Raw genomic sequence first — 40,609 nt, 5'->3', positions numbered from 1 at the left:
CGTGGTTGGCGTCTTTCCAAGCAGGGTTCACACCTGCTACCTCACTCGACCTAGGCTTGGTCGCTCCAAAAGTGCATCTTTTCCAATCAAGCCAACCCGATTTAGAGAAAAAGCCTGCAATTGTGCGCCAATTTTATCCATCTATACCCGAAATGGGACAGACTAGATCAAAAAGAGGCATTTTTGCAGGAATATTTCCGATGGAATATAAAGATTTGCCTAAAAGATGTAAAAATGCATCTTTTCTATAACTGATTGAGCACGCAAGCTTTGAGCCTGTCATAGGCTGCTCCGCTTGAAACCCGTTCATCCGAAATTGCCTATCTTGCTACCGTCCCACTATTGAAGTGGTGCCTACGCAAACCATCCTTTCACCCAGGACAGCAAGCCTTGAAGCAGATCCCACAGGAAAAACCTTACCTCCCGGTCAGCCGGTGCCTGGAGAGAAGCTTGCCGAAGCGAGTCGTCCTCCTGCTGAGCCTTGCTTTGCCCATCGCCGCCTTTGGTATCCTTGGCAAGCTGAGAAGCACCTTGTCCCTCCTCCGTCTTCCCTTTAGATGAAGTGGAGTCCTCCTTGTCTTGGGCGACGGCTTGACCGGAAGCAACGTCAACGAAGCATAGCGGCGGGAAGAGCACGCACCACCAGTTCTGTCCCTGGCCGCTGCCTAATGTAACTTTAAGAGCTTCGTAATCTCCGGCCGGATATACGCGGCTGCCATAGAGCTTGGTCGGAAATTCAGCGCTTCCCAACTCTACTTTAAATTCGTAGTCGTAGCCCCGTTTTTCCAGAATTTCTGCAATCAACTCACGAAAAACCGGCAAATGTGCTTCCACCTGCTCCCTAGCTTCCTCAATGGAGGCAGGGCCGGTTACCCAGCCGTTCATCTCTTCAACGATCGCATCGCGGATCAAACGTTTGATCGCCTGATCCTGCACCGAATCGGAATTGGCCAATATTCTTAGGCGGATCGCCTCCTCCGGAATACCCGATTGGAAGACAGCCGCGTTGGTTTTGTTCGATTCCCAGCAAAATAACAGAACAATAAGGGCAAAAGCGATATAACCGTATTTATGAAAGGATACTCTTCTTACCATTGGAATCTATCTCCTCTCCTGAATGCCTACTATCCAGTATGGCCTTCCCGAGAAGGAGTTATACTATATCTCAATATTTTTAGTAGATTGATAGAATCCTTTAAAAAGTGTCCTTAGCAGCCCAATATAGGGGGGTGGCTGTCGGCTTGGGAACCTGATTTATGAAAGACGGGATCAACTGTCCGACTGAACCCGTCCTGGTCACGAATGGTCTAAATTGTAGCGAAGCTTTCAGCGCCAGGCCAGAACATGCCTCTCTATCCCCGCCAGATCGGTAACAATTTGGGTCTCCGACCATTTTCCTTCCCGCTTAAGCATCTCTTCGACCGCCCTTACCTGGCCCTGCCCGACCTCAAAGCCGACCAATGCAGGAGGGGCAGTCAACTTGTCCATGTCAATCAGGAACCGGCGATAATAGTCCATCCCGTCTTCCCCTCCGTGAAGCGCGAGATGCGGCTCATATTGGCCAACTTCCTTCTGCAGTGAAGGCATGTCCCCGGATGGAATATAAGGTGGATTGGAGACGAGAATATCGATTTCTGCCCTCTTCCGAATGAGCGGATCGAGCAAATCTCCAAGCATAAACTCGATCCGTCCTTCTCCGGTATGCTTTGCCCCGTTCAATTTGGCAACCTGCAGAGCCTCCTCCGACAGGTCCGTAGCCCATATCCGCCATTCCGGACATTGAACGGCCACAGTCACCGCGATAGCGCCGCTTCCCGTCCCAACATCGACCAGAAGCGGTTCTTGCTCTGGCCACATTCGTTTTCCCTGCTTGATCAGGGCTTCCACCAGAAGCTCGGTCTCGGGGCGTGGAATGAGAACTGCCGGTGTAACCGTATAAGAGAGTCCATAAAACTCCTGCTCTCCTATAATATACTGTACAGGCTCTCCGCTTGCTTTCCGTTGGATGGCAACCTGCCATGCAGACATCCGGTCTTCGGGAAAAGACTCCTGCCAATTCAAGAGCAGCCGGTTGCGGTCCAACCCCAGTACATACTGGAGAAGCAGCTCGGAGCAGGCTCCGGCATCCGGAACCCCCTGCCCCTGTAAAAAAGAAGAAGCCCATATATAGGCTTCCCGAATCGAAGAAGGCCGGTTGACATTCATCGGCTTACTCCCCTTTTTCCAACTGTTCGGCTTGTGCCGCTACGGTTAACGCTGAGATGAATTCTTCCATATCCCCATCCATTACGGATTCCAGCCGATGAACGGTCATACCTATGCGATGGTCGGTGACCCGGCTTTGCGGAAAGTTATAGGTACGAATTCGTTCGCTCCGGTCTCCCGTTCCGATCTTGTTCTTGCGCTCCGAATCGTACTTCTGCTGCTCTTCCTGTAAAAATTTATCGTAGATACGGGCACGCAATACTTGCAATGCTTTCTCTTTATTCGAGTTCTGGGATTTGCCGTCCTGACAGGTGGCCACTATTCCCGTTGGCAGGTGGGTAACGCGAACCGCCGATTTGGTCGTGTTGACGGACTGTCCTCCCGCCCCGCTCGAGCAGAATGTATCTACACGGATGTCGCTTTCCTTGATTTCCACTTCTACTTCCTCGGCTTCCGGAATGACTACAACTGTCGAGGTCGAAGTATGAATCCGTCCTCCCGATTCCGTCACCGGTATCCGCTGCACACGGTGTGCCCCGCTCTCATATTTGAGCTTGCTGTAGGCCCCTTTACCGGACACCATAAAGATGACCTCTTTAAAGCCCCCCAGATCATTCAGGCTGGCTTCCAAAATTTCCGTCTTCCAGCCTTGACGGTCGGCATAACGCGTATACATCCGATAAAGATCGGCAGCAAACAGCGCCGCTTCGTCTCCTCCGGCTGCACCGCGGATTTCGACAATGACGTTCTTGTCGTCATTCGGGTCCTTGGGAAGCATTAATATTTTGATCTGCTCCTCCAGCTGTTCCCTGCGCTCCTCCAGCTCATCAATCTCCATTTTGACAAGATCGCGCATTTCATCGTCCAGCTTTTCATTCTGCATTGCCTTGGCATCGGTCAGCTGTTCGATTACCGTTTTATACTCGGTGTAGGCATCATAAGCTTCCTGGAGGTCGGATTGTTCTTTGGAATATTCTCTTAATTTTTTGGTATCGTTGGCTACGTCCGGATCGCAGAGCAATTCGCTCAGCTTCTCATAACGATCGGCCAACGATTGGAGCCGGTCTAACAAGCGCACTCACCTCTTGACAAGGATGGATTAATCAATCGTTCGATCTTTCTTGGGTTGCGTAAATGGCGAGATTTCATATCGCTTTATATGAATCTGGCTTCAGGAACCTTCCCATATCGGGTTAAAATCCCGTCCACTCACATCTATACATTAAAGCGGAAATGCATTACATCTCCGTCCTGAACTACATACTCTTTACCTTCCAGACGCAGTTGGCCTTTTTCCTTGGCTGCGTTCATAGATCCGGCTGCAACCAAGTCCTCATAGGACACAACCTCGGCACGGATAAAGCCCCGCTCGAAGTCGGTATGAATAACGGCTGCCGCCTGAGGAGCTTTAGTTCCCTGACGGATGGTCCAGGCCCGTACTTCCTGTACTCCGGCTGTGAAATAAGTATACAAGCCCAGAAGCTTATAAGCGGCCCGAATAAGCCTATCCAGTCCGGACTCCTTCAGTCCGAGCTCCTCCAGGAACATTTCGCGGTCCTCACCCTCGAGCTCCGCGATTTCCGATTCTACCTTGGCGCTGATCGGAACTACCTCTGCGCCTTCCTTAGCCGCGTATTCTCTTACCAGCTGAACATAAGGATTGCCATCGGCATTGCCGGCCTCGGCCTCGCTTACATTCGCTGCATACAGTACAGGCTTGATTGTCAACAAATGAAGATCGCGGATCAGCAGTTTCTCCTCATCGCTAAGCTCGACACTGCGGGCCGGTTTGTCCGTCAGCAGAGCTTCCTTGATCTTTTCCAGACATTCTACCTCGGCCGCGTATTTTTTATCCCCGCTTTTCATATTTTTACGGGAACGGTCGATTCTTTTCTCAACGGAGTCCAAATCGGCCAGAATCAGTTCGAGGTTAATGGTCTCGATATCGTCAATCGGGTTTACTTTACCCGACACATGTGTAATATTCTCATCCTGAAAACAACGGACAACATGAACAATGGCGTCCACTTCGCGAATATGGGCCAAAAATTTATTCCCCAGGCCTTCTCCCTTACTGGCTCCTTTGACAAGCCCGGCAATATCGACAAATTCAAAGGCTGTCGGAACGATCCGGTTAGGCACGACGATCTCTGCAAGCTTCTGCAGACGTTCATCGGGAACTTCAACGACCCCCACGTTCGGATCGATCGTACAGAACGGATAGTTGGCGGATTCCGCCCCTGCTTGGGTTATCGCGTTAAACAAAGTGGATTTTCCCACGTTAGGTAAGCCGACAATACCTGCTTTCAAAGCCATTTAGGACAACTCCCTTATTATATACGTCAATCAAGTCATCAAGATATTATACCGCATATTAAGAAAAAGCTCCAGAGACTTATACGGGAGCGGTTCCATTTGAAGGAAATCGACAAGGCATAGCCGGTTTGACTGTTTATTGTGAGAAGTTCCTTTTGGGCACAAAAATCCCCGTCAGCCGGTCGCTAACGGGGATTCGTAGGTTGAAAAGATTTAATTATTCTACAACACCGTATATGATCTCTGACTAAATCCTCATGCTGTCACCCTAACTCTTCTCACATTGGAATTCACAGAGTCGTTACTGGATCATTCGTCAGATCGTTGGATTGGATGGAGTAACTTCGGCTTAAGGGTTTAATCTGATATTATTAGAATCAACCCTATATTGAGATTTAGCGACAACTGAATATTAGTTCTGAACGTTATTATAAAGAGAGCGGTGAAAGGAGAATTACAATGAAGCTTTATATTCTTGCCATCTTCATTCTGCTTACTAGTTGTACACTGTCACCAAATAATGATCCTCATGAGTCTACCGAGTTCGAAAGCCCGCCATTTTCACTTCAACCTTCATCTTACCCATCTCCGCAATCAACTCCCCAACCTTCAACCCATCCAATATCTGAAAGTAAACAATTAGCTCATTCTATGCTTAAAGATGCTTCTAGTAATCAATTCGATGATATCGAAAATATCGTTGGCGGATTAGACAAGGAAGAGCTGGACGAACTTCTTAAGTATGTCTTGACTTATTGGCACCAATACTCCTATAAAAATCAAGAAGATTTGAAATTGGTTTCTCTGCTATTAGAGAAAGGCGCAGATCCTAATGGAACGGATGATGATGGAATACCTTTGCTTTTTATTGCGAGGACAGCCGATATGCTAAAAGTGCTGGCTGAAGATGAGAGAGCGAATTTAAATGCTAGAACTCCTTATGAGGGTACTTTACTATTAGCAGCTATCGGACAAAGAAACAGCGATAAAGTAGATTATTTATTGGACAGAGGCGCTGATCCCAATGATGAAGGTAATCCCAATGAACAAGAGAAGAGGTCACCTCTTCATTTTGCCATTGCATATGCAGATTATGAAGATTTGATGATGCCAATTGTGGAAAGTTTATTGAATCATAAAGATATTGATTTGACCAAAGTAGATGAGGAAAACCGGACTCCCTATGAGCTGGCTCTTCAGCTGGAGAGAACCGCGGTACTTGAATTATTTGAAAAGAAAGGGTTAGTTAATTCTGCGGATTAAATACAAAAAGGGCTTTCTTGCGAGGCATTATCTTGTTACTTGCGGAGAATAATTCGGACAGATAGGCTTGCCCCCAAAGCATTGGGCCCCAGGAGCAGCAGCACGGTCATCAGTTGGCGGCCGGAGCTGTAATAATACACATCAACCGGTTGCGAAGCTTGTACCTTCAGAGCTGTCGCTGACACTTCTTTTCCAAGATCGATGGTCAAATATTGGTTTTTCGGTAAGGTGTAGCCGGTGTCTGGACATCAAAATGAACTTTCAATTGAAGGTTGAAGTTCATACCTATACTTTTATAGACTAACTATAGAAGAATTCACCCTTACACTTCCAAAGCTTCAACCCTTTTCCATGATTACTCATCACTCTATTTATTTGATTAGGTTTGGATTGCGGAATTTTCAGCGTCATACTATGCATATTTCAGGAGGAAAATAGCAATGAAGCTTTATATTCTTGCCATCTTCATTCTGCTTACTAGTTGTACACTGTCACCAAATAATGATCCTCATGAGTCTACCGAGTTCGAAAGCCCGCCAGTTTCACTTCAACCTTCATCTTACCCATCGCCGCAATCAACTCCCCAACCTTCAACCCATCCAATATCTGAAAGTAAACAATTAGCTCATTCTATGCTTAAAGATGCTTCTAGTAATCAATTCGATGATATCGAAAATATCGTTGGCGGATTAGACAAGGAAGAGCTGGACGAACTTCTTAAGTATGTTCTAACTTATTGGCACCAATACTCCTATAAAAATCAAGAAGATTTACAATTGGTATCTTTATTACTGGAAAAAGGCGCGGATCCTAACGGTGTGGATGATGATGGAATGCCCTTGCTTTTTATTGCGAGGACAGCCGATATGTTAAAAGTGCTGGCTGAAGATGAGAGAGCGAATTTAAATGCTAGAACTCCTTATGGAAACACTTTGCTGTTAAGCGCTATTGGAGGATATAATAGTGAAAAAGTGGATTACTTGCTGCACAGAGGGGTTGATCCGAATGAAGATAGTTACTCTAATGAGGAAAGTTACCCTAATGAATATAAAGATTGGTCGCCTCTTCATCTTGCCATTGCATATGCAGATTATGAAGATTTGATGATGCCAATTGTGGAAAGTTTATTGAATCATAAAGATATTGACTTGACCAAAGTAGATGAGGAAAACCGGACTCCCTATGAGCTGGCTCTTCAGCTGGAGAGAACCGCGGTACTTGAATTATTTGAAAAGAAAGGGTTAGTTAATTCTGCGGATTAAATAACAAAAAGGGCTTTCTTGCGAGGCATTATCTTGTCACTTGCGGAGAATAATTCGGACAGATAGGCTTGCCCCCAAAGCATATGTGCCCCAGGAGCAGCTATATGAACGATGATCGGCAATGTTCAGTAAGTTGTACTTAAGTGATTATTGGAATTCGATCGCCTCCCTCCCCCACTAATTGAAAATCTGCAGGGGAAGGGGGAAAACAGAGGGATCGCGATAATGGGCGAGTAACCTGCCGCTCTGGCCTGTTGAGCCAAAGCTTCCGCATTCGCACGGACAGAGAATGCGCCTAGCTGTACTTTGTACAGTCCCCCCGTAAACACAATATAAGGGGAAAAGCCTTTGGAGCGTGCATCTGCAGCCATTGTTTCCGCATTGGCACGAATGCTGAAAGCACCGATTTGCACTTATTTTGGCCGTGATCGTCACCTCCATGCTTCAATTTATATGCAGCTGATATTAACGGCTTGTACTCCTGTAACAGAAGAGCATAAGATGGTAGGGTTTCCTAGATTAAGCAGGTCAAAGCCCCCTTTTCTATAATGAAAAGAGGGCTCCGTTGAAATTGAATTCATTAAGATTATATTGTTGTCGTTGCACTAATACCCAAGTTTTCTTTTTTTCATTAGTATCCGACAATCCAGCTATAAATTGAAACCTTTGCCCTCCGGCTTGGTTGGATTGCTTATGATGCCAAGCGTGGCCAGGACGACTAAAATAGCATCGGCCAACAGCACGATCCCGGTCGACCAATCATGGATTAATGTATAGTTTTGGGTTTGCTTTTTCACGTTGCTATCCTGTCTCTACAATCTTCCTTTCGTACCCCATTCTTAATAACGATTAATTCGGAAGTACAAAATCTTATCGAAAACGATATACTCTTTGCGATCCAGGAACGGCCCCCGATTCTCATATCTTTCGATTACATAAGCAGCCGGCCCCCGTCCTTCTGAACGGTTCTCGTACCAGTTGGTGAAGGCCTCGAGCTCCCAATTCCACAGGTCAAACTCGCGCTCTAACCCGTTGTCCATCGTAATGAGCAAAATTCCACGCTCCATGGATCGAGCCTCCGGAGTAGCCCATGCAACGCGCGAAGGCGGACTTTCCCCATTGTGCTTGTCTACTGCCGTAACGGTATAAAAATAGGTTTGGCCGTTATAGACATTGAAGTCGGAATAATGGGTGTATACACTGGAGGTCACGGTTACAAACGGACCTTCCGGAGAAGTTGATTTTTTAATGTTGTAATAGACGGCTTCGCTTACATCTGGCCAATGAAGGTAGACTTCATTGTCTTCGCCATATGCCCACAAGTAAGACGGTGCATCTGGCCACGGTACAGGCGCACCTCCATAAATGTTCAGCTCCTGAATGTTGACCACGTCTTCTTGACCGCTGTAGCTAAATGAAATATAGCGGACATTTCTTACTTCTTCGTTCGTGTACTTGATGGTTCCGTCTGGAGCACCGTTGTACAAATAAGTAACATCAGTAACGGTCATCAGTTGGCGGCCGGAGCTGTAGTAATACACGTCAACCGGTTGCGAAGCTTGTACCTTCAGAGCTGTCGCTGACACTTCTTTTCCAAGATCGATCGTCAAATATTGGTTTTTCGGTAAGGTGTAACTGGTGTCTGGATTATGGTCTGTTACCGTAGTTACCGAATTTCCCTCGCCAAAAGGCGTTGTACTGTGAGTCAATGGTTTGTAGCTTAAATAGCCTAGTGGATCACCATCCGGACATGCCGCGGAAGCGAATGGCATAGCCAGGGTCAGGCCCAGCGCCAGCATAAGAATGATAGCCATAGCGCGTAACCCTCTCTTTTTAGTTAACATCATTGTTTCTTCCTCTCCTTTGTAAAAAAGTATTTATTTTCATAGATGGGGCTTGAGTCCGGCAAGGTATTACGACTAATCAAACAAACCTCAGCCAGCCCTCGGTACCCCAAACTATAAAAACCAAAATTGTTGCTGCATCGGGATCTACAAAACAGTTCTTATGAAGAAGTGAAGCGTTGGGTGCTCCCCTTGCATCATGTCGCCACTATCTTGAATCCTGAAGAACAGGTGTAAAACTGCCTTTTACGCTACAAGTTAAAGCCTTTGCTTTGAGGATGAGTAGGATTGTTTAAAATCCCAAGCAGCACAAGAATCTCAAGCATTCTTTGCGTAACAAACTCTACCTCTTCCCGGGTAAAAGTGATAAGTCCGGTGTAGATCAAAATATCGGTTACCAAAGCAATTAACGCCGCCCATAACCCGTAATTTCTAAACCGTCTTTTTTCCAACATCTTTATCCTCTCCTCCAACTTCAATTTGGTTATGTCTAGCTAATAGGATCAGATTCAGCCACGCCAATTCAGATAAGGTGAGCCGGCCGGTATAGGCTTTTTCCGCCCAGGTATAGTCCGTTATGAGCGCCGGCTGCATTTTTCCGTTGACGCTTTCTCTGTACATTTTGTCTATGGCGTCCCCAAGCATTTTCCATTGCCACGTCTCCAGCTTCAATGTGTCTCCCTCCCCCTCATCCCGTTCTCCTTGTAATTCCCGATAGAGTCGAGCCCACGGAAACTTTGGCCCCGGACAGGACGGCTTTCCTCTCGGATTAACTTGAAAATGACCGATAACATGATAACGGTCCAGTTCGAAGACTGGGCCCCATATTTCTTGAACCTGCTGCTGGATATACCGGTGCAGCCAAACCGAAGCCTGGAACTGAGCCTCGGTTAAATCACCGTCCGTGCCTTCGTGTTCGATGGAAACGGAATAAAGGTTAGGGTTGATTCCCGGATGGTCTTGGATCACAGGTGTCTTCGACTTGGCAATATCGTCAGCCCCGATTCCGTTAGCCCAAGCCATCCTGCGAATATCTACATATTGGTGGATGCGGCCGTCCTTCGACACTCCGAAATGAGCCGATGATGTATAGTTATTGGGGCTCGTAAACCAGGAATCCATGCTTACCATGGATCCCGCCGAGATATGGTTAACAATGACAAAGGGGACCTGCGTCCCCCGGCTGCTGCTGTTGGTATGTTTGTTTCCTTTCCACTCAATAGATCTCAAGCCGATTCCCTCCGCGGCAAAGAATCTTTAATTTCTTCCACTTCATCAGCCAGCTTCTGAACGGCTATCGCTAACTGTTGATTGTTAGTTTGCGCTTTTTCCAACGCAACGATCAGCCGCTTCTCTCTGGCTTCGCTCTTCTGCTCCCTCTTGTCATGAGTCCGAATAACGTAAAAAAATAAGGCAACAAACAAAATCGCGAAAATTCCTTGCGTTGCCGCAGCATTGATAACTTCGGATTCCATCACCTCACCTGCTTTCTAATAAAATGAGGAACATTATAAAAAAATGTTGAATTATTGGGTGCACCAAGTTAGAGCAACCAGATTTTTGTGTTCAGAATGTCCGCTATTTTCTTCACCTATGAGGCTGATCTTTGTTATGAACGGCAAAAACCGAGTACATTATCGCACCTTAATTGGACAAGACTTGAGTGAGTTCATGATGTTTTTCTCTTGGAAAATAGGGTTCGTTTGAGCAAAGATGCGGGTTTAGAAAATCGCTTCGGGGGGGCTTCACCGGTAAGCTGTTGGTATTGCTCGGGTGTTATTTGTTTTGCCTGCAGGAAGACCTTTAAATCTTCGGTGGTGTACCGCCCTTCCTCGTAATAGCTTTTGATACACGGGTACCAGTTCATCCTTTTCCGCCTCCTTTCTATAAGCTTCCTTTCGTGGCCAAAGTTAGCAGCAGCTCTGCGTTTCGGCTTTTGATCTCGTTTATTTCCGCATCCTTAGCCATAAAATCTTGTTGCAATTTCGCCATCGCAGCTTCCAACTGCTCGACCTTCTCTTCGGTTGAGTGCGGTTGGGGCTGGCTTCGAAGTTCCTCAATTTCCCCCGGCATCAAACCTTCTATCCAAAACTGCATAAGATCTATGGGAGACAGAGAAAATGGTGTTTCAATTCCCGTTTCGCCGTTCCCTTGCTCCACCTCTTGCTGCCGTTCTTCTAGTTCCTGTTCATACTGCGATACAGCGGCTTGCCACGCCTCAAGATCAAACCGTGGCTTGTACAGCCCAGGAGGTACGGGGACGGCCACTGTGTAGCCTATGAGGACAACTTCGGGATTTACCGGCTCTTTTGCCTCCTCTGCCTCATCCAGAAATTCCATTGGTTCCAACTCGTTCGATGCCGGAACAGGCTCCATAATAGGAAAAACGCCTGTCACATGGTCGGCAACAAGCGTTACATCCTTCATATATCCGTCCAAGTCGGTTATTATTGCTTCTTTCAAAGTGTGACCTCCTTACTTATATGCACGGAAAGTTATACCCTGCAATGAAATATAGGCATTTTTTGCATTTGATGAGGCAAGCTTTACAATTCCCGTCGGATCCACATCTATTCGGATAAAGCTATCACCTATACCCGTAACATAACCATTAACCGGAAAAATAAGTGTTTTGTCCGGCCTAAATCCTACGGGAAGTATAAATAATGGTGTACCTGCTGTCGATATCCCCTTGCTCACTAAACCCATAATAGTAACAACATTTGATTCATCCTTATAGTAAAAAGAACGTTCATAATCTCCTCCATAATCTTCCCACCCATTAAGAAGCGTCGGCTTTATCCGCTGCGGCAGCTCCTTCGTAGCCTTTTCATTTTCAAGGACTGTGATGCGGGCAAGAGCATTCTTGCTTTCCTCGACTAGACTATCAACTGTTTTCCTCAGATTAGACGCATACTCGGCGCTGATAACTGTTGGAGCTATGCCGATCTTGTATGTGTCCAGAGCTAGGTAGGTGACTTGGTAGACGGCTGAGGGGTCGTAAAGTCCTGACTCCTTTTTAACATATGCGAGTTGATTGCCATATGAATTAATTGGGTCATAATTCAAAACCCATGTGCTGTCCTTAATTCCGTTTTTATACACGCCCTTAATGACATCCGTTCTGTATTTCAATAACGTACCTGTAACATTTTTATTATTTATAGCCCAAGTGGTAGTGCCCTCTCCGACATTTGCTTTTTCTCGAACCACAATCCCCGTACCAACTTCAACCTTGTTCGTTCCCTCATAGAGCATCAGACTACCTTCATGCCCCAGTGGCTCATCTATAGGGTTGGCTAGCTTGTATTGAAGGAGGTAGGGAGTATAACCAGGAGAAAGGGTCGTAGGGGTAATACCTGTCGGATTCCCTGCACTCCACATCTCTACCCAACCCTTAATTTGTCCGGGCTTTCCATTATAAGGACTCCTTGCGTCTGACGTACTTGCATCATACATTCTCCAGCCCCAAAAATACGCCTTAATCTCGTCCTGGCTCGGTTCGTAGTCTGGCCCCCATCCACTATCGGAATTGGCAATAATAATATGGACAGCGCCACTACTTATTGATGATGTATCAGGTCTGCCGTCCGCAGACGAGCTATAGTACTTACCGAGGATTCGTCCATCATATTTAACAACGAAATGAGCATCTGGATTATCATTGCTATTAGATGTAATGGCGTTGTTATCAACAAATGCAGAAACTGTTTTAAACTGTTGATTTTTAAAGCTGTTCTTCCAATCTAAATTACCATCCAACTCCATCCGTCTAAAATGCCTCACAGCTCTTGGCCTGCCCTCATTGTCCATGTACATCCTGTCTGCCACTGAGCCGTCTGGATTAGACGCTAACTGGCATGTTGGCAGGTACATATAGGTCTCTCGTCCATCATCTGCTTTAGTACTTAGATACACCCTATTGACGTTTTGCAATGAATCCACATAGGGATATTTTGCTGCGACTTGCTCAGGAGTCATGGAGTCGATGGTGTTATACTCTGCTTCAGTGATTTCGTAAAGTCGGATACCATCGATATACATCACATTTCCGGCCTCGCCTTGACCGTAAAAATAGATAGTGGGGCTAGTCCCCTGCGTATACCGGAACTTTAAGACGGCAGCTTTAAATTTTGTACTAATTTCAATGTTATTGGAGTCAACTATTTCAGAGATTCCATCCCAATATTGCATTCCGGAAAAGGATGAAAAGCTTTCATTTTTTATATATGATACAGCTACATAGTAACTATTGAGTTTCAAATTGAACCTTCTACTAAATCCTTGTGTGCTAGTACTCGTAGCTGTGATCTTAATAGAAGTATTCCCATATACTTTATTTTCCGAGTTCAGTTCTCTTACAGCATAATTCAGTGAATTCCAAACATTTATATCTTCGCATTTCCCGTCCCGACCCAACAAGTTAATTAATGTTCTGCCTCGTATGTTCGTAATTCTAAGCGGAGTATCCCTGTTAGCTGTTATTGTTTGCAGGCCAGATTTTAGTGTTATTGGAACACTTGGGACCTTGTCTAATTCTGCATGTACATCGTGAATGCCTTGTTCAATTCGATTCAAATCAGTTTCTTTGACGATATCATCATATTTCCAATCAGTCTTAGACTGATAGGTCATGTTCTTTGCACCTCCCATGTTAAACTTATGCCGAAAGGTTAATAATGAGAAAAACTACCGCGGCGTTGAAATTATTTCTTCGTATTCAGCTTGCGTTATTTTATCTGCATCTACCCAAACCTGTAGTTTTGCTTCATCTGTCCACTTACGCTTCCAAGCAAGTAAGCACCAGTCATAGTCTTTGCTTTTCATCTACAGCACCCCTCTCAGCATTAGATCAGTTTGCAGGTCGAACAATGTCTTGCCAAGCATTTCATTTTCCATTTTTGTTTGGATCAATTCAGTTTCATCATCAAACAGCCTTTCGCCTAGTATTTCCGTCTCGGTCGGCCCCCTTGGCGGAGGAGGTGGGCGATTTGCTATTTCTTCGTCGATCTCTTCTTGTGTCTTCTCACGAATTTCGTTACCGTCGAGTTTCCACCGGGAAGTATCTGTTAGAAACATTTGCCATTGATCGAACGTAATTGGGATGGCAGATTCAGGTATTTCGTCATAAACGTCACTTGCGTAGAATGTGAAGATGTTCCCGGAATCGTCGAATTCTACGTATCTTACGGGTTCTTGCGTAAATTCTTCGTTCATTTCTTTACCTCCCACTTAGTGTCCAACGGCGAACCAGTAGAACCCTCTACCTCCGCCTTGCTCTCCAGAATACTTGAAATTTGCGGTAAATCCGAACCTAGTCGAACTCCATACGCTTAAGTCGACGGCATAATTATCGTACTTTATAGATGGAGATATTGTTATATTTCGCGCGTAGTTAGGGAAGGCTATCGGGAACGTGACCGGATATTCTCCCGAAGTCGGAGGAGTTCCGTAGCCCCACTGGATAATTAGACCGCTGGCTAAACACTGATATCCCGCTTGAGCTAATGATGCAGAGTTGTTCCTATTCGTCCATACTTCCGAGCCATTAAATTTAAAGCTTGAGCCGTCGTGTTTAAGCTCAATAAGTCCATTTGTATACGCCAGGCTATCATTGAGCGCTTGCAGACGAAGCATATCCTCAACGACATCCCATCTATAATTCCTTTTATTAGGGGTATCATTAGCACCCCCTAGGAAATGCAGAGGGAAATTTCCAGAGCAGTGTACTTCGCTGTTAAATTTTTGAAGTGCCGCGAATGTCTTTTCGCCCGTTATCGTCTCCGCTCCAGCCTTGCTAACTTTCGTATTTGGATCAAAATTTCCAGTGTGAAAGACTGTTTTTCCCTGTCCGGTATAAAGCTGGCTCCCGTCCATGGAAGCCCGCAGAATGTCATTTATCCATGAACCGATAGGGTTTGATGAGTCCATTCTTTGTATATAAAAAGTAGAACTGTTTAACGTAGCTCTGACCGCCACATCTTCACCAGCGTGTCTTATTGCTATTGTAGGACTGGAGGAACGCGACGATATCAGGGCGGGGACATATAGATTACCGTTCATAGTATCTCCGGCCTTGCTGACTTTGGAAGAAGGGTCAAAGTTTCCAGAATGCCAGATCTCCAACCATTCCGTCCAAGTAGTGTTAAGTTTCCTTGTTAGTATGCGCACAGTACTTGCGTCCGTCCTTAGCGCTGTCTGATACACTTGGTTTGGGTGTCTCGCCTCTATCCTACATATTCCCCATGGGACATCTGACGGCCTATTGACGGTAGTATCGTTAATCAATACCCATCCATTTTCTTTCTCATCGTTCAAATTAGTTGAAGTTCGAAGAGCGTTCGTCCCTAATCCAAACGACTTCACCCAGTTAATCGTGCTCTGCTCCGCTGTATTCGCTTTGGCTTGAGCTCCATCTACTGACTCAACCTTTACCCATCCAGAAAAATTAGGGTTTACATTTGTATCAAAGTATCCAATCCATTCATGAGCAGCTCTTCCGTTTCCGTTAAAAAACTTTAGTGCAACGCGATATGTCGAGTATCTTCGTACGAATAGCATCCCCGCCGTTGCTGGGTAGGCCGTCGAAGGGTTTGTAGTAAACTTTTGGAATCGCAACTCCGACTTATCCGGCATCGCTCTGCAAATTGCTTCCATGGTCTCAGAACCTTCTGTTAACCCAAGCTCAGTAATGTTGTTGAATACTTTCCAGCCAGCAGCATTATTAGCTATCGCATCCACTTCCGCCTTCCTGGCCACATGGTTACTATCAGTAGGCACACCAACCATAAATTGCCCTGACGCATCACGCAGAGCTATCCGGTTAGGCATTGCATCATCGGTAGCTCCATGTACGAGAGTCGCATTTTCGTGGGAGGTTAAGTCGGATTGAGCTTCTTCCGCCTTTTGGCGGGCAACCTGTGCTGCTGATTTATTATCGTTAATCTCCTGCCCAAGCTCATTCATATCCTCCGGCTTAACTATGTCCTCGTATGTCCAATCGGTTTTTGCCATGCTATCCCTCCTTGACCTCGATGGTCTGAACCATAATCGTATCGGTTGTCACCGGAACGTAAACCTGGTTTGAGCTCAGGACCCGGTTGTCTGCTTGTTTAAGCTCGATCAGTGTGATCGTCTCGACTGAACCGAACGGAACCATATAATTGAGGATCACTTCATTATTCTCCGCTTGTTTTGAAGTGAAGCTGGTAATCTCATAGGTTCCATTCAATACGATTTTGGCTATTTTCGAATCCGTAAACTTCGCAACCTCGTTTAATAAATGAGTTGTTATCACTTTATGACCACCTCCGGACCTAAGGAAGCAAAGGGACGTTCTCCAAGCTTCCAGGTTCCATCCAGTTTATAATTCCATGTCATTTCATGCTGTGAAATATGCTCAACCAGTTGGATCTCATCCCTTACTGCGGTTTGCTGATGATAGACCAGGTTGGCCGGCTTCATGCTCATGACCGTATGTTCCAGTTCTTTAAAAATGTGCGCATCCTGGATGCTGGCCGTGATTGTCAGGATAAAATTCTGAATATCGACTCTGGCGGAAGCCCGGTTCTTCCCCAGCAGGTAATCCATTCTTTCCTGAAGGTAACGAATCGTGAATGGCGGCTTGGTGGAATATCGGTTAATGATGCGCTTCTTACGAAACTCCAGAGACTCCGCATTCGGATCGGCCTTAATTCCCAACTGCTGCTCCCGCCGTTTAACCGCCTGCTCGGAGGAAGTCAGCACGAATTGATCCTGGAACCATCGATCCAAGGCCTCATAAAGCCGGGCCAGTTCTTCATCGGAACGATCTGTCAGCTCCAGAACCTCTACAATCTCGTGATAGATTTCAGGCAAATAAGAAAGCAGTTTATCCCGCATGGAGTCCCACCCTTCCCATGACCGGCACTTCCTCAGGCCCAAGTTCCAGGTTGCTGCTGCTGCCGTTCAATTTCGTCTGGGCAATGTCGGCTATTCCTTTGATCGATAAGACACGCGCTTCCAACTGACTGATCCGAACCGTGAGCCGCTCTTCCTGATTCCAAAACTTGCGCAGGGACAACAAATAATCCTCAATAACTCCTTCAATGTCTTCCTGTACTTGCCCCAAGGTCATCTCCGGTTCCAAAGTAATCGTCGTTTCGACATCAATGGAGATCCCCTCCACACCGCGAATGGTTACTTGATGGCCAATCGGTGCCAGACCTTGCCCTTTGCCCCTGTTTTGAACCGGATCGATTAGGGTCTGCACTTCTTCGATCAGCTTCTCTGCCGGAGGGGAAAAATCGCTGGTAATGACCGTACACTTAACGGTCCCTCCACCCTGCCAAACCGGGAACACTTTCACCCCGCCAATCCCCGGAATAGACTTGATTTTCTGCCGGTAATCCGAAATATTGCCGCCGAATGGCTGCTCATTGATCGTTTCCATATAACGCTGACGGAGGGATTCGTCACTCTCTTCATCTTCGCCGTGAACCAGCACTTCTCCCAACTCCGCCCGGGCCAAATCTTTAATATAATCGACCGGAAGCATAGGGCCAAACAGACCATTGCCTATCTACCCGGCTTTCTCACAGACCATAGTATACTCACCGACTGCTCTTTTTTCCGCAACCACGAAATATACCTGATCCACAGAAAAACGGCTTCCTACGGGAACGTCTACGGGCTCGCCTTTGGAATTATAAAAAAAGCCCTTACGCCTGGCAGGGGTCGCGGGCTTCCTTAATATTCCGAACTCTGCGGTTCTGCGCGCGAGATACTCCCCGCTTGAGGTGTCCGCGTAGGAAAGTCGGATATTTTTGTCTACTTCAATGTAAAACTGCGCCAGCTCCGCTGCAGCCGGAGCCAATGCATCATAAATGATGCTTCCTTCCCTCTTGTCCAAATTTGCAGGAATGCGATCCAGCATCCGCTGCAAAATCGCCTCGAAGGTCTGCTGCTCATACATTCGATTTCACCTCCTCAGAAATGCGAAAGCTGCCAAAATCGGAATGAACCGTAAACTGCGCCAGAGCTGAATCTCCATGATAAGTAATATCGAAATCATCCACTTCCTTAACCCGGTCATCCTGCATCAATGCCTCCCGGACCCGGCGCTTCAATTCCGAATGGAACAGCCCGGCGTCCTTTCCCAGCAAACCCATCAGCTCACTGCCGTAATTGGGACTATAAATGAGATGCTCATACCGCTCGGTTCGCAATATTTTATAGACGGATTGCCGGACGGCCTCCAGCCCGTCGGTCATGCCGATGATTCGCTTATTAGACAAATCCAGCCGATAGGTTCGGCTGGGCTGCCGTCTCTGTCTGATCTCCTTAGCTTCACGAATGGTGCCTCCTTGAGGGATCATGATCCCACCACCCGGCCCAGGATCACGAAGCTCTGTCCGCCTTGCGCCCGGATGAGAATTAGTTTATCTCCGCGCTCCAATCCTCTGCGGATGATAACCTCCTGATCGCCTATCCATACTTTGTACTCTGTCATATGTTCGGGAATAATTAAAAAATCCTCCGTGAGCGTAGACTTCTGATCTACATATAGCTCCAGAGGATTTACTTGAGAAACGGTCGCATAGGTGACCGTGACCGGGTTGCCGGCTTGTACGGCACCTATGCCCGCTTTTTTAATAATATCCAGCATAGCCATCAGATCACCCTCAATTCCAACGTCATCGTATGGTTCTCTCCTTCGATCTTGTGACTGCATTGATCCACCAGAAATGTCTGGTTAATATCCAACTCTTCTATCAGGATGGGAACGACACAGCCGGCTCTCAACCGGATATCTCCCAGAGCGTCGACTCTCAACGTTTTTTGCTCCCGATTTTTCAACTGGATCAGTTGATTGAGCATTTCGCTGATTTGCGCCTGGTTCAACTGTTCATCCACCGATTTATATAGCTGAAGCTGCCCCCATCTGGCTATATTGGCGCTGTCCTGTGCAATATAGATTTTTTTCGTATTCTCTTCCTTATTTTCTTGGGATAGCTTTATTCTGTTGTAGGTTTCTTTATCGATCGAACGCGAATACTGATAATCATAGAGAAGACTTTGTTCCCCGAGGGCGAAATCCACCCTCAAATCATCCACGCTGCGTAGAGACAGCTCGCCAAAATCATCATAAAAAACATAAATCCGCTTGGTCGATATTAGAGTCAGGTCGATGGCCTTGCAAATGATGTCGAGAAGCTTCTTGTCTTCCTCCAGCATTTTCGGAATACGGTACCCGGTATCATCCAATCTTCCTACTTTCAATTGATTGTCTTCGGCAATACGCTGAATGATTTGTGAAACCGTAACATCCGCAAACCGGTAGTAGTCGTTGGACAGCAAGTATCGCACCTGATCATAAGCTTTCAGCTTGACGGATTCGTCCATCCCTCTATCTATCGAAAAGACATAACCGTAGAACACATTCACGTCATCCTTGCGGAAACGGATAATGTCACCGTTGTTAAATTCGAAGCTTCGTTCCTCGTAAAGCCCTCCCCGGACAAAAGTAATATCCAGACTGGCCGGCTTCCCGGTGCGGCTGGTCGCCCATGTTAAATCAGTGACAAGATGGGTAATATCCCATACGTTGCCGTTCTTGTTATCCAATAAAACTTCTATCATACGAACATCCTCCTACGGCAGCTGGATCGTCATACCAATAGGCAAGCTATTCAACTGAGCGTCGCTGATTCCATTTAATTTCTGGATTTCGGGATAGCGGGAACCGTCTCCCAGACATTTTTGTGCAACCTTCCATAAGCCATCTCCGGCAACCAAAGTATAGGTTTTGGGAGCTTCCCTTTCATCCGGACGCTGCGGCTGCTGTGCTTCCAGAACCGCCTCTCCCTGATCTTCAACAATGGAAGTTCTCAGAGCCGAATAGAATACATATTCCTTGAGGGTCAGCTTGAATTCCAAATCGCCAGGGGAGCCCGCCACTTCTCTCCAGGTGAAGTTTTCGATACTAGCCGCCATATTCAATTCCGCTATTTTGACTCCCTCGGAGTCGGGATACATATTTGCACCGGCATAAACCAATCGGATAGGCCGCTTGGTGGCCATCCATTTTTGAATTTTTTCCACATACCATATCGGTTTCTCAGGCTTTTCAACGACAGCATATGGGTATTTCACCATAGGAAAGAAGCTTTCCAGACTTACCTCTCTCAGTTCCGGAGCCTGAATGACATTGATTTCACCCTTGCCCAATATCGTATGAGTTTTGCCTTTTACGCCTTCTTTAATTTCAATGGAAGCAGGATTGACCGGAAGCCGAAACCCATCTTCTTGGTTATTGTAGCTAAGCCAGACTCCTTCAGTAATCTCTATAGTCATTACCCGTAAACCCCCTCTGCCGCCGACACGAATTCTTCCTCCAGCTTCTGCTCGATACGTCGGATAATCGTCTCGGCATCATAACCGTTGTTGATATCGCCGGTTTGCATATGCACGGTAGGAGTCAGAGTGACAAAGTTCTGAATGCTTTCTATTTCCGCTAGCTCCCGCATGATCTCCAGATCTTCGCTGGCCACTTCGACCGTATTATTGATTTTGCCAACCTCGCCCACTTTCCCGATGGAGTCCATACTTGGAGCCTGCCCCATGAAAGGACTGTCCGTTATACCGGAATTCCAACCACCTAGCAAATCTTCTGAATGGTTGTTATTACCTGTAGAAGGTTCTTCGAGGCCGAACTTGGCTTTAATATCGTCCAGGGTAAAGTCTTCAATAAACTCTTGGCCCGCTTTTTTGAATTCCGAGAAATCCGCCTTAAATTCAATTTCAGGGATGAGATCCTCTTCTATTCCAAGCAACCGGCCAAAAAAACCGGCTATAGAGTTTATTCCGCTGATTAATCCATTTACAAGGCCGATAATGAAATTAACAGCCCCTTCCGCCACGTCCACAATAAAGCCAAAAGCCTGGCTGAAAACTTTACGCAGGCCGCCAGTTACCGATTGAAAAGCCAATATGGCGGAGATGATTCCAATTATAATCGAGACAAAAAAGATAATCGGATGTTTCCCCATGATTTTGCCTAATGTGCTTAAAGCTGTCCCCAACACTCTTAAGGCGGTAGCAGCGAATCCTGATACCATCCCTACCACTCTTGTTATTAGAGAATAAGTTTGCCAAGCGACCGTGATACCTATTATTAGAGGGGAAAGTGCAATCAATATGATCGCTAATGAACGTATGGCAGTAGCAACCCCTGCTATAACTTGTTTAATAACCTCCCATGCAGGCGGAATATTAAGAACAAGCCATTCAAATCCAAACGCTAAAAACTCAAGTCCCGAAGCAAGGGCATTAATAAATGGGTCGAACTGTCCACTTTCAAAAGCGGCGTTTAAAGTATCCATAAGAGGGGCCAAAGCTTCCAATGCTTTAGTTCCAATAGTCGCCAGCATGGTATTAAAGTTGCCCAATAAGGTCTGCCACTTGTTCACCGGGCTGTCCATCATCGTTTCGAAGGCCTCTTGCCCCATTCCTCGGCTTTCCAACAATTGGTTAAAGGCTGATACAAAACCGTCAAAATCGCCCTTACTTGCGAATTCCCCTAGTTTAAAAGATTCAAGAGCCTGAAGCGGCAGATTAAGCTGGGCAGCCAAACTCCCCAAATCACCCGCTAATGCTTTGCGCACGGTTTCAAATGATCCTTCCATGCCTTTGCCAGACGTGTCAAATACTCGCAGTTTATTCGCTAATAAGTTTAGTTCGCTTATTTGATCAGTGTTTTTAGTCAGGGAGAAATTCTGCAACGTACCTGTTAAGTATTCCTTGACATCTGCACCGGTTCTAAGAGCATCCTTCCGGAATTTTTCAAACATCGCGGTTCCAACTTCTTCATTACCGGCTCTGGCAATGAATGCATCCTTGAGTTGTTCTTGCTCCATAGCGGCATTAAGAACGGCCCCTCCATGTTGTTTTGCCATACTAAATCCTTTGGGGATCCATTTTTTCGCGCCATCCATAAATTTGTTGGATGATTTCTTCTCGCCATTATTTGAAGAGTCCGGAGAGTTCTTATCGGAACTCGGCAAAAAACCGGCCTTCTTCGCTGAATTCTCAATCTTATCAGCTGCTTGTCGCAGCTTGCCCCCTAACTCGTCCAAAAATTTGGCTACTCTTTTAACTCCTTTATTGGAATCTTTGGCAGCTTCGCCTAATTGCTTTGCAGAGTTTGCGGCATAGCTAACACTACTTCGAAATTGCATCGTTACTGAAGTGCATGTATATACCATTCTCTGAAACTTGACCATGGATTGCGCCGTTGAGTCCGAGCTTTGTTTTATACTACGCATAGAAGTAAATTTGGTAATGGTTTGTGTCGCTATCATGAGATCGCTGGTCATTTTAGTAGCTACGACCGGCAGTTGATTCATTGCTTTGGCCGCAGAATCGGCGGCTTGACCTGTTCTATTAAACAACCTACCCATATTGCCGAATATCTGTAAAATACCGCTTATAGAAGCCATATTCCCACCTCCTTCTTTCATTTCTCTGTCGGGAGTATGCTTCGCTTTACTTCCTTCTCTTCTTGGAGGCCCGTTTCTCTTTCTCGACGCGAATGTCGATCATGGCGAAAATCGCAGCCTTCTCAGGCCGCGACATTCTCGCCAGTTCATGCGGTAAAATATGAAGTTCATGGAGGGCATAGTAAGCGTAGTTCGCTTCCCCATCTCCTCCCAATATTAGTTTTTTACTTCGTCCACCATTTCGTTCAGATCTTTGTCGAAGCCGTTGATTTCCTGCACTTTCTGCACAAGAGTTGCATATTCTCCGGGGAGGAGCATCTTCCGCAGCAGCGACTCGGCTCCGAGAACGCCGTACGATTTCTGCAGCTTGTCATCGTTCAGGTTAGGATAGACGACGCTGGCCACAGCGAGCTTGGCCACATATTCGTCGGAGTTGATCTCCGGAGTGTATGCGCCGTTCTTGCCCTTGACCCGTTTGGTCGCGGCCTTGCGGCACTGCTCGTTCTCCTCTTCCGTCATGCTCTTCAGCTTCCAGGCAATCGCTTTGCCATTCGCATCCCGAAACCGGGTCGAGACGACGACCTCCTCCGTCAAATCAGCAAGCGCATTCTGCGCATAGAACATACTTAAATCGCTCATGGTTCATCCTCCTTATTCTGCCGGTTTTCTGAAGCTGCCGATGATCTCTACATCTTCAAAGGTGAATTCAAGCTCTTCCTCGAGAGCCTCGGACTCTGTGTCCAAAGAAGCCATAACGACGCTGTTCAGGTTGACTCCCTTCAATCGGACGATCTGCGAACCAATGCTCGAAGCCGGGTCTTCATTAATAACCTCGATTTCGAAGTAAGTATCGATGCCGGTTTTCATGTAGTCATACATCAATTCCCTAAACCGGGTTGTGACATAATAAATGGTCATGCTTCCCGATCCGTTCCAGCCAATGGCCTTATGCTGAGTTCCCCGACGGCCAAGCGTTTTGACCTCCGCCTTCTCCTTCTCTACCGTTGCTTCCAGCGTTTTAATATAAAACATCTCAATGTTATCGCCATTAATTTTGGCATAAGCCCGACCTTCCTGACCGGAAATCGTATCTCTCGCTCTTAGAAATGCCAATTTACTTCACCTTCACTTTCATATAGATTTTTTCGATGGCATCTACCGGCTGAACCTGAGTTTCCACATAGATACTATCGAGGTCGTGTCCTTCGGAGACGGTAATATCCGTTTGCGAATTGAAATTTTGAATGGCGTTCATGTTCTGATAACGCTCCAGATCGTTGACGCATTCCGAGCGGAACAGACTTCTACCATCCGGATTGTTGTCTACCTTGCCGATATAGTACGTCTCGAATTTCCGTTTAAATTCGTTCGCCAAACCGTCCAGCACGCGGATAGCCCGGTTTTTGGAGAACAGCTTGCCCTTAGTCGGAGTATAGGAGCGGAAGGTATTAATGTCCTGCTCGATAACTGCACGGCCATAGTTGTGCACGAAGACGAACTCGCCGCCGCGCAGAGCGGCTTCGATTTCGCTGTTCGTATAGCGGATGTCCACATCCACCGCATCGTCATAGGCTTGATAGGTTAACGATTCGTTAACCTCGGCGGAGGCAACTGCTGCCGCAACCCAAGCCGTTGCCTGAATCGCATCCAGCTTAGTTCCGTCGGACAGGATGACTCCATTCTTAACGCTGATAATTCCTTCATAATCCGCTTCCGGGTAGTTGGCCAACACGGCTTGAACCTTCTTCCCTTCGGACTCTCTTAACCGCTTGATAAAGGAAGTGTATAGAGATTTCAATGTCGCATCTCCGGAAGGAAGCGCCATCGTCTCAAAATCATACACTTCAATGGCATTCAAATAATCCGTGTAGTCCTGATTGCTTGCCGTACCGTCTTCTCCTCCGGTTAAAGGAAGTCCGGCAGTTGCCTCCGGCACTCCTCCTCCTTCAAATTCAGCCCATGCGTTAGCTTGAAGCTCGGAGAGGTCGCCTACTGTTTGCACGTCCACTTCTTCACCGGCAACCAGCGTGCGAACATCAAATTTATCATTCTGATCAATGTTCGGCTGGACCGTAATCATGATGTCGTTTCCGCGAATTCCGCCGTGCTTCGCTGTCACCCTAAGATCGGTCAGGGTCGCCGATGCTTTAACCCCAGCGTTCACCCGAAACACAAGCAAGGTCCGGGCTCTCTTGAGCGCTTCCCGCACAAGCAGCATTTGGGGCGCTGCAAGGTCATATCCCAATACATCCTTCAGAGAATCACCGGCATGAATGGTCATGACCGTCTTGGCGGGCCCCCAGCTCAATGGAAGCGGCATGGTCACCGTTCCTCGATCCCCCATGGCGCCAAGCGGCTTCGCTTCTCCTGCAAAATTAATATAAACGCCCGGGCGCACTTTATTTTGTGTCGTCCATGTTCCTCCGGCCATTTATTTCGCCTCCCTTTTCATAAACTGTTCTACTTTTTTGGCAACCTGCTCCGGCGTATAGGTTTCGTTGTCCGTCAGCAGGGCGTCCAACACATTTTTTTGCACAGGGGAATACCGGTTGGATTGCAGATACTGCTCCTTGGTATATTCCGCGGGCTGTGCTTTTTTGGGCTTAGCCATGTTTTAAATCCCCTTCCTGGTACATAGTCTTCATCTTTGGCGAGGAAGGCCTGGCACGAATCAACTGCATAGGATACTCGACAATAAATTGAAGGATCCCGTTCTTGATTTCGTGGCTCCAGTGTCTTCCCCAGCATAAATCCCCGGCAATTTCAATTGACTCCAGATGATCGTATAGAGCCTCGGCCACTTCATGCAGTCCTGCGATGGAGCCGGACCAATATTCAATCGTAAAGGAATGAGTCCGCAAATAACGGTGCTCCGCCTTTTTGACCTGGCGCACGGATGACAGCTTTACGATAAAACACGGCCGTTCCGGTTCTCCGGTTACTTCCTCCTCCAGCCAGACGGCGGCATCCGGAAAACGGCGGCGAATGGCCGAAGCGACTGCGTTCCTCACATCATCGAGTGTGACTGACATAATCTATCACCCGCTTGCGGAGATTTGCTGCCCGACCCCTTGAGCTCGCTTAAATGCTGCAGGTTAAACGATGGCAACGGTCCCTCCCTCCTTCCTTGCTGGCCCGGATTGCTGCTGCGGCTGTTCCGCATGGCAGCAGCCCTTTGCTGTGATATCTATAGTCAAGAAGAGATTCCTTTCTTCAGGAACTCCCTTCACCTATAGGTGGCAATCGTATGACATCGCAACGGCTTGGGATATTTTTTTCTGCGCCCTTAAGATGTACTGCCCCACACTGCCTTTCGTAATTTGCAGCATGGCTGCAATCTGGCTGTAGGAAAAGCACTCTCCGTAAGCCAACACATAGCAATCCCTCTCCCTGACGCTGAGTCGGGATAGGACGAATTCCAGCCTGGCTCTCTGTCTATTCGTCAGTAGGGCAGGTTGGGGATGGATCCTGTTATCCGCATAAACCTGGATGGAAGCAGGATCGGTAAGCTTCTCTCTCTGATAACAAGCCCTTCTTTCGATCCCGCGACGGTTTCCCGGAGGTCTTCCCGTATCCAGCCATTCCAGGGCAAACCTGCAATCCGACAACATGCCGGAAAGAAGCTTCTTCTCCCCTAGATCCGATGCCGATTGATGAGCCTTCTCAATGACACGGCAGGTGCGGCGGTAAGAATCCCGCAGTTCCTTATGGCTTAACCAGCTTTGCTTATTAATCAACTCTCCCCTTTCCATTCCCTCGCGCCTCCTTTAGCGTTTTTGCCATTTTGGCAAATTCAATTCGAAATTTTTTTACCAAAATGGCTACAAGGAGAGAGAAGACATTCAAATGTTGCCATATTGGTAACTTATTACAGATCATATCATTACCATTTTGGTAATGTCAATCATTTTATTTCCGTTTTGGCAAAACTATTTATTACCGTAATGGTAAATGGTAATATTTGAGTACTAACTGATTTCAAAGTGGGGACATTCCAATGAGCGTATTGGGTAATCGAATCAAATCTCTTCGAGACAAGGCAGGACTCTCACAAAAAAGACTGGCCGAATCCTTGGGCATCTCCAATGTTCAGTTATCCAGATATGAAACGGGAGACCGGAAGCCGGACCCGGACACTATAAAGCAAATAGCCGATTTCTTCGATGTCTCTGTCGACTATCTGCTTGGTCGGGATACGCCAACCCAGGATATACCCGATATTGATGATCCGGAGCTGACGATTCTGTTTAGGGATTTAAAGAACGCTTCCCCGGAAATACGCGAGGAGACTCGCAAATTTCTTGAATTTCTAATGGAGAAGGAGAAAGACCGCAAGCCGGGGGACCGGCAGGGAAAATAACCTGACCAGCGGGAAGCTATGAGGGAATCCATGGCTAAACCGGACAAGCCAGTTACGAGAAGCTATGAAACCCGGTCGCTGTTTTGATTCAAGTAGAGGTGCAGGCTCGTTCGAGCTGCCTGAAACGAAGAATTAGAGGCATGGCAAAATAACAATTACTAAAGGAAAGTTCTGTGCCCAGTAAGGGCTTTCTTTTTCGAAATAAAAAGGAACGTATGTTCTGTATTAAACTGATGACAAGAGGTGATAACGGTGTTATCTCTTTACAAATGCACTCCTTTCGAACAATGGGTCGAACAAATTTGCCGCAAATATCGAATTACCACTCCGGAGCATCTCACCATAGAATATGTGTCATCAAGAATGAATATCTGGGTATATTATCAGCCTTTTCGGAGCAGTCATATTGACCGTGGTCTAGGTATGTACAGCGTAAATGTGGATGCCCGCCTATCTCCTGAGGAGCAGTGGGAGGATTTCCTTCATGAGCTTTGCCATGTCCTGAGGCATTCCGGAAATCAATTCTGCATGCCGGAATCCTTTCTCCAGTGGCAGGAACAGGATGCGAACAGCTTCGTGCCCTATGCGGCCATTCCGTTCTTCATGCTAAACCGGATGGAACTGCCTCCTCATCAGAATGATTTGATAGACTTGATTACACATACGTTCAGAGTCACCAGAGAGCTTGCGCGAAGAAGAGTGGAGCAAATTCAACGTAGAATCCTGCAAACTATACTGCACGAAGAATGGCTTAAACAAGTAGCTTTGGATGAGCGCAAGCTGATTTAGCATGAGTTATTCAGGAGTTATTCACAGGTTGGAATGATTTGGATGTAGTTATTTTCAGGGCGGCAGTCAAACGGGTTTATGCTGAAATATTCTGACTTTTCGACGTTTTTCATAGTTTGTTTGCTCTTCAGATTAAGGAATTATACAATAGAAAACGGAAGTCATCAGAACTTATCCACAATCTTATCCACAACATGTTAACAAAGGAATGGATGTTCGATGAATTATCCACATTTCAGAAGTTGGGAGGGACAAGCAGTGGACCATCCGGACCATGTCCGTTGGATGCGCGAAGCTATAACAGAGGCGGAGAAAGCATTGGCCAAAAGAGAAGTTCCCATCGGTGCCGTTATTGTTCATAATGGAGAAATTATTGGCCGGGGGCACAATTTGCGGGAAACCTCACTGGACCCGACTTCTCACGCCGAATTAATCGCGATCCGGCAAGCGAGCGAACATCTGCAGGCCTGGAGGCTGCTGGATTGCTCCCTGTATGTAACATTAGAGCCCTGTCCTATGTGCGCCGGGGCTATCGTCCAGTCAAGAATACCCCATGTCATATATGGAACGGCGGATCCTAAAGCGGGCTGTGCGGGGACATTAATGAATCTGCTGCAGGAGGAAAGGTTTAACCACCAGGTGGAGGTTACCAGCGGAATTCTTATGGAAGAATGTGCTTCTATGCTCACCGACTTCTTCCGCACCTTGCGAAAGAAAAGCCGTTAGGCTTATGCTGATTCCGGCGCAACTGTCCGGGATCAGCGGAAATTTTGGAAGGCTGCTCCTCTTCCCATTCCCGGTTATTTATGATATAATGATTTTTGCTTAAGCGCCCGTAGCTCAGCAGGATAGAGCATCAGTTTCCTAAACTGCAGGTCGTACGTTCGAATCGTATCGGGCGCGCCAGTAAGTTAATAAGATATCGAGACGTGGCTCAGCTTGGTAGAGCGCTTGGTTCGGGACCAAGAGGTCGCAGGTTCAAATCCTGTCGTCTCGACCATTACATAAGCATCGGGGACCCAGAATTGGGGGTCCCTTTCTTGTTGTAATTTAGATGCATAACACGAGCTAAAAGGATGAAGTTACCCATGATGCGATACGTAATTCTGGTATTTTTAGGTGCCTGCAGCTTTGGAGTGCTGTCCACCTTCGTCAAGCTGGCCTATCAATCGGGCTTTACCGTCAATCAGGTCGTTGGAAGCCAGACCTTACTGGGGATGCTTACACTGTGGATAATCTTTATCGTCGTTAAAATCAGAAAAAAGGGAGGCGCGGTATCACCGGCATCCTTTAAAGAAATACTAATGCTGATGGCCGTCGGAACAACGACCGGTTTGACGGGTGTATTTTATTATGCCGCTTTGCAATATGTACCGGCTTCTTTGGCAATTATTCTGTTGTTTCAATTTTCGTGGATGGGCCTGCTTATCGAGTCACTACTCAACCGGAGGTGGCCGGGCAAAGAAAAGCTGGTCGCCCTACTGATTCTCCTGGCCGGAACGGTGCTCGCCAGCGGGATTCTGGAACAGGGACTGGGCTCTTTTACTTTAGCAGGCGTGGCCTTGGGTTTGGTTGCCGCTCTTATGTATACACTGTTCATTCTATTCAGTGGCCGAACCGCTCCTCATATCCATCCGGCCAAAAGAAGCGCCATCATGCTCACCGGTTCATTTATACTGATCAGCATCATTTTCCCGCCCACTTTTCTGGTCGATGGCTCCTTATGGAACGGACTCATTAAATTTGCGGTTGTTTTGGCCTTGCTCGGTGCCGTAATTCCCCCTTTTTTATTTGCGTTGGGGGTTCCTCATATCGGCGGATCACTGGCTACGATCCTGAGTGCTGCAGAGCTTCCGACCGCAGTTCTTGCCTCCAGCCTTGTCCTTCGGGAAGAGGTTTCGGTGGCGAAATGGATCGGCGTACTGATCATATTGGCAGGCATCGCATTGCCGGAATGGATCGCCAGCCTAAGAAGGAAACGCCAGCTCAAGCTTCAGTAAAACGTCTTCGGACGTTTTTTTGTTTTTCCGAGAGAAAATAAAAAGAGCAGAGTCGCACTCTGCTCTAAATCATATCATTGGGTTAAATGGCGGAGCTGACGGGATTCGAACCCGCGGTCTCCTGCGTGACAGGCAGGCATGTTAGGCCTCTACACCACAGCTCCTTGGCAACTACTATAAGAAAGGCACAAGCAATATAATAGCATGTCCTAGAATCAGATGCAAGTACTTTTTAGTAGCTGCCCTTGTTAGTCGGGAATATTCATCCGTGGTATCACGATTCCCTCATCGAAATCCTTCAAGCATCGTAATGAACCATTCCTTCAATCCATTCTTTCTCATCAGGGAACTGCCCGATGAATTTGTCATACAATGGAGGATGCTCCTCTCCCTGCCTCATTCCCGCCGCCAAATACCACCGGGTCAATTCACGGCTTGCCGGAAGCTCCCAATTCCCTTCGGTATAGGGTTCCATGACATCCGCGGCAGTCTTGTAATCATTCCGCAAATAATAAATTTGTCCGATAGACAGTGCCATCCCCGGACCCACCCCGAACGGCTCGTGCATCTGCCCTTCCGGAAGCTGCTCCAGCTCCATTTTATCCAGCACCGTTTGGTAAAGCTGAATGGCATCATCCCAGTATTTTTGCTGCGCTGCAGGATCATTATTTTTTCTGGCCTGATCACCCAGCTGCAGGTTCAGATCAACCGCACGATCATACCAGTTTGGAAAATCCTCAAACAGGCTCAGGCCCCAAATACTGCTTTCCAGACGTGAATATGCAACGTCCAATGCTTCCGGGAGCTCATCCTTTCGGAGATGTAAAATGAACTGCTGTTCAACAAGCAAACGATTGTAAGGCTCCTTCTTACTTAACTGCTGCAGGTGCTTCGCCACTTCCTCCAGAATCTTCGAATCCCCTGTTTGGTTATACATCTTATTTAATTCATTGACCTTGGCCAACACATATTCAGGATGATTCGGCCTCGCCTTTAAGGCTTTTTCTAAAGCTTGGTTCGCATGGGCATTGTTCCCCTTCATGCTTTGATCCAAGTAAGTATAGAAGGTTCTATTCGCCTGATAGTCGTAAAAGGATATGATCAGTACTATAAGGGCCGCGGCCGAAATCATACCCGGAACAAGCCGTCCCCAGGTTTTATCCGTAAGCCAACCCCACAGCTTGCTTCCTTCCAGGCGTAATTCAGTAGTTACAGCGGATGCCATCCCACCCAAACACAGGAACACGAGTGCGGCGATATAGCCATAGCTCATTTCAAAATCAAGCGCGCTATGAAGCAAGATGGACATGGCCACAAGATAATAAAGAATTGATTGATCGGGATCTGTTGTTTTGCTTAAGAACACATTTTTGATATAAAAAATAAACACCAGCAGGAGTAACCCTCCCAGGAAAATAAGCCCGACCAAGCCGGTTTCAACAAGGTATTCAAAGAAATAGCTATGAACCTGCCTCGGAAGATAAGGAGCACCCTGGTAAGCGGTGAACAGCGCCTCCCAGACCCCGCCGCCTCCGCCGAGAACCGGCCGGTCGGCGAATATTTTCAATGAGTCGGCGAACATCATTAATCTTTCGAGTACACTGTGCTGTTGGAGGTTAATGCTTGCGATCCTCTGGTGCAGCGCTTGCGGGAGCAGATTCCCGACCATTGAACCCTGAGTGATAAGCAGAAGTCCGATTCCCCCTAAGGCTATGAGGCCAACGGGAACAATCCAATTAGACCATTTCCAGCCGGCAAACCGCGCAAGCTTTCTTTCCATCAACGGCGCCAGGTATAGCTGGAGGATGACAATAAGGGCTGCCGCCCCAATCGATACCGGTACGAGCGTCAGCCAGCCTTTCCAGGAAAGAGGATCCAATAGGCTGACCGTATCGGCGGCACCATTCTGTTCATAAGAGGCTTTCATTCGTTTGAGCATTTCGAGTGATATGCTCTTGATCCGGTCCGTAATCAGGAAGGAGGCTGTGAAGCCGATCCCCAAATATATAAAAAAACAGATTTGCCGGACAACGGAGAGGAAAGGCAGCAGCGCCAGCAATATAAGCGGAAGCACCACAATTCCCCCGCGGGATAGAGTTAGCGAGAACGAGAGAGCCAACGGAACCAGCATTAATGCATTCAGTGCAACGATCACCCGGCTGCGGGAGGACATGATAAAATGCAAGCAGCCCAAAAGCAGGGCAATCAGCACAGCCGCATAAGCATTGGCATACTGAAAGACAGCCGTCAGCCTCAAGCCTTGGTCTTCCATGACAGCATCACGAAAATAAGCGTTTCCGAACATGTTTAGAATGCAATAAATGACCACCATATAACCGGAAGTCATAATTCCGAATTGGAGCATCCGGTTCCCCGATTGGCTTCGAGCGAAATAAGCCGCCAGCCCGAATAACATCGCATACATGGCATGAAGCAAAATCTGCTTTCCATTGCTGTAGGGAGATACGGCCACGAATCCGGATAAGAGGTAGGATAAAGGCAAACCCCAAGCTAATAACATTAAGGCATCTCTCACGGAGCTGATTCTCCAACGAAAGATCCAATAAAGCGAAATGAGAAAGAAGAATAAGGCTGTCCAAGCTGCCGACCCATAAACATTGACTTCGTATTGAATCAGATAGCCGTTATATAAGCCGGTGCGGAACGGGGCGATGAACAAGAACAATAGAATAAATCCCAGGCCAGTCCAATATATGATTTCATTGGGCTCCGATATTCCCAGGTTTACCGGGAGGCGCTCGGGTTGTTTGGTTAATTTAGTCTTCATCTCTGCTCCTTTATCTTTATGGGCCTGTTTCATCTGGCCCTTCCATGCTGTAATGAATATTACAACCATATAGACTTATTACTTTGGAAAAAGTTTCTATATTTTAAAAAATTAAATGAATAAATTCATTTTGTGTCAGGAAATAGAGCTTTCTAAAATAAAAATGTAAAATTTTTACTTTCGGCTTCTCCCCTTTGCATGTAATACACCGCGGCATGCTATACTATACGAAAAGTATTTTTACGGACCTGGTTATGTGCCTGTTTTTCTTTATCCATTACAAATCGAAAGGTGGGAAAACCCATGCATAAAGCTCAATTACGCACTCTGGGGCAGAAGGTGGAGCTGGCCTATGAAGATCGCGGACAGGGTCATGCCGTAGTCCTGCTGCATGGATTTTGCGGAAGCTCGCAGTATTGGAAGTTCATCGCGCCGGCATTAGAGAACGGCTACCGGCTCATCATTCCGGATTTAAGAGGGCACGGGCAATCTTCCGTTCCGGAAGGCCCGTACTTAATGGAAACTATGGCGGAAGACATTGCTGAACTGTTAGAGCAGCTTGAGATCGAGAAGGCCGTTCTATTCGGGCATTCTATGGGCGGATATGTAACTGCCGCCTTTGCCGGGAAGCATCCGGATAAGCTGGCCGGCTGCGGTCTGATTCACTCTACCGCGCTGCCTGACAATGAAGAAGGTAAGCGGAAGAGATCCGATAATATGGAAGCCATCCGGCAACGGGGAATGAATGCATTTGCAGGGGAATTGATCCCGAAGCTTTTTGCCAAAGCCCATCTGGAGAGCATGAGCCGGGAGGTCGAGAGCATGACGGCAATAGGCCAAGCAACGCATCCGGACGGAGCCATCCGCTCCCTCCAGGGGATGAGGGAACGAACAGACCGCACAATGGTGCTGAGAATGGCCGAAGTGCCCGTACTGTTGGTGGCCGGAGCGGAAGACCAGATTGTCCTTCCGGACAAAACCTTCTCGGTTGAAGGGGACAACATCTCGACATTTCTGCTCGACGGTGCCGCACATATGGGGATGATCGAAGCTCCCTCATTGCTGGCTGATCGAATGAAGGCCTTCCTCTCGCAAATCTACGGATAACCATTAAGCTTAACAGGACCAATCGAAGCCGGTTGGTCTTTGTTTCGGTTAAGTCTAATTCAAACTTTTTACATAGGGCAATCGTTGAAGGATTAGAATGCGATTCATATAGTCCGGCAAAGGATGAGAACGTTGATCAAAATTGAAGATTTATCCAAACAATTTAAAAAAGACGTTTGGGCGATTCGCAACCTAAATTTAACAATCCCAACGGGAATGTTCGGGCTGCTGGGACCGAATGCAGCCGGTAAAACAACTCTGATGCAGATTCTAGCCACTTTGCTGAATCCTACATCAGGTACGGTTCGAATAAACGGCCGTCCCCTGTCCGATGCCGAAGAGATCCGCCAAATAATCGGGTATCTTCCGCAGTTTATCGAAATTTATCCGCATATGACGGGTTATGATTTTCTCGATTATATCGGCGTTATGAAGGGAATGAACGACCCCAGACTAAGGAAGTCTGCTATTGACACTATACTGGAAAAAGTCAATCTACAGACTAAGGCAAAGGATAAGGTCAGAACCTATTCCGGAGGCATGAAGCAGCGGCTGGGGATCGCCCAAGCGCTGCTCGCTTCACCCGAAATTCTGATTGTGGACGAGCCCACTGCCGGTCTTGACCCGGAGGAACGTATCCGTTTTCGGCATTTGTTATCGGAGTTCAGCATTAAGCGAACGGTACTCCTATCGACACATATTGTTTCGGATATTGAAAGCAGCTGCCAGCGGCTTGCCGTAATGAAGCAAGGGGTTCTTGCCTTCGTCGGGTCCCAACGGCAGCTGCAAGCCCGCGCCGAGGGCAAGGTGTGGCAAGTAGAGGTGAAGGAGGAGCAATTCCTCCGGTTGGTTGGGAATCCGGAAATCCAGCTTATTCACTCCCGCCGCATACCGGGAGGAATTCAATGCAAGCTTATTGCCTCCGATTCCCCTACGGCTAATGCTCTCTCGCTCTCCCCTTCCCTGGAAGACGGTTACCTGGCCTTGATCGGCGGTGAGGCCAGTTGAGCAAATGGGTTAGACAGGTAAAGTCTGAAACCAAGGCATTGCTAAGTAAACCAATCCTGTTTCTGCTGCCTCTGCTTTATGGTTTTTGGTTTGCCTTCGAACTGTCGCATATCGCACCTCCCGCCTCCGAGAATCTGTACGCCTACGCTTACCAATTTCACAAGGTTAAGCATGTATTGACTCTCGGGGTGGCATTCATGCTTGGAATTTGGTCCATTCGCTCCGATTTCCACCGGCCCGGATATTCATGGATGGGGAGCTTGCCGGTTTCTATCTGGACTCGGATTACTGCGAAATATACTGTTTATTTAATTTATTTAAGTCTTTTTACTGCAGCTATGGCCATCGTATTTATATATTACGGATGGATTCGTCAGCTTTCCGTCTCTGCAGTGATAGATTACACGCTGCTGTTCGCTCTCCAATATGAAGTGTCCTATGCTGTCACACTGGCACTAGCTATGCTTCTGAGTGCATGGATACCGGGAAGAATTACATATCTGATCGGGTTTTGTGCCTGGATGTTCGGAACCTTCTTCCTGGACGTATTCATCATTAATCGTTATGAGCTGTACCCTCTTACCACTTTCCATCTAAACCAATTTCTCGTTGATTCCCTTCTGGAAAGCGAACTATGGGGACATTCCATCATTGCGGACGAGCTGTGGTATGCCAGAGGTTTCACCCTTTCGGTTACGCTCTTACTGCTGGTCGCTGCTGCAGCTTATCTCACTCTTCATCGGCCCTCTCGCCTCCGGAGATGGTGGTTGGGACTATGTGCGGGGGCTGCTGCCTTAGTCATTCTATGCTTCATTCCATACGGAAAACTATGGATAGACCGCTATAAAGAGTATGAAGCGGCCAGGGAAGATGCAGCTTCTTATGAACAGCTTGTTTCGAAAAATAAGCCCGACGAGTTTAGAATAGGCGAATACCAACTGTCGGTATCCCGTATATCCAACCACCGGATTCAAGTCGATGCCGTCTTAACGATTCCTAATTATGATCAGGAGAAAACGGCCTCCCTGCCATTCGTCTTAAACCGTAATTTGGAAGTCACCCGTGTGCAGTGGAATCATCAATCGGTCGCCTGGGTCCGGGATGGAGACCGGTTCATTCTGGAATCCGTCCGCCCGGATCCGGATCTTGAGTTTCAAACCTTGGAGTTATCTTATAACGGTCCTTTATACGAATGGATGGTTTTATCCGAACGTCCCGCCATCCCGGTCTTTCTTTCGGGCAAGAACGCATTTCTTCCGGAGAGCGCCGCGTGGTACCCTTTGCCCGGAGAGCAATTTCGTTATTTTAAAGGTAGAATGGATACGGACAAGCTTTATTTGAATACGGAAGCGGGGCTGGGGTATAAAGCTCGTTTTAAAGTCCATTTTCAAGGATTTGATCATCGGCTCTATGGGACTATTCCCGAAACGGAGTCAAGCAAGCCGGGAAACCAACAATTTGAATCGGCAGAAACTGACGGGCTGACGGCCCTCTCGGGCAGCTTTATAGAAGTAACCGTACCCGAAGAGCCGGTTCGAATCATTACTACGCCCAGCAACAAGCTTGAGGCGGAACGATTTCTTCGGGACTTGTCTAAGCATTTGAACTATTACCGCTCCTGGTTGAATGAACCGCCCAATGGGATTGATCAAATTTTTTATCTATCGTTGGCTAACCAAGGCTACGTTGGGGGTATGGCTAAGGTTACCGGGCATAGCCTCATCCTGTCTGAAACGACGTCCCACAATTTGGATAAGTATCAGCTGGAGAAAACGGTAAATGCCTATCTGTTCGGAGATTTACATATGAATTATTACTCCGAACCGGAAGAGGAACAACCTCACTCCATCGTTGGCCTGATTCGCAATGCCTTCTATTATCTTTATTTACGTGAAGAGATGCATTTCACCCATGAACAGATAGTCAAAGGAAGCTTGGCTGGTGTATACCCGCTGCTTTCCCTAAACCAGGGAACAGATCTGTACGCCATGATCGACCGGGCTATCGCCGAGGGAAAAACAGCGCAGGTTAAATCGCTGTTAAATACCTTTTATCAACGGGGGCTATCTATTCAAAGCCATTCCTCAGAAGCGGATATTCCGGTCATTACCGAACAAGAATGGCTGGAGGAGTGGAACCGGGTAATGCAACCATACTCCGGAGAGGAGAGATAACCGGTGACGGATGAACAATTGGTCGAAAGGATGGCCGACGGGGATCAAGCGGCATTTGAGGTGCTTATCCATCGCTATCATGGACCCCTGCTCGGCTATTTGGAACGGCATCTGTACAATCGGGAAAGAGCGGAAGACTTTGTTCAAGAGACGTTCCTGCGATTAATCCGGCAATTGAAGAAGGGAAGGCTGCCTGAGCAAATCCGCCCCTGGCTGTATCGTGTCGCTCTGAATTTATGCCGCGATTACTGGAAAAGCCTCGGATTTCAGAATGAAAAGCAGCAGATTGCTGAAACGCCGGACAGACGGGATGAAGGGCCTTCCGTCGTCGAAATCTACGAAAGACAGGAAACGCGTAAAGAAATTCTAATGTCACTTCATGAATTAGGCGAGCTTCAGAAGGAAATTATTATCCTAAGGTTCTACCAGGATTTGAAGCTGCATGAAATCTCGGAAATTATGGAGATCCCGCTGTCCACCGTCAAAACCAATTTATATCAAGGATTGAAAAGGCTGCGTTCACGCTTAATCCAAGAAGGTGTGCAGATCCGCCATAAGAAGGAGGGGGAAAATACGTATGCATAAGACGGATTTGAAAGAAATCGATGAGATGATGAATGAGCTGGCAGAGCCGTTATCCAGATATATCGTTAGTTCCCCGAAGCCGGAGGATACACGTCGTCTGATTGCCAATCTGCAGAATGAATTTGACCGACTTAAGGAAGAGCATCAAGCCCTTCAACTGTCCGCCGTCCCGCGCAAAAAGCCATCATTCATCCGATTGTGCAGGAACCAGCTTCAAGCCTATCATAAATCGTTCTGGGCGGTCAGTGTTGTTGTATTTATTATGATTACTTTGACGACGTGCGGTATGATTGCTAACTACACCTTCGTCCCGCGAAATCTGTTTTCAACTGCCATTCCCTTGTTTATTCTCGTCGGAATGGCCTACAGCTACCGTTCCTGGAATAAGGAAATGAGGACGATCGAGAGCATCCATCCCTTCCCACCGGCGCTGTTAATATTGAGCCGGCTGCTGATCGTCGTCGCTATTAATATTGTGCTGGGACTCTTTGGTACACTTTTTTTGTTATGGACGGTTAAGTCCTTTTCGTTTCTGACCTTCATGTTGTCCTGGTTATCCGTTGTTCTCTTCATGGGAGGGTTGATGGCGTATCTTACGTATCGCAAAGGGATTGCTGCAGGGTTCACCATTTCCATCGCGGCCTTTCTCTTGTTTCATTTCGGCCAGGAATGGCTGCTTATTCATCAGTGGATCGAACTGGGACAGCTAAAAGTCTATTATGGACTATTTCTGATCGCCGGATTGGCTTGCTTCCTTTCGGCCTATCGGCCGCGCAAATTGGATTGGACATCCCGTGAGAGGAATCCGGTATGATTGAACTGAACAAAGTGAAATATCGCCATCCCGACTTCCTGTTGAACATAGACCATCTATATTTATCCCGGGGCATCACTTTGCTCGTTGGGCGGAATGGAGCGGGTAAGACCACTCTGCTCAAGCTGTTGGCGACCGCGCTTTTCCCCAATGAAGGCGAAATTCGTTATTTAAACCATACCGTTAAAGAGGCTCTCCCCCTTATTCGAAGCTGCATCGGATATATGCCTACCGGATTGCAAATGTATGAAGAAATGACACCCTACAAGCTCCTGTCTTATTTAGCCGAGCTCAAAGGATTAGATTCCCGGGAGGAGGTGGAAGCGGTTATCGAGAGATTTCAGTTCCAGCCCCTGAGAAATGTAAAAATAAAGGAGCTTTCGCAAGGCCAGCATCAGCGTCTTGGCATAGCGCAAGCTTTTCTCGGGGACCCTTTGTTCCTTCTATTGGATGAAGCGTTGAATTACCTGGATATACACGAACGGAAGAAGATCATTAGCGAATTAGCGAGGGAATCCGAACGAAAGGCTATAATCGTGTCCACCCACGAATTGAATGAATGGGAATATGCGGCCGACGAAATCGTTTGGATCGATGAGGGTATGCTCTGTTTCCACGGTACCCCTGCCCGATGGACGAAGGACCTCCCTTGGTCGGTCTGGAGCGGAACTATGGACCCTGAACTTCTCCCTAACCTGAATCCGGACAGGATCCTATCGCTTCGCTTAGAAGGGCAGCAGGCCATTATTCGTTCAATAGGACCGGAGCCTCCTGCAGATTCCTTCGTCGATGTTCCACCGAACTTGGAGGACGCTTACTACATTCGCCGCTGGACACGGGAAAAGAACGGCAGATTTTAATAAAGAGTCGGCAGCATTGCCCATTAGGCTCTAAGGAACGATGATCGACGCCCGATAAAGCTCCGAATCCCATTCCACAGTAGCGCCCAATGCTTCAGTAACAAATCTTAAAGGGATATAAATATGTCCGTCTATAATGACGGGGGCGGAATCGAGGGTGACGGATTCCCCATTGACATAAGCTGTTTGGTCATCCGGCCTAAGAATGAGCTGGATATTATCCTTCCAAGCGGTCAACGTCCGAGTTTCATTATCCCATTCGAAATCCGCCTCCAACCGTTCAAATATTCCACGGAATGGAGCCATTGTCGTATTTCCGTTAATATATCCCCGATAATCATGAACATATTGCCCGTTTACAAAAATTTGCACCTGCGGTTGCTCCAGCTTCTGAACGATCCAGGCATTGCTTAACGGCCTTCCTGACGGACGAACGAACTTGCCGTTCACATATAGGGCTGAGCTTGCTCCGCCATCCATATTCATCGCCTCAACTAAGCCCAAATCCAGTAAAATATGCCCCATTTGCGATAAGGTTGCGGCCGATGTTGTCCCCATTACCATCTTGCCTTCATGGTTAATTCCTACAAAACTCCTGACCGCCGCCAAGCTCGTTATCTTCGGATCATTGAATCCATCGCGTTCCGGATCGATATCTATTCGGCCAGCGGTTATAAGCTTGGGACCTACTCCAATAGCAGAGAGCCAATCACTGCTGCCGCTCTGACCGTTTGTATTTCTCTGAAGAGCCGCCTCTAATTGAATGTCAACCCCGACCTGGAGATGCGGCAATAAGTATTCGATGTTTCCTTTGGCATGACCGATAAAAAGAACAGCCCCATTCTCCGGAATCTGAGCCTCGTCTTCCGTAATTTCGACAATTTTCCCTTCACAAATCACAATCTTGCTTCCGCCGGGATAGTCAATATGCTGCTTACCGAATTCGGGGGAGTACCAATTAACCTGGTCATGAGCTTCCGCTCCGAAGTATTTGTTAACACTCCACGGAGTGAAGGAATAAATATTCTGACCCTCGTGGAATACATGAGCTTTCAGTGACATCTCCCAATGCTCAATAACAGCCTTCTTATCCAGGCCTATAGCCAAAGTCTGGTTTATCCCGGAATGAATCGCCCTTCCATCCGCGATCATCAATCCGTTCGGGTACCGGATGCCGGAGTCCTGTTCATATGCGTTGAAAAAAGTCCCGTTAACGGCAGCTATCGCACCGCTTCGCCGAATCATTTGGTCAAACTCTTCCACGTGGCCTATTCCGCCCTCTGCAAGCAATGGTGTTACTTTAATGCCAGGATCCTTTAAGTCCACTTCTATGTATTGAATCGTGAAGGATTTACCTTCATAAATTACCTTGTGCTCGGAATAACTTACGGATTCTTGTTCCGCCGCTTGTACCTCATTGGTGAGAACCATATAACAGATCAAAAACAACGCCCAATATAATAGAAACCGATAGCTTTTCAATTGGCCCCTCCATCTTCTCATCCTTTATACGTTATTTTCATTATATCGGTGCTTCTGCAGCTTGTCAGTATACGGTTTATCTTAATAACCACCTCCGAAAAGTCATCCTTTGTAATATAAAGTAATACTAAACATTACTCTATTGATCCTGGCTCGTTTCTTTAACCTTAATTTCTCCACTTCCGCGAAACAATCAGAACCACCCGTCAAACGGGTGGTTTGCTCTTGGGGTATAACCCCTTGTTGCCAAACTGCGCCTAAAGACGCTAGCCTG

48 protein-coding genes and 3 tRNA genes are annotated in these 40,609 nt (G+C 47.1%); 15 read left to right on the top strand and 36 right to left on the bottom strand.

Annotated elements, in window-relative coordinates; genetic code table 11:
- A partial coding sequence (locus FS806_RS26290; RefSeq protein ID WP_222126712.1) for a hypothetical protein occupies positions 1–251 on the top strand: 251 nt, incomplete at its 5' end.
- A 103-nt stretch (positions 252–354) separates the two neighbouring features.
- Here the strand turns inward: FS806_RS26290 and spoIIR are convergent.
- From spoIIR to ychF, 4 genes are all read right to left on the bottom strand, one after another.
- A complete protein-coding gene (gene spoIIR / locus FS806_RS18430; protein ID WP_144939556.1) occupies positions 355–1,095 on the bottom strand; it encodes a stage II sporulation protein R in 741 nt (246 codons plus the stop codon).
- 231 nt (positions 1,096–1,326) lie between these two features.
- Positions 1,327–2,205 carry a peptide chain release factor N(5)-glutamine methyltransferase gene (gene prmC / locus FS806_RS18425; RefSeq protein ID WP_144939554.1) on the bottom strand — a complete coding sequence of 293 codons (879 nt, stop codon included), beginning with the start codon at positions 2,203–2,205 and terminating at the stop codon, positions 1,327–1,329.
- 4 nt (positions 2,206–2,209) lie between these two features.
- The gene (prfA, locus tag FS806_RS18420; RefSeq protein ID WP_144939552.1) at positions 2,210–3,277 is read right to left on the bottom strand and encodes a peptide chain release factor 1; all 1,068 of its coding nucleotides are present in this window, start codon (positions 3,275–3,277) and stop codon (positions 2,210–2,212) included.
- A gap of 143 nt (positions 3,278–3,420) precedes the next feature.
- The gene (ychF, locus tag FS806_RS18415) at positions 3,421–4,521 is read right to left on the bottom strand and encodes a redox-regulated ATPase YchF (protein WP_144939550.1); all 1,101 of its coding nucleotides are present in this window, start codon (positions 4,519–4,521) and stop codon (positions 3,421–3,423) included.
- 459 nt (positions 4,522–4,980) lie between these two features.
- On the opposite strand from ychF, the gene FS806_RS18410 reads away from it, so the two are divergent.
- Positions 4,981–5,784 carry an ankyrin repeat domain-containing protein gene (locus FS806_RS18410; protein ID WP_144939548.1) on the top strand — a complete coding sequence of 268 codons (804 nt, stop codon included), beginning with the start codon at positions 4,981–4,983 and terminating at the stop codon, positions 5,782–5,784.
- A gap of 35 nt (positions 5,785–5,819) precedes the next feature.
- On the opposite strand, the gene FS806_RS25855 is transcribed toward FS806_RS18410, so the two are convergent.
- Positions 5,820–5,993, bottom strand: coding sequence for a hypothetical protein (locus FS806_RS25855; RefSeq protein ID WP_222126711.1), 174 nt, complete (start codon positions 5,991–5,993; stop codon positions 5,820–5,822).
- A gap of 231 nt (positions 5,994–6,224) precedes the next feature.
- Between FS806_RS25855 and FS806_RS18405 the strand changes: the two genes are divergently transcribed.
- A complete protein-coding gene (locus tag FS806_RS18405; protein WP_144939546.1) occupies positions 6,225–7,046 on the top strand; it encodes an ankyrin repeat domain-containing protein in 822 nt (273 codons plus the stop codon).
- Positions 7,047–7,171: 125 nt separating this feature from the next.
- Here FS806_RS18405 and FS806_RS18400 read toward each other — a convergent pair whose 3' ends face one another.
- The 28 genes from FS806_RS18400 to FS806_RS18285 form a co-directional block, all read right to left on the bottom strand.
- The gene (locus tag FS806_RS18400; RefSeq protein WP_260982160.1) at positions 7,172–7,459 is read right to left on the bottom strand and encodes an SPOR domain-containing protein; all 288 of its coding nucleotides are present in this window, start codon (positions 7,457–7,459) and stop codon (positions 7,172–7,174) included.
- A 237-nt stretch (positions 7,460–7,696) separates the two neighbouring features.
- The gene (locus tag FS806_RS25850; RefSeq protein WP_186328425.1) at positions 7,697–7,843 is read right to left on the bottom strand and encodes a hypothetical protein; all 147 of its coding nucleotides are present in this window, start codon (positions 7,841–7,843) and stop codon (positions 7,697–7,699) included.
- A 42-nt stretch (positions 7,844–7,885) separates the two neighbouring features.
- Entirely contained in the window at positions 7,886–8,893 is a 1,008-nt protein-coding gene (locus tag FS806_RS18395) for a phage tail protein (protein ID WP_144939544.1), read from the bottom strand.
- A gap of 248 nt (positions 8,894–9,141) precedes the next feature.
- Positions 9,142–9,345 (bottom strand): phage holin family protein, encoded by a 204-nt coding sequence (locus FS806_RS18390; protein ID WP_144939542.1) that lies wholly within the window; start codon positions 9,343–9,345, stop codon positions 9,142–9,144.
- Positions 9,323–10,120, bottom strand: a complete 798-nt coding sequence (locus tag FS806_RS26825) for an N-acetylmuramoyl-L-alanine amidase (protein WP_260982159.1) — start codon at positions 10,118–10,120, stop codon at positions 9,323–9,325. Before FS806_RS26825 ends, FS806_RS18390 begins: the two co-directional genes overlap by 23 nt.
- Positions 10,117–10,365 carry a BhlA/UviB family holin-like peptide gene (locus tag FS806_RS18380; RefSeq protein ID WP_144939541.1) on the bottom strand — a complete coding sequence of 83 codons (249 nt, stop codon included), beginning with the start codon at positions 10,363–10,365 and terminating at the stop codon, positions 10,117–10,119. Before FS806_RS18380 ends, FS806_RS26825 begins: the two co-directional genes overlap by 4 nt.
- Positions 10,366–10,559: 194 nt before the next feature.
- Positions 10,560–10,757: an XkdX family protein gene (locus FS806_RS18375; RefSeq protein WP_144939539.1), complete on the bottom strand. Its 198-nt coding sequence runs from the start codon at positions 10,755–10,757 to the stop codon at positions 10,560–10,562.
- A 17-nt stretch (positions 10,758–10,774) separates the two neighbouring features.
- A complete protein-coding gene (locus FS806_RS18370; protein WP_144939537.1) occupies positions 10,775–11,353 on the bottom strand; it encodes a hypothetical protein in 579 nt (192 codons plus the stop codon).
- Between the two features lie 12 nt (positions 11,354–11,365).
- Positions 11,366–13,525, bottom strand: coding sequence for a hypothetical protein (locus FS806_RS18365; RefSeq protein WP_144939535.1), 2,160 nt, complete (start codon positions 13,523–13,525; stop codon positions 11,366–11,368).
- A gap of 54 nt (positions 13,526–13,579) precedes the next feature.
- A complete protein-coding gene (locus FS806_RS25845) occupies positions 13,580–13,717 on the bottom strand; it encodes an XkdX family protein (RefSeq protein WP_186328424.1) in 138 nt (45 codons plus the stop codon).
- Positions 13,718–14,107, bottom strand: coding sequence for a hypothetical protein (locus FS806_RS18360; RefSeq protein WP_144939533.1), 390 nt, complete (start codon positions 14,105–14,107; stop codon positions 13,718–13,720).
- A 15-nt stretch (positions 14,108–14,122) separates the two neighbouring features.
- Positions 14,123–15,904: a pyocin knob domain-containing protein gene (locus tag FS806_RS18355; protein WP_144939531.1), complete on the bottom strand. Its 1,782-nt coding sequence runs from the start codon at positions 15,902–15,904 to the stop codon at positions 14,123–14,125.
- A 1-nt stretch (position 15,905) separates the two neighbouring features.
- On the bottom strand, positions 15,906–16,187 hold the full coding sequence (locus tag FS806_RS18350) for a ketopantoate hydroxymethyltransferase (RefSeq protein ID WP_144939529.1): 282 nt from the start codon (positions 16,185–16,187) through the stop codon (positions 15,906–15,908).
- Positions 16,184–16,771 (bottom strand): putative phage tail protein, encoded by a 588-nt coding sequence (locus FS806_RS18345; RefSeq protein WP_144939527.1) that lies wholly within the window; start codon positions 16,769–16,771, stop codon positions 16,184–16,186. Before FS806_RS18345 ends, FS806_RS18350 begins: the two co-directional genes overlap by 4 nt.
- On the bottom strand, positions 16,761–17,426 hold the full coding sequence (locus tag FS806_RS27230; protein ID WP_483874194.1) for a baseplate J/gp47 family protein: 666 nt from the start codon (positions 17,424–17,426) through the stop codon (positions 16,761–16,763). Before FS806_RS27230 ends, FS806_RS18345 begins: the two co-directional genes overlap by 11 nt.
- 24 nt (positions 17,427–17,450) lie before the next feature.
- Positions 17,451–17,843: a hypothetical protein gene (locus tag FS806_RS27225; RefSeq protein ID WP_483874193.1), complete on the bottom strand. Its 393-nt coding sequence runs from the start codon at positions 17,841–17,843 to the stop codon at positions 17,451–17,453.
- Positions 17,836–18,246: a DUF2634 domain-containing protein gene (locus tag FS806_RS18335; protein WP_144939525.1), complete on the bottom strand. Its 411-nt coding sequence runs from the start codon at positions 18,244–18,246 to the stop codon at positions 17,836–17,838. Before FS806_RS18335 ends, FS806_RS27225 begins: the two co-directional genes overlap by 8 nt.
- Positions 18,243–18,542: a DUF2577 domain-containing protein gene (locus FS806_RS18330; RefSeq protein WP_313960603.1), complete on the bottom strand. Its 300-nt coding sequence runs from the start codon at positions 18,540–18,542 to the stop codon at positions 18,243–18,245. Before FS806_RS18330 ends, FS806_RS18335 begins: the two co-directional genes overlap by 4 nt.
- Positions 18,542–19,510: an XkdQ/YqbQ family protein gene (locus FS806_RS18325; protein ID WP_144939523.1), complete on the bottom strand. Its 969-nt coding sequence runs from the start codon at positions 19,508–19,510 to the stop codon at positions 18,542–18,544. Before FS806_RS18325 ends, FS806_RS18330 begins: the two co-directional genes overlap by 1 nt.
- Positions 19,511–19,522: 12 nt before the next feature.
- Complete coding sequence (locus FS806_RS18320; RefSeq protein WP_260982158.1) at positions 19,523–20,224, bottom strand: LysM peptidoglycan-binding domain-containing protein; 702 nt, start codon at positions 20,222–20,224, stop codon at positions 19,523–19,525.
- Positions 20,224–22,368, bottom strand: a complete 2,145-nt coding sequence (locus FS806_RS18315; RefSeq protein WP_144939521.1) for a phage tail tape measure protein — start codon at positions 22,366–22,368, stop codon at positions 20,224–20,226. Before FS806_RS18315 ends, FS806_RS18320 begins: the two co-directional genes overlap by 1 nt.
- A gap of 46 nt (positions 22,369–22,414) precedes the next feature.
- Complete coding sequence (locus FS806_RS25840; protein ID WP_186328423.1) at positions 22,415–22,582, bottom strand: hypothetical protein; 168 nt, start codon at positions 22,580–22,582, stop codon at positions 22,415–22,417.
- 2 nt (positions 22,583–22,584) lie between these two features.
- Positions 22,585–23,007 (bottom strand): phage tail assembly chaperone, encoded by a 423-nt coding sequence (locus FS806_RS18310; RefSeq protein WP_144939519.1) that lies wholly within the window; start codon positions 23,005–23,007, stop codon positions 22,585–22,587.
- A gap of 12 nt (positions 23,008–23,019) precedes the next feature.
- A complete protein-coding gene (locus tag FS806_RS18305; RefSeq protein WP_144939517.1) occupies positions 23,020–23,481 on the bottom strand; it encodes a phage tail tube protein in 462 nt (153 codons plus the stop codon).
- Between the two features lies 1 nt (position 23,482).
- Positions 23,483–24,799: a phage tail sheath family protein gene (locus FS806_RS18300; protein WP_144939515.1), complete on the bottom strand. Its 1,317-nt coding sequence runs from the start codon at positions 24,797–24,799 to the stop codon at positions 23,483–23,485.
- Complete coding sequence (locus FS806_RS18295; RefSeq protein ID WP_144939513.1) at positions 24,800–24,979, bottom strand: YqzN/YkzM domain-containing protein; 180 nt, start codon at positions 24,977–24,979, stop codon at positions 24,800–24,802.
- Complete coding sequence (locus FS806_RS18290; RefSeq protein ID WP_144939511.1) at positions 24,972–25,400, bottom strand: phage tail terminator family protein; 429 nt, start codon at positions 25,398–25,400, stop codon at positions 24,972–24,974. Before FS806_RS18290 ends, FS806_RS18295 begins: the two co-directional genes overlap by 8 nt.
- Positions 25,401–25,598: 198 nt before the next feature.
- Positions 25,599–26,120, bottom strand: a complete 522-nt coding sequence (locus tag FS806_RS18285; protein WP_144939509.1) for a sigma-70 family RNA polymerase sigma factor — start codon at positions 26,118–26,120, stop codon at positions 25,599–25,601.
- A 245-nt stretch (positions 26,121–26,365) separates the two neighbouring features.
- On the opposite strand from FS806_RS18285, the gene FS806_RS18280 reads away from it, so the two are divergent.
- From FS806_RS18280 to FS806_RS18255, 6 genes are all read left to right on the top strand, one after another.
- Positions 26,366–26,728 carry a helix-turn-helix domain-containing protein gene (locus tag FS806_RS18280; protein ID WP_144939507.1) on the top strand — a complete coding sequence of 121 codons (363 nt, stop codon included), beginning with the start codon at positions 26,366–26,368 and terminating at the stop codon, positions 26,726–26,728.
- A gap of 252 nt (positions 26,729–26,980) precedes the next feature.
- Positions 26,981–27,517, top strand: a complete 537-nt coding sequence (locus FS806_RS18275) for an ImmA/IrrE family metallo-endopeptidase (RefSeq protein WP_144939505.1) — start codon at positions 26,981–26,983, stop codon at positions 27,515–27,517.
- A gap of 258 nt (positions 27,518–27,775) precedes the next feature.
- Positions 27,776–28,243 (top strand): tRNA adenosine(34) deaminase TadA, encoded by a 468-nt coding sequence (gene tadA / locus FS806_RS18270; RefSeq protein ID WP_186328422.1) that lies wholly within the window; start codon positions 27,776–27,778, stop codon positions 28,241–28,243.
- Positions 28,244–28,346: 103 nt separating this feature from the next.
- Positions 28,347–28,423: transfer RNA gene (locus FS806_RS18265), tRNA-Arg, on the top strand.
- 17 nt (positions 28,424–28,440) lie between these two features.
- A tRNA-Pro gene (locus FS806_RS18260) sits at positions 28,441–28,517 on the top strand.
- A gap of 88 nt (positions 28,518–28,605) precedes the next feature.
- Positions 28,606–29,517 carry an EamA family transporter gene (locus FS806_RS18255; protein WP_313960602.1) on the top strand — a complete coding sequence of 304 codons (912 nt, stop codon included), beginning with the start codon at positions 28,606–28,608 and terminating at the stop codon, positions 29,515–29,517.
- Positions 29,518–29,604: 87 nt separating this feature from the next.
- On the opposite strand, the gene FS806_RS18250 is transcribed toward FS806_RS18255, so the two are convergent.
- Both FS806_RS18250 and FS806_RS18245 read right to left on the bottom strand, forming a co-directional pair.
- Positions 29,605–29,681 (bottom strand) — tRNA-Asp (locus FS806_RS18250).
- Between the two features lie 134 nt (positions 29,682–29,815).
- Positions 29,816–32,305: an O-antigen ligase family protein gene (locus tag FS806_RS18245; RefSeq protein WP_186328421.1), complete on the bottom strand. Its 2,490-nt coding sequence runs from the start codon at positions 32,303–32,305 to the stop codon at positions 29,816–29,818.
- Between the two features lie 303 nt (positions 32,306–32,608).
- On the opposite strand from FS806_RS18245, the gene FS806_RS18240 reads away from it, so the two are divergent.
- From FS806_RS18240 to FS806_RS18215, 6 genes are all read left to right on the top strand, one after another.
- Positions 32,609–33,412, top strand: coding sequence for an alpha/beta fold hydrolase (locus tag FS806_RS18240; protein WP_144939499.1), 804 nt, complete (start codon positions 32,609–32,611; stop codon positions 33,410–33,412).
- A 123-nt stretch (positions 33,413–33,535) separates the two neighbouring features.
- A complete protein-coding gene (locus tag FS806_RS18235) occupies positions 33,536–34,420 on the top strand; it encodes an ABC transporter ATP-binding protein (protein WP_313960601.1) in 885 nt (294 codons plus the stop codon).
- 38 nt (positions 34,421–34,458) lie between these two features.
- Entirely contained in the window at positions 34,459–36,594 is a 2,136-nt protein-coding gene (locus FS806_RS18230) for a hypothetical protein (RefSeq protein WP_222126710.1), read from the top strand.
- A 3-nt stretch (positions 36,595–36,597) separates the two neighbouring features.
- On the top strand, positions 36,598–37,179 hold the full coding sequence (locus FS806_RS18225) for an RNA polymerase sigma factor (protein ID WP_260982157.1): 582 nt from the start codon (positions 36,598–36,600) through the stop codon (positions 37,177–37,179).
- On the top strand, positions 37,172–37,993 hold the full coding sequence (locus tag FS806_RS18220) for a hypothetical protein (RefSeq protein WP_144939493.1): 822 nt from the start codon (positions 37,172–37,174) through the stop codon (positions 37,991–37,993). The genes FS806_RS18225 and FS806_RS18220 overlap by 8 nt, the downstream gene beginning before the upstream one ends.
- A complete protein-coding gene (locus FS806_RS18215) occupies positions 37,990–38,853 on the top strand; it encodes an ATP-binding cassette domain-containing protein (RefSeq protein ID WP_144939491.1) in 864 nt (287 codons plus the stop codon). Before FS806_RS18220 ends, FS806_RS18215 begins: the two co-directional genes overlap by 4 nt.
- Before the next feature lie 30 nt (positions 38,854–38,883).
- Here the strand turns inward: FS806_RS18215 and FS806_RS18210 are convergent, their stop codons facing one another.
- Entirely contained in the window at positions 38,884–40,356 is a 1,473-nt protein-coding gene (locus tag FS806_RS18210) for a stalk domain-containing protein (RefSeq protein ID WP_144939489.1), read from the bottom strand.
- Positions 40,357–40,609 lie beyond the last annotated feature (253 nt).

The sequence above is a fragment of the Paenibacillus sp. 32O-W genome (assembly GCF_007679495.1).
GTDB classification, from domain to species: Bacteria; Bacillota; Bacilli; order Paenibacillales; family NBRC-103111; genus Paenibacillus_L; species Paenibacillus_L residui.
The sequence above is the reverse complement of the archived record's forward strand: the minus strand, read 5'-3'. Positions and strand labels throughout refer to the sequence as shown.

Coding starts and splice junctions, on each gene's coding strand:
- spoIIR (WP_144939556.1), bottom strand. CDS start 1,095: ATGGTAAGAAGAGTATCCTTTCATAAATACGGTTATATCGCTTTTGCC.
- prmC (WP_144939554.1), bottom strand. CDS start 2,205: ATGAATGTCAACCGGCCTTCTTCGATTCGGGAAGCCTATATATGGGCT.
- ychF (WP_144939550.1), bottom strand. CDS start 4,521: ATGGCTTTGAAAGCAGGTATTGTCGGCTTACCTAACGTGGGAAAATCC.
- FS806_RS18410 (WP_144939548.1), top strand. CDS start 4,981: ATGAAGCTTTATATTCTTGCCATCTTCATTCTGCTTACTAGTTGTACA.
- FS806_RS18405 (WP_144939546.1), top strand. CDS start 6,225: ATGAAGCTTTATATTCTTGCCATCTTCATTCTGCTTACTAGTTGTACA.
- FS806_RS18395 (WP_144939544.1), bottom strand. CDS start 8,893: ATGATGTTAACTAAAAAGAGAGGGTTACGCGCTATGGCTATCATTCTT.
- FS806_RS18390 (WP_144939542.1), bottom strand. CDS start 9,345: ATGTTGGAAAAAAGACGGTTTAGAAATTACGGGTTATGGGCGGCGTTA.
- FS806_RS18380 (WP_144939541.1), bottom strand. CDS start 10,365: ATGGAATCCGAAGTTATCAATGCTGCGGCAACGCAAGGAATTTTCGCG.
- FS806_RS18375 (WP_144939539.1), bottom strand. CDS start 10,757: ATGAACTGGTACCCGTGTATCAAAAGCTATTACGAGGAAGGGCGGTAC.
- FS806_RS18365 (WP_144939535.1), bottom strand. CDS start 13,525: ATGACCTATCAGTCTAAGACTGATTGGAAATATGATGATATCGTCAAA.
- FS806_RS25845 (WP_186328424.1), bottom strand. CDS start 13,717: ATGAAAAGCAAAGACTATGACTGGTGCTTACTTGCTTGGAAGCGTAAG.
- FS806_RS18360 (WP_144939533.1), bottom strand. CDS start 14,107: ATGAACGAAGAATTTACGCAAGAACCCGTAAGATACGTAGAATTCGAC.
- FS806_RS18355 (WP_144939531.1), bottom strand. CDS start 15,904: ATGGCAAAAACCGATTGGACATACGAGGACATAGTTAAGCCGGAGGAT.
- FS806_RS18345 (WP_144939527.1), bottom strand. CDS start 16,771: ATGCGGGATAAACTGCTTTCTTATTTGCCTGAAATCTATCACGAGATT.
- FS806_RS27230 (WP_483874194.1), bottom strand. CDS start 17,426: ATGCTTCCGGTCGATTATATTAAAGATTTGGCCCGGGCGGAGTTGGGA.
- FS806_RS27225 (WP_483874193.1), bottom strand. CDS start 17,843: ATGTATGAGCAGCAGACCTTCGAGGCGATTTTGCAGCGGATGCTGGAT.
- FS806_RS18335 (WP_144939525.1), bottom strand. CDS start 18,246: ATGATCCCTCAAGGAGGCACCATTCGTGAAGCTAAGGAGATCAGACAG.
- FS806_RS18330 (WP_313960603.1), bottom strand. CDS start 18,542: ATGGCTATGCTGGATATTATTAAAAAAGCGGGCATAGGTGCCGTACAA.
- FS806_RS18325 (WP_144939523.1), bottom strand. CDS start 19,510: ATGATAGAAGTTTTATTGGATAACAAGAACGGCAACGTATGGGATATT.
- FS806_RS18320 (WP_260982158.1), bottom strand. CDS start 20,224: ATGACTATAGAGATTACTGAAGGAGTCTGGCTTAGCTACAATAACCAA.
- FS806_RS18315 (WP_144939521.1), bottom strand. CDS start 22,368: ATGGCTTCTATAAGCGGTATTTTACAGATATTCGGCAATATGGGTAGG.
- FS806_RS18310 (WP_144939519.1), bottom strand. CDS start 23,007: ATGAGCGATTTAAGTATGTTCTATGCGCAGAATGCGCTTGCTGATTTG.
- FS806_RS18300 (WP_144939515.1), bottom strand. CDS start 24,799: ATGGCCGGAGGAACATGGACGACACAAAATAAAGTGCGCCCGGGCGTT.
- FS806_RS18295 (WP_144939513.1), bottom strand. CDS start 24,979: ATGGCTAAGCCCAAAAAAGCACAGCCCGCGGAATATACCAAGGAGCAG.
- FS806_RS18290 (WP_144939511.1), bottom strand. CDS start 25,400: ATGTCAGTCACACTCGATGATGTGAGGAACGCAGTCGCTTCGGCCATT.
- FS806_RS18285 (WP_144939509.1), bottom strand. CDS start 26,120: ATGGAAAGGGGAGAGTTGATTAATAAGCAAAGCTGGTTAAGCCATAAG.
- FS806_RS18280 (WP_144939507.1), top strand. CDS start 26,366: ATGAGCGTATTGGGTAATCGAATCAAATCTCTTCGAGACAAGGCAGGA.
- FS806_RS18255 (WP_313960602.1), top strand. CDS start 28,606: ATGATGCGATACGTAATTCTGGTATTTTTAGGTGCCTGCAGCTTTGGA.
- FS806_RS18245 (WP_186328421.1), bottom strand. CDS start 32,305: ATGAAGACTAAATTAACCAAACAACCCGAGCGCCTCCCGGTAAACCTG.
- FS806_RS18240 (WP_144939499.1), top strand. CDS start 32,609: ATGCATAAAGCTCAATTACGCACTCTGGGGCAGAAGGTGGAGCTGGCC.
- FS806_RS18235 (WP_313960601.1), top strand. CDS start 33,536: ATGAGAACGTTGATCAAAATTGAAGATTTATCCAAACAATTTAAAAAA.
- FS806_RS18220 (WP_144939493.1), top strand. CDS start 37,172: ATGCATAAGACGGATTTGAAAGAAATCGATGAGATGATGAATGAGCTG.
- FS806_RS18215 (WP_144939491.1), top strand. CDS start 37,990: ATGATTGAACTGAACAAAGTGAAATATCGCCATCCCGACTTCCTGTTG.
- FS806_RS18210 (WP_144939489.1), bottom strand. CDS start 40,356: ATGAGAAGATGGAGGGGCCAATTGAAAAGCTATCGGTTTCTATTATAT.